Annotated in this window: 53 protein-coding genes, 2 tRNA genes, 1 pseudogene and 1 riboswitch (2 of these 57 running past the window's edge); of the genes and pseudogenes, 25 read left to right on the top strand and 31 right to left on the bottom strand. The window is 72.5% G+C overall.

The features are described from left to right. The 9 genes from LG395_RS35765 to LG395_RS41330 all read right to left on the bottom strand — a co-directional run. Window positions 1–340: the 5' end (the start) of an NtaA/DmoA family FMN-dependent monooxygenase gene (locus LG395_RS35765; protein ID WP_225813040.1), read on the bottom strand. It extends 1,055 nt beyond the left edge of the window; only the first 340 of its 1,395 coding nucleotides appear in the window; it begins with the start codon at window positions 338–340; its stop codon lies off the left edge, out of view. 26 nt (window positions 341–366) lie between these two features. Beyond that, window positions 367–1,569: an LLM class flavin-dependent oxidoreductase gene (locus LG395_RS35760; RefSeq protein ID WP_171150698.1), complete on the bottom strand. Its 1,203-nt coding sequence runs from the start codon at window positions 1,567–1,569 to the stop codon at window positions 367–369. Window positions 1,570–1,688: 119 nt separating this feature from the next. Then, window positions 1,689–1,802, bottom strand: a complete 114-nt coding sequence (locus LG395_RS41820; RefSeq protein ID WP_372463511.1) for a putative leader peptide — start codon at window positions 1,800–1,802, stop codon at window positions 1,689–1,691. 14 nt (window positions 1,803–1,816) lie between these two features. Beyond that, complete coding sequence (locus LG395_RS35755; RefSeq protein WP_263983427.1) at window positions 1,817–2,653, bottom strand: GNAT family N-acetyltransferase; 837 nt, start codon at window positions 2,651–2,653, stop codon at window positions 1,817–1,819. A gap of 20 nt (window positions 2,654–2,673) precedes the next feature. Continuing rightward, on the bottom strand, window positions 2,674–3,693 hold the full coding sequence (locus LG395_RS35750) for an ABC transporter substrate-binding protein (RefSeq protein WP_171150700.1): 1,020 nt from the start codon (window positions 3,691–3,693) through the stop codon (window positions 2,674–2,676). 109 nt (window positions 3,694–3,802) lie between these two features. Next, the gene (locus LG395_RS35745) at window positions 3,803–4,594 is read right to left on the bottom strand and encodes an amino acid ABC transporter ATP-binding protein (RefSeq protein WP_171150701.1); all 792 of its coding nucleotides are present in this window, start codon (window positions 4,592–4,594) and stop codon (window positions 3,803–3,805) included. Continuing rightward, on the bottom strand, window positions 4,591–5,574 hold the full coding sequence (locus LG395_RS35740) for an amino acid ABC transporter permease (RefSeq protein ID WP_171150702.1): 984 nt from the start codon (window positions 5,572–5,574) through the stop codon (window positions 4,591–4,593). The genes LG395_RS35745 and LG395_RS35740 overlap by 4 nt, the downstream gene beginning before the upstream one ends. A gap of 354 nt (window positions 5,575–5,928) precedes the next feature. Next, a riboswitch (SAM riboswitch) is annotated at window positions 5,929–6,039 on the bottom strand. 77 nt (window positions 6,040–6,116) lie between these two features. Then, complete coding sequence (locus LG395_RS35735; RefSeq protein WP_225813038.1) at window positions 6,117–7,004, bottom strand: glutathione S-transferase C-terminal domain-containing protein; 888 nt, start codon at window positions 7,002–7,004, stop codon at window positions 6,117–6,119. Between the two features lie 82 nt (window positions 7,005–7,086). After that, a complete protein-coding gene (locus LG395_RS41330) occupies window positions 7,087–7,209 on the bottom strand; it encodes a putative leader peptide (RefSeq protein WP_263983426.1) in 123 nt (40 codons plus the stop codon). A 140-nt stretch (window positions 7,210–7,349) separates the two neighbouring features. Here LG395_RS41330 and LG395_RS35730 point away from each other — a divergent pair, with 140 nt between their 5' ends. From LG395_RS35730 to LG395_RS35700, 7 genes are all read left to right on the top strand, one after another. After that, window positions 7,350–8,510, top strand: coding sequence for an NAD(P)/FAD-dependent oxidoreductase (locus LG395_RS35730; RefSeq protein ID WP_225813035.1), 1,161 nt, complete (start codon window positions 7,350–7,352; stop codon window positions 8,508–8,510). Then, window positions 8,507–8,809 (top strand): (2Fe-2S)-binding protein, encoded by a 303-nt coding sequence (locus LG395_RS35725; RefSeq protein ID WP_225813025.1) that lies wholly within the window; start codon window positions 8,507–8,509, stop codon window positions 8,807–8,809. Before LG395_RS35730 ends, LG395_RS35725 begins: the two co-directional genes overlap by 4 nt. Next, the gene (locus tag LG395_RS35720) at window positions 8,802–10,199 is read left to right on the top strand and encodes an FAD-dependent oxidoreductase (protein WP_225813023.1); all 1,398 of its coding nucleotides are present in this window, start codon (window positions 8,802–8,804) and stop codon (window positions 10,197–10,199) included. The genes LG395_RS35725 and LG395_RS35720 overlap by 8 nt, the downstream gene beginning before the upstream one ends. 79 nt (window positions 10,200–10,278) lie before the next feature. Then, entirely contained in the window at window positions 10,279–11,178 is a 900-nt protein-coding gene (locus LG395_RS35715) for a dihydrodipicolinate synthase family protein (RefSeq protein ID WP_171150707.1), read from the top strand. Between the two features lie 14 nt (window positions 11,179–11,192). After that, window positions 11,193–12,194, top strand: coding sequence for a proline racemase family protein (locus LG395_RS35710; RefSeq protein ID WP_225813022.1), 1,002 nt, complete (start codon window positions 11,193–11,195; stop codon window positions 12,192–12,194). Window positions 12,195–12,217: 23 nt separating this feature from the next. Continuing rightward, window positions 12,218–12,913: a GntR family transcriptional regulator gene (locus tag LG395_RS35705; RefSeq protein ID WP_225813020.1), complete on the top strand. Its 696-nt coding sequence runs from the start codon at window positions 12,218–12,220 to the stop codon at window positions 12,911–12,913. A 177-nt stretch (window positions 12,914–13,090) separates the two neighbouring features. Further along, window positions 13,091–14,524 (top strand): amino acid permease, encoded by a 1,434-nt coding sequence (locus LG395_RS35700; RefSeq protein ID WP_225813019.1) that lies wholly within the window; start codon window positions 13,091–13,093, stop codon window positions 14,522–14,524. Between the two features lie 18 nt (window positions 14,525–14,542). On the opposite strand, the gene LG395_RS35695 is transcribed toward LG395_RS35700, so the two are convergent. The 4 genes from LG395_RS35695 to LG395_RS35680 form a co-directional block, all read right to left on the bottom strand. Then, complete coding sequence (locus LG395_RS35695) at window positions 14,543–15,760, bottom strand: sensor histidine kinase (RefSeq protein WP_225813016.1); 1,218 nt, start codon at window positions 15,758–15,760, stop codon at window positions 14,543–14,545. Between the two features lie 34 nt (window positions 15,761–15,794). Beyond that, window positions 15,795–17,549: a sodium/solute symporter gene (locus LG395_RS35690; RefSeq protein ID WP_225813014.1), complete on the bottom strand. Its 1,755-nt coding sequence runs from the start codon at window positions 17,547–17,549 to the stop codon at window positions 15,795–15,797. Window positions 17,550–17,598: 49 nt separating this feature from the next. Continuing rightward, window positions 17,599–17,838 (bottom strand): hypothetical protein, encoded by a 240-nt coding sequence (locus LG395_RS41815; RefSeq protein ID WP_372463510.1) that lies wholly within the window; start codon window positions 17,836–17,838, stop codon window positions 17,599–17,601. A gap of 247 nt (window positions 17,839–18,085) precedes the next feature. Beyond that, complete coding sequence (locus LG395_RS35680; RefSeq protein WP_225813010.1) at window positions 18,086–18,877, bottom strand: LytR/AlgR family response regulator transcription factor; 792 nt, start codon at window positions 18,875–18,877, stop codon at window positions 18,086–18,088. Window positions 18,878–19,060: 183 nt separating this feature from the next. Between LG395_RS35680 and LG395_RS35675 the strand changes: the two genes are divergently transcribed. After that, complete coding sequence (locus LG395_RS35675) at window positions 19,061–19,513, top strand: MerR family transcriptional regulator (RefSeq protein WP_225813008.1); 453 nt, start codon at window positions 19,061–19,063, stop codon at window positions 19,511–19,513. 13 nt (window positions 19,514–19,526) lie between these two features. Next, window positions 19,527–20,594 carry an NAD-dependent epimerase/dehydratase family protein gene (locus tag LG395_RS35670; RefSeq protein ID WP_225813006.1) on the top strand — a complete coding sequence of 356 codons (1,068 nt, stop codon included), beginning with the start codon at window positions 19,527–19,529 and terminating at the stop codon, window positions 20,592–20,594. Window positions 20,595–20,686: 92 nt separating this feature from the next. On the opposite strand, the gene LG395_RS35665 is transcribed toward LG395_RS35670, so the two are convergent. Continuing rightward, window positions 20,687–20,760, bottom strand: a tRNA-Pro gene (locus LG395_RS35665). 45 nt (window positions 20,761–20,805) lie between these two features. Further along, window positions 20,806–22,236 (bottom strand): MFS transporter, encoded by a 1,431-nt coding sequence (locus LG395_RS35660; protein ID WP_225813004.1) that lies wholly within the window; start codon window positions 22,234–22,236, stop codon window positions 20,806–20,808. Between the two features lie 240 nt (window positions 22,237–22,476). Between LG395_RS35660 and LG395_RS35655 the strand changes: the two genes are divergently transcribed. After that, window positions 22,477–23,055 carry a TetR/AcrR family transcriptional regulator gene (locus LG395_RS35655; RefSeq protein WP_225813002.1) on the top strand — a complete coding sequence of 193 codons (579 nt, stop codon included), beginning with the start codon at window positions 22,477–22,479 and terminating at the stop codon, window positions 23,053–23,055. A gap of 28 nt (window positions 23,056–23,083) precedes the next feature. Here the strand turns inward: LG395_RS35655 and LG395_RS35650 are convergent, their stop codons facing one another. After that, entirely contained in the window at window positions 23,084–23,599 is a 516-nt protein-coding gene (locus LG395_RS35650; protein WP_171150718.1) for a hypothetical protein, read from the bottom strand. 130 nt (window positions 23,600–23,729) lie between these two features. On the opposite strand from LG395_RS35650, the gene LG395_RS35645 reads away from it, so the two are divergent. After that, entirely contained in the window at window positions 23,730–24,074 is a 345-nt protein-coding gene (locus tag LG395_RS35645) for a cupin domain-containing protein (RefSeq protein WP_225813000.1), read from the top strand. Between the two features lie 24 nt (window positions 24,075–24,098). On the opposite strand, the gene LG395_RS35640 is transcribed toward LG395_RS35645, so the two are convergent. Beyond that, a complete protein-coding gene (locus tag LG395_RS35640) occupies window positions 24,099–25,106 on the bottom strand; it encodes a LacI family DNA-binding transcriptional regulator (protein WP_225812997.1) in 1,008 nt (335 codons plus the stop codon). A 128-nt stretch (window positions 25,107–25,234) separates the two neighbouring features. Here LG395_RS35640 and LG395_RS35635 point away from each other — a divergent pair, with 128 nt between their 5' ends. Beyond that, window positions 25,235–26,395, top strand: coding sequence for a Gfo/Idh/MocA family protein (locus tag LG395_RS35635; RefSeq protein WP_225812996.1), 1,161 nt, complete (start codon window positions 25,235–25,237; stop codon window positions 26,393–26,395). Here LG395_RS35635 and LG395_RS35630 read toward each other — a convergent pair. Next, window positions 26,376–27,407, bottom strand: coding sequence for a LacI family DNA-binding transcriptional regulator (locus LG395_RS35630; protein WP_171150722.1), 1,032 nt, complete (start codon window positions 27,405–27,407; stop codon window positions 26,376–26,378). The genes LG395_RS35635 and LG395_RS35630 overlap by 20 nt on opposite strands. A 110-nt stretch (window positions 27,408–27,517) precedes the next feature. On the opposite strand from LG395_RS35630, the gene LG395_RS35625 reads away from it, so the two are divergent. From LG395_RS35625 to LG395_RS35615, 3 genes are read left to right on the top strand one after another with little or no spacing between them, the layout of a single operon-like run. Next, complete coding sequence (locus LG395_RS35625) at window positions 27,518–28,684, top strand: phytanoyl-CoA dioxygenase family protein (RefSeq protein ID WP_225812995.1); 1,167 nt, start codon at window positions 27,518–27,520, stop codon at window positions 28,682–28,684. Window positions 28,685–28,692: 8 nt separating this feature from the next. Continuing rightward, on the top strand, window positions 28,693–29,469 hold the full coding sequence (locus tag LG395_RS35620; protein WP_225812992.1) for an SDR family oxidoreductase: 777 nt from the start codon (window positions 28,693–28,695) through the stop codon (window positions 29,467–29,469). Window positions 29,470–29,501: 32 nt separating this feature from the next. Further along, window positions 29,502–30,506, top strand: coding sequence for a Gfo/Idh/MocA family protein (locus LG395_RS35615; RefSeq protein WP_225812991.1), 1,005 nt, complete (start codon window positions 29,502–29,504; stop codon window positions 30,504–30,506). Between the two features lie 49 nt (window positions 30,507–30,555). Here the strand turns inward: LG395_RS35615 and LG395_RS35610 are convergent, their stop codons facing one another. From LG395_RS35610 to LG395_RS35590, 5 genes are all read right to left on the bottom strand, one after another. After that, a complete protein-coding gene (locus tag LG395_RS35610; RefSeq protein WP_225812989.1) occupies window positions 30,556–30,750 on the bottom strand; it encodes a hypothetical protein in 195 nt (64 codons plus the stop codon). A 186-nt stretch (window positions 30,751–30,936) separates the two neighbouring features. Beyond that, entirely contained in the window at window positions 30,937–31,845 is a 909-nt protein-coding gene (locus tag LG395_RS35605; RefSeq protein ID WP_225812987.1) for a sugar phosphate isomerase/epimerase family protein, read from the bottom strand. Between the two features lie 2 nt (window positions 31,846–31,847). Beyond that, window positions 31,848–32,759: an ATP-binding cassette domain-containing protein gene (locus LG395_RS35600; RefSeq protein ID WP_171150734.1), complete on the bottom strand. Its 912-nt coding sequence runs from the start codon at window positions 32,757–32,759 to the stop codon at window positions 31,848–31,850. Window positions 32,760–32,762: 3 nt separating this feature from the next. Beyond that, complete coding sequence (locus LG395_RS35595; RefSeq protein WP_171150736.1) at window positions 32,763–33,839, bottom strand: ABC transporter permease; 1,077 nt, start codon at window positions 33,837–33,839, stop codon at window positions 32,763–32,765. After that, a complete protein-coding gene (locus LG395_RS35590; RefSeq protein WP_225812985.1) occupies window positions 33,839–34,858 on the bottom strand; it encodes a sugar ABC transporter substrate-binding protein in 1,020 nt (339 codons plus the stop codon). Before LG395_RS35590 ends, LG395_RS35595 begins: the two co-directional genes overlap by 1 nt. A gap of 175 nt (window positions 34,859–35,033) precedes the next feature. Here LG395_RS35590 and LG395_RS35585 point away from each other — a divergent pair, with 175 nt between their 5' ends. The 5 genes from LG395_RS35585 to LG395_RS35565 all read left to right on the top strand — a co-directional run bounded on the left by LG395_RS35585 (window position 35,034) and on the right by LG395_RS35565 (window position 41,325). Beyond that, window positions 35,034–35,825, top strand: coding sequence for a GntR family transcriptional regulator (locus LG395_RS35585; RefSeq protein ID WP_225812983.1), 792 nt, complete (start codon window positions 35,034–35,036; stop codon window positions 35,823–35,825). Between the two features lie 268 nt (window positions 35,826–36,093). Then, window positions 36,094–37,407 (top strand): ABC transporter substrate-binding protein, encoded by a 1,314-nt coding sequence (locus tag LG395_RS35580; protein WP_171150741.1) that lies wholly within the window; start codon window positions 36,094–36,096, stop codon window positions 37,405–37,407. Window positions 37,408–37,415: 8 nt separating this feature from the next. Beyond that, on the top strand, window positions 37,416–38,396 hold the full coding sequence (locus tag LG395_RS35575) for a carbohydrate ABC transporter permease (RefSeq protein WP_171150743.1): 981 nt from the start codon (window positions 37,416–37,418) through the stop codon (window positions 38,394–38,396). Continuing rightward, the gene (locus tag LG395_RS35570) at window positions 38,393–39,280 is read left to right on the top strand and encodes a carbohydrate ABC transporter permease (protein ID WP_014676266.1); all 888 of its coding nucleotides are present in this window, start codon (window positions 38,393–38,395) and stop codon (window positions 39,278–39,280) included. Before LG395_RS35575 ends, LG395_RS35570 begins: the two co-directional genes overlap by 4 nt. 26 nt (window positions 39,281–39,306) lie before the next feature. Next, window positions 39,307–41,325, top strand: a complete 2,019-nt coding sequence (locus tag LG395_RS35565; RefSeq protein WP_225812981.1) for a beta-galactosidase — start codon at window positions 39,307–39,309, stop codon at window positions 41,323–41,325. Between the two features lie 10 nt (window positions 41,326–41,335). On the opposite strand, the gene LG395_RS35560 is transcribed toward LG395_RS35565, so the two are convergent. Beyond that, on the bottom strand, window positions 41,336–42,322 hold the full coding sequence (locus LG395_RS35560; RefSeq protein ID WP_225812979.1) for an aldo/keto reductase: 987 nt from the start codon (window positions 42,320–42,322) through the stop codon (window positions 41,336–41,338). A gap of 109 nt (window positions 42,323–42,431) precedes the next feature. Between LG395_RS35560 and LG395_RS35555 the strand changes: the two genes are divergently transcribed. After that, the gene (locus LG395_RS35555) at window positions 42,432–43,787 is read left to right on the top strand and encodes a cellulase family glycosylhydrolase (protein ID WP_263983436.1); all 1,356 of its coding nucleotides are present in this window, start codon (window positions 42,432–42,434) and stop codon (window positions 43,785–43,787) included. A gap of 57 nt (window positions 43,788–43,844) precedes the next feature. Here LG395_RS35555 and LG395_RS35550 read toward each other — a convergent pair whose 3' ends face one another. From LG395_RS35550 to LG395_RS35535, 4 genes are read right to left on the bottom strand one after another with little or no spacing between them, the layout of a single operon-like run. Further along, a complete protein-coding gene (locus LG395_RS35550) occupies window positions 43,845–46,229 on the bottom strand; it encodes a beta-xylosidase/alpha-l-arabinosidase (protein ID WP_225812974.1) in 2,385 nt (794 codons plus the stop codon). Continuing rightward, window positions 46,226–47,044: a carbohydrate ABC transporter permease gene (locus LG395_RS35545; RefSeq protein WP_103814109.1), complete on the bottom strand. Its 819-nt coding sequence runs from the start codon at window positions 47,042–47,044 to the stop codon at window positions 46,226–46,228. Before LG395_RS35545 ends, LG395_RS35550 begins: the two co-directional genes overlap by 4 nt. Beyond that, window positions 47,041–47,997 (bottom strand): carbohydrate ABC transporter permease, encoded by a 957-nt coding sequence (locus LG395_RS35540; RefSeq protein WP_225812973.1) that lies wholly within the window; start codon window positions 47,995–47,997, stop codon window positions 47,041–47,043. Before LG395_RS35540 ends, LG395_RS35545 begins: the two co-directional genes overlap by 4 nt. A gap of 7 nt (window positions 47,998–48,004) precedes the next feature. After that, complete coding sequence (locus LG395_RS35535; protein WP_171159529.1) at window positions 48,005–49,291, bottom strand: ABC transporter substrate-binding protein; 1,287 nt, start codon at window positions 49,289–49,291, stop codon at window positions 48,005–48,007. Between the two features lie 151 nt (window positions 49,292–49,442). On the opposite strand from LG395_RS35535, the gene LG395_RS35530 reads away from it, so the two are divergent. After that, window positions 49,443–50,465: a LacI family DNA-binding transcriptional regulator gene (locus LG395_RS35530; RefSeq protein ID WP_225812971.1), complete on the top strand. Its 1,023-nt coding sequence runs from the start codon at window positions 49,443–49,445 to the stop codon at window positions 50,463–50,465. Window positions 50,466–50,712: 247 nt separating this feature from the next. Here LG395_RS35530 and LG395_RS35525 read toward each other — a convergent pair whose 3' ends face one another. Continuing rightward, window positions 50,713–51,798, bottom strand: coding sequence for an endo-1,4-beta-xylanase (locus tag LG395_RS35525; RefSeq protein ID WP_225812968.1), 1,086 nt, complete (start codon window positions 51,796–51,798; stop codon window positions 50,713–50,715). A gap of 313 nt (window positions 51,799–52,111) precedes the next feature. Between LG395_RS35525 and xynA the strand changes: the two genes are divergently transcribed. The 3 genes and pseudogenes from xynA (at window position 52,112) to LG395_RS35510 (ending at window position 53,951) form a co-directional block, all read left to right on the top strand. Beyond that, window positions 52,112–52,807: an endo-1,4-beta-xylanase XynA gene (gene xynA / locus LG395_RS35520; protein WP_171150756.1), complete on the top strand. Its 696-nt coding sequence runs from the start codon at window positions 52,112–52,114 to the stop codon at window positions 52,805–52,807. 69 nt (window positions 52,808–52,876) lie between these two features. Further along, window positions 52,877–53,557 (top strand): annotated as a pseudogene (locus tag LG395_RS35515) (polysaccharide deacetylase family protein); the annotation flags it as partial. A gap of 223 nt (window positions 53,558–53,780) precedes the next feature. Beyond that, the gene (locus tag LG395_RS35510) at window positions 53,781–53,951 is read left to right on the top strand and encodes a hypothetical protein (RefSeq protein WP_171150760.1); all 171 of its coding nucleotides are present in this window, start codon (window positions 53,781–53,783) and stop codon (window positions 53,949–53,951) included. A 69-nt stretch (window positions 53,952–54,020) separates the two neighbouring features. Here LG395_RS35510 and LG395_RS35505 read toward each other — a convergent pair whose 3' ends face one another. Together LG395_RS35505 and LG395_RS35500 are read right to left on the bottom strand one after the other, a co-directional pair. After that, the gene (locus tag LG395_RS35505; RefSeq protein ID WP_171150762.1) at window positions 54,021–55,037 is read right to left on the bottom strand and encodes a zinc-dependent alcohol dehydrogenase family protein; all 1,017 of its coding nucleotides are present in this window, start codon (window positions 55,035–55,037) and stop codon (window positions 54,021–54,023) included. A 258-nt stretch (window positions 55,038–55,295) separates the two neighbouring features. Next, window positions 55,296–55,330 (bottom strand) — tRNA-Pro (locus LG395_RS35500); it runs 39 nt beyond the window's last position.

The following is a 55,330-nucleotide window of genomic DNA, read 5'->3' as shown; positions in this document are numbered from 1 at the left end:
TCGCGAACTGGCGGGCCACCTCGTACGGTTCGTTGAACGTGGAGTTGATGGTGCCGGTCAGGCCGAGCCGGTCGGTGACGGCGGCCAGCGCGGCCAGCACGGTGAAGGTGTCGGGGCGGCCGACCACGTCCAGGTCGTAGATCTTTCCGCCCTGCTCGCGCAGCCGGAGCCCCTCGGCGAGGAACAGGAAGTCGAACTTGGCGCGTTCGGCGGTCCGCGCGAAGTGCGCGAAGGAGCTGAACTCGATGTGGCTGCCGGCGGCCGGGTCGCTCCAGACGGTGGTGTTGTTCACGCCGGGGAAGTGGGCGGCCAGGTGGATCTGCTTCAGCGGCTTGCTCATGGCGGTACGGTCGTCCTCTCCGGCGTTCAGGCGGCTGCGTAGCGGTTGGCGGGGCGGGCGAGACCGAGGAGGCCGCGCAGGGTGCCGGCCTCGTAGGCGTCCCGGAAGCGGTGGCGCCGCCGCAGCTCGGGCACCAGGTCACGGGTGATCCGGGGCAGGTCGTGGCCGGCGACCGCGGGCCGCAGGCGGAACCCGGTCAGCCCGCCCGCCGCCAGCTCCTCCAGCAGGTCGGCGAGTTCGGCGGCCGTACCGGTGAAGATCCGGGCGTCGCTGGTGTACGGCTCGCCCGCGAGGGTGTCGAGGCGGTCGCGGCGGGCCTCGGCCCCGGCCCGGCTGTCGTCCAGGAAGACGACCAGGTCGCCGAAGACGTGCAGCGTCTGCCCGGCGCGTCCCGCAGCCTCCTGCTCGGCGCGGATCTCGGCGACGATCGCCCGGGCCTGGTCCGCGTCGTGCGGGGTGACGTAGCCGACGTCGGCCTGACGGGCCACGAGGCGGTACGGGACGGTCTGGTGGGCGAGGGCGGTGACCAGCGGCTGGCCCTGAGGCGGGCGGGGCGTGATGGAGGGGCCCTTGACGCTGAACCAGCGGCCCTCGAAGTCGATGTAGTGCAGCTTGTCCCGGTCGATGAAGCGGCCGGTCGCCACGTCCCGGATCTCGGCGTCGTCCTCCCAGCTGTCCCAGAGCCGGCGGACCACTTCCACGTAGTCGGCGGCCTCGTCGAACAGGTCGGTGATCGTCTCCCGCGCGTCCGGGCTGTCGAAGCCCTCGATCCGGGGGATGGTGCGGCGGCCGAAGTGCGCGGCCTCGTCCGGCCGGAAGTCGGTCCGCACCCGCAGGCCCGCGCGTCCGGTGCTGACGTAGTCGAGGGTGGCGATCGCCTTCGAGATGTGGAACGGCTCGGTGTGCGTGGCCACCACGGTCGGGACCAGGCCTATGTGCCGGGTGACCGGGGCGACGCGGGAGGCGATGAGGACCGCGTCGAGCCGGCCGCGGACCTGGTCGGTGCGCTCGTCGGGTGCGAGGGGGTGGGAGGACTGCTGGCCGAGGCCGTCCTCGATGGTGACGAAGTCGAGCAGGCCGCGTTCGGCCTCGGTGATCAGGTCGGTCCAGTAGCCGGCGGTGAACAGGTCGCGGGGGCGGGCGACCGGCTCGCGCCAGGACGCCGGGTGCCATCCGGTGCCGTCCAGGGCGACGGCGAGGTGCAGGGGTGCGGCAGGGGTTGAGGACACGTCGGTGCCTTCCTTGATGTCCGTACGAGGACGCCGGCCGGCGGGGCCGGCGTCCGGCGGCGCCGGCCGCGGGCGGGCGCGGCGGGGGTGCCCCGGGCCGGGGCGGAGCCGGGGTGAGGTCAGTGGCGACAGAGCGCGGCGGACACGCGCTGGAGGTCTATGTGCGGCCGAGAGTGCAGACGGACGGACCGGTACGGGTGCGGGGCGCGCGGCGGCCGGGTCCGCGGGGGCACTCGGGTCACGGCCGTCACCTCCGTCCGTCGTGCGCGGCGGGCCGGGCCGGCGTCCGCCTGGCGGATCTCGTCGTGACGTCCAACGCCGGGCGGTCGCCGATTGTTCCCGGGCTGAGCACGCGCACGATGCGGGAGCGGCGGCGCAGGGTGAACCCGATCGACTCGTAGAGCCGGATCGCGGGCGTGTTGTCGGCGGCGGCGTGCAGGAACGGGGTGTCCCCGCGGTCCCGGATGCCGGCCGCCACCGCGCGCACCAGCCGGGTGGCCAGTCCCCGGCCGCGGTGCGCGGGATCCGTGCACACGGCGCTGATCTCGGTCCAGCCGGGCGTCCGCAGCCTCTCCCCCGCCATGGCGACGAGCCGTCCGTGGTGCCGGATGCCGAGGTAGGTGCCCATCTCGACGGTCCGGCTCAGGAAGGGGCCCGGCCGGGTGCGGGCCACCAGATCGAGGATCTCGGGGACGTCGTCGGCGCCCAGGCGGACCGCCTCCGGGTCCGGTGCGGCCCGCAGCGCGGTGTCCACGAGCTGGACTCCCGTGCCTTCGCCGAGCACCTCCCAGCCGTCGGGAACCCGCTCGACCGGCTTGACCCGTACGGTGGTTCCCGGACCGACGAGCGTGTGCAGGTCGGCCCAGGCCGCCGGGTCCGCCGGGTCGGCGAGCGCCGCGAAGGCGTAGGTCTCCGGCCGGTAGCGGGCCGCGCGGCCGTACCGGTCGGCGAGCCGGGCGTGCGGGCCGGTCAGGGCGGCCCAGACGGCGTTGTCCAGGACGGGGTCCGCGGGCGGGAGCGGGGTCGCGCCCGCGCGGACGTCGGTCGGACGGGCCACGGGAGCGACCCCCTCTCTTGTCTCCATGTCGATGAGTCGACGACCTGTCAGGAGTTGTCCAGCGGCAGCCCGGGCGGGTTGACCTCCGCCTTCGCCACGGACTCGTTGGACAGGCCGTAGGCGGCCAGCCACTTGCCGTACTGCCCGTTCTCGATCAGGTGGTTGAGGGCGTCGGCGAGCGGCTTGGCGAGTCCGCTGTCCTTCTTCGCGGTCGCCGCGATCAGACCCTGCAGCGTCTCGCCGGCGCCGGAGAAGGTGCCCGCGTTGCGGGTGGCGTTGGGGGTGTTCGCGGTCTGCCGGGCACGGTAGGCGACCGCGGGGTTGGGACCGAGGTAGGCGTCGATCTTCCCGCTGCTCAGCGCCAGGTTGATGGCGTTCTGGTCCGGGAAGTACTTGACGGTGAGCTTCTTGCCCTCCTTGGCCAGTTTGGCCTTCCACTCCAGGAGGATCTTCTCCTGGTTGGTGCCGGCGCCCACGCTGACCGTCTTGCCGGCGAGGTTCTCGTAGTCGCCGTCGAAGTTCCAGGGGCTCTTCTTCAGCACCTCGAAGGCCAGGTTGTCCTTGCGGTAGGAGGCGAACTCGTACTTGCGCTTGCGTTCCTCGGTGACGGTGACGTTGGAGAAGGCCACGTCCACCTTGCCGCTGTCGACGCCGACGAAGAGGTTCTCCCAGGTGGAGTTCCTGATCTCGGGCTTCAGGCCGAGGACCGCGGCCACCAGGCGGCCGAGGTCGGGCTCGGAGCCGGTGAGGGTCTTCTGGTCGCTGCCCACGAAGTTCAGCGGCGCGGAGCCAGAGGGCAGGGCTCCGACACCGATGACGAGCTTGCCGCTCTTGCGCACGGAGGCGGGCAGTTCGGCGCTGATGGACTTCACTTCGGAGACCTTCAGCGCGGTCTCCTTGGCGGCTCCGTTGGACAGCCGCCCCACGGTCACCGTGCCGGCGGTGTCGGTCTTGGTGACGGCCTCGCTGTCGCCTCCGCAGGCGGCGAGCCCGGTGGCGAGGGCGGCGACGGCGGTCGCGGCGGTGATGCCGCGGATCACGGCGCGTCGGGAGAGGTGGGTAGGCATGGCGTGGCTGTCCTTGTCTCGCTGATGAGGGTGAGCGCTGGGAGTGCGGTGGGGGTGGGTCTGGGAGGGCCCGGACGGCGGGATCGGGCGCCGTGCCGTGGCGGCGCGGTCAGAGCACCTTGCCGAGGAACTCCCGGGTCCGTGCGTGCCGGGGCCGGTCCAGCACCTCGCCGGGCGGGCCCTGTTCGACGATCCGCCCGCCGTCGATGAAGACGACCCGGTCGGCGACCTCGCGGGCGAAGCCGATCTCGTGGGTGACGATGACGAGGGTGGTGCCGCTGGTCGCCAGGTCCTTGATGACGGCCAGCACCTCGCCGACGAGTTCGGGGTCGAGCGCCGAGGTCGGCTCGTCGAAGAGGATGATCCCGGGCCGCAGGGCGAGGGCGCGCGCGATGGCGACGCGTTGCTGCTGTCCGCCGGACAACTGCCGCGGGTAGGCACCGGCCTTGTCGCCGAGACCGACGCGTTCCAGGAGTTCCCGGGCGAGCTCCTGGGCCGCCGCCCTGGTCAGCCTGCCGGTGGCGGCGGGGGCCGCGGCGACGTTCTCCAGGACGGTCAGGTGCGGGAAGAGGTTGAAGTTCTGGAAGACGAAGCCGATCCGGCCGCGCTGGGCCAGGATGGCGCGCTCGCTGAGTTCCTTGAGCCGGTCCCCGTGCCGTTTCACCCCGATCAGCTCGCCGCCCACGCTGACGTGGCCGATCTCGGGCTTCTCCAGGTGGTTGACGACCCTGAGCAGCGTGGACTTGCCGGAGCCGGACGGCCCGAGGATCACGGTGACCTCGCCGGGGCGGACGGTCAGGTCGATGCCGTCGAGGACGCGGTGGGTGCCGTACCACTTGTGGACGCCGTGCACTTCGAGCGCGGCGGGGGCGGCCTTCGGCAGGGTCTGCGCGGTGGTCATACGGCGGCCTCCCGGCTCAGCCGGGCCCGCAGGCCGGCGAGACCGGCCCGGGCCTTCTGCAAGGGGGTCGGCGGCAGGGTGCGGGTGGCGCCCCGGGCGTAGTACCGCTCGACGTAGAACTGGACGACGGACACGGCGCTGGTGAGGATCAGGTACCAGACGGTGGCGACCATCAGCAGCGGCACCACGTCACCGGGGTAGGTGCTGCCCATCGACTGCACCGCGCCGAACAGGTCGAGCAGCGACACGTAGAACACCAGGGACGTGCTCTTGATGAGGCCGATCAGCTGGTTGACGTAGTTCGGGGTGATGGACCTGAGGGCCTGCGGGAAGACGATCCGGCGGAACTGGTAGCCCTTGGGCAGGCCCAGGGCGGCGGCCGCCTCGTGCTGTCCCTGGTCGACGGAGAGGATGCCGCCGCGGACCACCTCCGCCGCGTACGCCGCCTCGTTGAGGCTGAGGCCGATGACGGCGATCGTCATGTCCGTGGCCAGCCGGGACTCGTCGAAGGTGACGAAGGCGGGACCGAACGGCACCCCGAGGCTCAACGTCTTGTACAGGGCACTGAAGTTGTACAGGAAGATCAGCACGACGATGAGCGGCACGGAGCGGAACAGCCAGGTGTAGGTCCAGCTGGCCGCGCGCAGCACCGGGCTCCCGGAGAGCCGGGCGAGTGCCAGCAGGATGCCGCCGAGGAGCCCCAGGACGGCGCTGAGCGCGGCGACTTCGAGGGTGACGAGGAGGCCGTCGAGGACGGTGGGGCGCAGGAACCAGTAGCGGAAGCGGTCCCACTGGTAGAAGGGGTTCGTGACCAGTCCGTGCAGGATCTGCGCGACGAGCACGATGACGGCGGCGGTGACGATCCACCGGCCGGGCCGGCGCAGCGGCTGGACCCGCTGTGCTGACAGGGTTTCTGACGGTGTGTCGGCGATGGCCGGCGCCTCGGCTAGGGAGACGGCGGCGCCTGGGGGTTCACTCATGGCGGGCTCCGGCGGAGTCGGTCACCCCGGGGCCGCGCGGGAGCGGCGGTGGGCCACGACGGCACTGCGGCGCGAGGCGGCGCACGGACGGGCGCGGAACCGGGGGCTGGGCGGACAACGGCACACCGGAGGGACGGTGTGCGGTGGGAACGCGGGGGCTGGGAGGCGGAGGTCAGCCCTGACAGCGGGCAGAGCCCGGCGCGGTACACAGTGCGCTGTTCACGCGGAGCAGATCGACGGCGCGGTCGGCGACGAGGAGACCGGCGTACGACGGTACGCAGCCCTGGGGGCGGCTCGCGGCCGTCCTTGGAGCTGCGTACATGGCGTCACCTGTCACTGTTCCGGCCCCGTGGGGCCTCGCGCTTACCGAAAACGTCGTCCGGTCCGGTCGTCACCTGGGGCACCCCACCGCGGTGCGAGGGTTGCCGGTCAGCGAGCCAGGGCTTGGCGCTGACGCTCATGACCGTTCTGAGCGGTAAGTAAGGCAGTTGCCCGTTCGAATGTCAACGGACGTCCGCCAAGTGGACATCGGCGGCCCGCTCTCACCTGCGGGAAGTGTCCGTGGTGTCCGCGGCGTGGCCTGCCCAGTCCAGGATCTGGACAGCGGCTCCGGCGGCCTCCAGGCCCTGGCAGCGGCCGTGGTGGCGGCGGGCGATGCCGTCCAGGTCGAGGTGGCGGCCGAAGGCGGGGTGGGCGGCCAGGCGGCGGGCGTAGGCCCACAGGGCGCGGTGGTCGGCGATGCGCTGCACGGCGCAGGCGTCGAGGTGGCAGCGGTGGACGGTGTCGAGCTGCACGAGGGTGACCCACAGCTCGATGTCGGCGGCGGTGAGCCGGTCGTCGGCCAGGTACTCCTCGCCGCTCAGCCGCCGCTCCAGGCGGCCCAGGGTGTCCAGCAGCACGTCGAGGGCGGCGGCCCGTTCGGCGGGGCCCGCCCCGGCGCGTCCGGCGCGCTGGGCGGCCTCCTCGATGCCCTCGGCGCACATCCGCTCGACGGCCTCGATCACGGACTCCAGGCCGCCGGGGTACAGGCGGGCGTCGCCGTTCGGCCGGAACCGGTCGAGGTCGCGCAGGATGTCGGGGGTGTGGGTGCTGACGATGCGTCCGGACCAGTCGTCGCTGAGCACGGGCGCCAGCGCCGGGCCGGTGTAGTGGTGGGCGCTCGCCTCGTAGAGCGGGCGGAGCGCCGCGTGGCCGCCGCCGGGACAGTCCGGGACGGCGGGCAGGAGGGTGACGGGACAGCGGCCGTCCAGGCCGAGCAGACTGTGGCCGACGGCGAGGCGCAGCCCGTCGGGGCAGGCGGTCGACAGGTGGAGCCGGTAGCGGTGCGGCACGGCGTAGTGGCCGCTGCGCGCGTCCCGGCCGATCCGGCCCCGGAAGACGGGCGCGGTACCACGGGTGGACGGGACGGCGGCGAGCGGAGTGATGGACATGCGTCTCCCCGGGTGGTGGGTGTGCGGAGGGGCGCGCCGGCGCGGGCGTGACCGGTCGGTGGGGGCGGAGGGGCGCCCCGGCTCAGCGGTGACGGCGGATCGCGCTGCAGACGCGCTGCAGGTCGATGTGGCGGCGGGAGGTGAGCAGGGGTGCGCGCAACGGCGTACGGCCGGTCCGGCCCGTGCCCGTTTCGCCGCGCGCCATGATTCCCTACCTGTTCACTAGGATTCCCTCCCTGGAGTGTCGATCGGGCTCCGTACGACGTCAAGGGGGCGTCCACGCCTGGGAACCGGGGTCGGTGCCGGGTACTCCTCAGCGAGAGGAACATGTGACATAGTACTGGCGTGGCGAAGCGACTGACCTGCGATGTCGTGGTCGTCGGGGCCGGCATCACGGGCGCGGCCTGTGCCCTGTACGCCGCGCGCGCCGGACTCGACGTACGGCTGGTGGACCGGGGCCCGGTGGCCGGCGGCACCACCGGGGCCGGCGAGGGCAACCTGCTCGTCTCCGACAAGGAGCCGGGCCCGGAACTCGGACTCGCCCTGCTGTCCGCCCGGTTGTGGGCCGGGCTGGCGCAGGAGCCGGGCGCCGCGATCGAGTACGAACCCAAGGGCGGCCTCGTGGTCGCCCCGACCCCCGGCACCCTGGCCGCGCTGCGGGACTTCGCCGCGGACCAGCGGGCCGCCGGCGTCACCGCCGTGCCGGTCGACGCCGGGCGACTGGCCGAGCTGGAACCGCACTTGGCGCCCGGCATGGCGGGCGCGGTGCACTATCCGCAGGACGCGCAGGTGATGCCCGCGCTGGCCGCCGCGCACCTGGTCCGTGTCTCCGGCGCCGCCCTGCACACCGGCCGCACGGTGACCGGGGTGCTGCGCACCGCGCGGGGGGCGGTCCAGGGCGTCCGCACCGACCGGGGCGACATCCACGCGCCGGCGGTGGTGAACGCGGCCGGGACCTGGGGCGGCGGCCTCGCCTCGCTCGCCGGCGTCCGGCTGCCGGTACTCCCCCGGCGCGGTTTCGTGCTGGTCACCGAGCCGCTGCCGCGCATGGTCCGGCACAAGGTGTACGCCGCGGACTACGTGGCCGACGTGGCCAGCGACTCGGCCGCGCTGCGCAGCTCACCGGTCGTGGAGGGTACGGCCGCCGGTCCCGTCCTGATCGGCGCCACCCGGGAACGGGTCGGCTTCGACCGGTCGCTGTCGCTGACCGCGACGCGGGCGCTCGCCGCCGGGGCGATCGGGCTGTTCCCGTTCCTCGAGCGGGTCCGCGCGCTGCGCGCGTACGCGGGCTTCCGGCCGTACCTGCCGGACCACCTGCCGGCGATCGGGCCCGATCCGCGGGTGCCCGGCCTGTTCCACGCCTGCGGGCACGAGGGCGCCGGCATCGGACTCGCCCCCGGCACCGGGCTGTTGACCGCGCAGGCGCTCACCGGGAAGGCGCCGGAACTGGACCTCACGCCGTTCCGGCCGGAGCGGTTCGACACCGAGGGAGGCGACGCCGGGTGAATCCCAGGAAGTTGACGCGGGCCCGGCCGGGGCCGCCCTGCACCGTGAGCCTCGACGGCCGGCCCCTTCAGGCGCTGCCGGGCCAGACGGTCGCGGCGGCGTTGTGGGCGGCGGGCGTGACGGCCTGGCGCAGCACACGGGGCGCCGGGCGGCCCCGCGGGGTGTTCTGCGGGATCGGGGTGTGCTTCGACTGCCTGGTCACCGTCAACGGCCGCCCCAACCAACGGGCGTGCCTGGTCCCGGTGCGCCCGGGCGACGACATCCGCACTCAGGAGGGGACGGGCCGGGCCGATGACTGAACGACCGCGCCTCGCCGTCGTCGGCGCGGGCCCCGCCGGGCTCGCGGCGGCGCTGGCGGCGGCCGCACGGGGCGTCCAGGTGACCCTGGTCGACGCCGCCGACCAGGCCGGCGGACAGTTCCACCGGCAGCCCGCCGCCGCCCTCGGCGCCCACCGGCCGCAGGCCCTGCACCACCGGTGGCGCACCTGGACGCGGCTGCGCGACGGCCTGGACCGGCACCGCGCGGCCGGCCGGATCACTCACCTGACCGACCATCATGTCTGGTGCGTGGCAAGGGACTGCGCTTCCGGCGCGTTCGCCGTGCACGCCCTGCTCGGCCCCGCGCAGGAGGACGGTGTCACCGTGCGCGCCGACGCGGTGGTGCTCGCCACCGGCGGGTACGAGCGGGTGCTGCCCTTCCCCGGCTGGACACTGCCCGGGGTCGTCACGGCGGGCGGCGCCCAGGCCATGCTCAAGGGCGGCCTCGTACTGCCCGGCCGCACGGTGGTGGTGGCCGGGACCGGGCCGCTGCTGCTGCCGGTGGCCGCCGGGCTCGCCGCGGCCGGCGCACGCGTCGCCGCGCTGGTGGAGTCAGCCGGCCCCGGCGCCCTGCTCCACCGGGCACCCGCCCTGGCCGCACAGCCGGGCAAACTCGCCGAGGGCGCCGGCTACGCGGCCCGGCTGCTGCGGCACGGCGTGCGCACCCTGGCCCGGCACACCGTCGTGGCGGCGCACGGCACCGACCGGCTGGAGGCGGTGACGGTGGCCGCGCTCGGCCGGGACGGGCACCCGCGGCCCGGCAGCGCCCGGCGCATCCCCTGCGACGCCCTGGCCGTGGGGCACGGCATGCTGCCGCACACCGACCTCGCCGAGACCCTCGGCTGCGCCCTGTCCGGCACCGCCGTACGGGTCGACGCCGAGCAGCGCACCGACGTGCCCGGCGTCTGGGCCGCCGGGGAGGCCACCGGCGTCGGCGGCGCGGCCCTCGCGCTCGCCGAGGGGCACATCGCCGGGCGCTCGGCCGCCGCCCGGCTGCACGGCACCGCCCCCGACCCGCACGGCTGGGCCGCCGCGGCCCGGGCCCGCACCCGGCTCACCGCGTTCGCCACGGCCCTGGACGCGGTGTACGCCCCACCGGCGGGCTGGGCGGACCGCATCCCGGACGAGACGGTGGTGTGCCGCTGTGAGGAGGTGACCGCCGGGGAGGTGCGCGGGTCCGTCGAGTCGCTCGGCGCCGGGGACCTGCGCACGGTGAAGCTGCTCACCCGGGCCGGGATGGGCTGGTGCCAGGGGCGGATGTGCGCGCCCGCGGTGGCCGGCCTGACCGGCTGCCCGCTCACCGCCGGACGCCGGCCGTTCGCCCGCCCGGTACCGCTCGGCGTCCTGGCCACCCTGCCGGAGCCGGAGTGAGGCGACAGCCCGCCACACTCCGGACCCACCGTCCACACCGCTCAGTGATATGTCACACCCCATTGAATGAGGGATCACCATGACCCACCCCGAGCACCACCGCCCCTGGCGCGGCATCCTCGTCGCCACCGCCCTCCCCCTGCGCGCCGACCTCTCGGTCGACCACGACCGCTACGCCGAGCACTGCGCCTGGCTGGTCGCCAACGGCTGCGACGGCGTCGTGCCGAACGGCTCGCTCGGTGAGTACCAGGTCCTCACTTCCGAGGAGCGCGCCCGGGTGGTGGAGACCGCCGTGGCGGCGGTCGGCGGGGAGCGAGTGATGCCGGGCGTCGCCGCGTACGGCTCGGCCGAGGCCCGCCGCTGGGCCGAGCGCGCGGCCGAGGCCGGCTGCGCGTCGGTGATGCTGCTGCCGCCCAACGCCTACCGCGCCGACGAGCGCTCGGTCCTCGCCCACTACGCGGAGGTCGCCAAGGCGGGTCTGCCGGTGGTGGCGTACAACAACCCGATCGACACCAAGGTCGACCTGGTGCCCGAACTCCTCGCCCGGCTGCACGGCGAGGGGCTCGTCCACGCCGTCAAGGAGTTCTCCGGCGACGTCCGCCGCGCCTACCGCATCGCCGAACTCGCCCCGGAACTGGACCTGCTGGCCGGCGCCGACGACGTGCTGCTGGAGCTGGCGGTGGCGGGCGCCAAGGGCTGGGTGGCGGGCTACCCGAACGCGCTGCCGCGCGCCTGTGCCGAGCTGTACCGGTCCGCGCTGGCCGGTGACCTCACCACCGCGCTCCCCCTGTACCGGCAGCTGCACCCGCTGCTGCGCTGGGACTCCAGGACGGAGTTCGTACAGGCGATCAAAGTGTCCATGGACGTCGTCGGGCGGTACGGCGGCCCGGTGCGCCCGCCGCGCGTCCCGCTGCTGCCCGGGCAGGAGGCCGCGGTCCGCGCGGCCACCGAGAAGGCCGTCGCCGCCGGCCTGGCGTGACAAGGAGCCTGACCATGCGCAGCACACTCGTCCTGCACGCCGTCGACTCCCACACCGAGGGCATGCCGACCCGCGTGATCACCGGCGGGATCGGCACCATCCCCGGCGCGACCATGAACGAACGGCGGCTGTGGTTCCGCGGACACCGCGACGACGTCAGACACCTGCTGATGAACGAGCCGCGCGGGCACGCCGCGATGAGCGGCGCGATCCTCCAGCCGCCGGCCCGCCCGGACTGCGACTGGGGCGTGGTCTACATCGAGGTCTCCGGCTACCTGCCGATGTGCGGGCACGGCACGATCGGCGTGGCGACCGTGCTGGTGGAGACCGGCATGGTGGAGGTCACGGAACCGGTGACCACGATCCGGCTCGACACCCCGGCGGGGGTCGTGATCGCCGAGGTCGCGGTGGAGGACGGCGCCGCGCGGAACGTGACGCTCAGGAACGTGCCGTCGTTCGCCGTCGCCCTGGACCGCGAGATCACCCTCCCGGGCGGCCGTACCGTCGGCTACGACCTGGCCTACGGCGGCAACTTCTACGCGATCCTGCCGCTCGACGCCTTCGGGCTGCCCTTCGACCGCGCCCGCAAGGACGACATCCTCGCGGCCGGCCTGTCCCTGATGGACGCGATCAACGCGCAGGCGGAGCCGGTGCATCCGGAGGACCCCTCCATCCGGGGCTGCCACCACGTCCACCTCTACGCGCCGGGCGCCACGGCCCGGCACTCCCGGCACGCCATGGTCATCCACCCCGGCTGGTTCGACCGCTCCCCGTGCGGCACGGGGACCAGCGCGCGCATGGCGCAACTGCACGCGCGCGGCGACCTGCCGCTGCACACCGAGTTCGTGAACGAGTCGTTCATCGGCACCCGCTTCACCGGCCGGCTGCTGGGGACGGCGGAGGTCGGCGGGGTGCCGGCCGTGCTGCCCAGCTTCACCGGCCGCGCGTGGATCACGGGGACCGCGCAGTACCTGCTGGATCCGGACGATCCGTTCCCGCGAGGGTTCGTCCTCTAGCGTCCTCTACACTCACCCCGGTGATGCGTGACATGGCACAGGACACCCAGGGCGCCGGGATGCCCGCGCTCCCCCGGCTCGGCGGCCGGCGGAGCAGCTACCGGGAGCGGGTCGCGGACGCCCTGCGTGCCGCGCTGATCGCGGGTGAGCTGCGGCCGGGCGAGGTGTACTCGGCTCCCTCGCTGGCCGCCCGGTTCGGCGTCTCGGCCACCCCGGTGCGGGAGGCGATGCTCGACCTGGCCAAGGAGGGGCTGGTCGACACCGTGCCCAACAAGGGTTTCCGGGTCACCGCCGTCTCCGACCGACAGCTGGACGAGTACACGCACATCCGGGAGCTCATCGAGGTCCCCACCGTGGTGGACCTCTCCCGCACGGCCGACCGCGTCTCCCTGGAGGCGCTGCGCCCGGCGGCCAGGGAGATCGTCACCGCCGCCGCGGCCGGTGACCTGATCGCCTACGTCGAGGCCGACACCCGCTTCCACCTCGGACTGCTCGCCCTCGCGGGCAACGGCCACCTGGTCGAGGTCGTCGCCGACCTGCGTAAACGCTCCCGTCTGTACGGCCTGACCGCCCTGGTGGAGGCGGGCCGGCTGCTCGCCTCGGCCGAGGAGCACCTGGAGCTGCTGGACGCCCTGCTGGAGCGCGACGAGGAGGCCGTGCGCGCGGTCATGACCCGGCACCTGGGGCATGTGCGCAGCCTGTGGGCGGCGACGGACTGACCGCCCGCGGCGCCGGACATCTCGCGGCCGGGCCCCCGCATCGCGACGCTTTTTGCGTGATCCGGGGGCCCGAACGGAACAAAAAGCGGCGATTTTGAGTCACATCGGCACATCCCCGACCATGGGACGCGTCCCGGTGACCCCGGGAACGTCAGTTCCATGAGAGGCGCACCACCCATGCACAACACCGGAACCGTCCCGCAGTCGGCTCCGGCCCCCGCGGAGATCCCCGCGGAGACCCCCACGGCTCCCGCCGGTGACCCGCACGGCGACACCGGCAGGCATGCCCGCCGGTTCGGCCTGCCCGTCGCCACCGCGCTGGTCATGGGCAACATCATCGGCGGCGGCATCTTCCTGCTCCCCGCGTCCATCGCCCCCTACGGCACGGTCAGCCTGGTCGCCTTCGGCGTGCTGACCGTCGGTGCCATCGCACTGGCCCTGGTCTTCGGCCGGCTCGCCGCGCGCGACCCGCGCACCGGCGGCCCCTATGTGTACGCCCGCGAGGCGTTCGGCGACTTCGCGGGGTTCCTCGCGGCCTGGTCGTACTGGATCACCACCTGGGTGTCGAACGCCGCGCTCGCCGTGGCCGCCGTCGGCTACCTCGACGTGCTGGTCCCCGTGAACCAGCACCGCTGGACCGCGTGCCTGGCCGCGCTGGTCCTGCAGTGGCTGCCCGCCCTCGCCAACTTCGCGGGCACCCGGTACGTGGGCGCGGTCCAGCTGGTGTCCACCGTGCTGAAGTTCGTTCCGCTGCTGCTCGTCGCGGTCGGCGGCCTGTTCTTCTTCGACCCCGACCGGCTCGGCCCGTTCAACTCCAGCGGCCAGGGCGCGGTCGGCGCGGTGTCGGCCTCCGCCGCCCTGCTGCTCTTCTCCTACCTCGGGGTGGAGTCCGCCGCGGTCAGCGCGGGCGAGGTCCGCGACGCCCGCCGCAACGTGGGGCGCGCCACCGTGATCGGCACCGCGGGCGCCGCGCTGGTGTACCTGCTGGGCACGTTGTCGGTGTTCGGCACGGTCGCGCACGACCGCCTGGTGACCTCCACCGCCCCGTTCTCGGACGCCGTGAACACGATGTTCGGCGGCGGCTGGGGCGGTACGGCCGTGGCGCTCGCCGCGCTGGTGTCGATGACCGGCTGCCTCAACGGCTGGACCCTGCTGAGCGCCCAGACGCCGTACGCGGCGGCCCGCGACGGGCTGTTCCCCAGCGCCTTCACGCGCCGGCGGCGGGGCGTGCCCACGGTCGGGGTGGGCGTGACCGTCGTCCTCGCCTCGCTGCTCACCGTCTACAACTACTTCTCGGGCTCGGGCCGGGTCTTCGAGGTCCTGGTCCTGGTCACCACGTTCACCGCGACGGTCCCGTACCTGCTGGCCGCCGCCGCGCAGATCTTCCACCTCCTGTCCGGCCGTCCCGGGGCGGTCGACCGGTCCCGGCTGGTGCGCGACTGCGTGGTCACCGCGGTGGCCGCCGTCTTCTCGGTGTGGCTGATGGCGGGCGCCGGGTACGCGGCGGTCTACCAGGGCGTGCTGTTCCTGTTCGTCGGGATCCTCGTCTACGCGGTGATGGCGGCACGGCGGCAGCGCAAGCGGGCACAGGCCTCGGCGACCGGGCGCTGACGTCCCGGCCGGCCTCCCTCAGGCGCTGCCGGACGCCGTACGCGGGGGCGTGCTGTGCACGCCGGGCCGGTACTTGGGGACGCGGATGGTGATCTTCATGCCGGCTCCGACGCCGGTCTCGATCACCAGCCCGTGGTCGTCGCCGTAGACCTGCCGCAGCCGCTCGTCCACGTTGCGCAGCCCGATGCCGGACGACGGGCTGCCCTCGCCGCGCAGGATCCGGCGGAGCCGGTCCGGTTCCATGCCGACCCCGTTGTCCTCGATGACGATCCGGGCCAGCGCCCCCTCGTCCAGCGCGGTGATGCCGATCCGGCTGCGCTCGACGCTCTCCTCCAGCCCATGCTTGACCGCGTTCTCCACCAGCGGCTGGAGGCACAGGAAGGGCACCGTCACGGGCAGCACCTCGGGAGCGATCTGGAGGGTCACGCGCAGCCGCTGCCCGAACCGGGCGCGGACCAGCTCCAGGAACTGCTCGACGGAACGCAGCTCCTCGGCCAGGGTGGTGAACTCGCCGTGCCGGCGGAAGGAGTAGCGGGTGAAGTCGGCGAACTCCAGGAGGAGCTCGCGGGCCCGCTCGGGGTCGGTGCGGACGAACGAGGCGATCGCCGCGAGGGAGTTGTAGATGAAGTGCGGGGAGATCTGTGCGCGCAGCGCCCGGATCTCCGCCTCGATCAGTCCCGTGCGGGCCCGGTCGAGCTCGGCGAGTTCGAGCTGGACGGACACCCAGCGCGCCACCTCCCCGGCGGCCCGCAGGAGGGCTGCCGACTCCCGGGCACCGAGCACGACGAGGGCGCCGAGCACCCGCCGGTCGACGGTGAGCGGCACGGCGGCGCCCCAGCGCACGGGGCAGTCCGGGTCCGGGCAGCCGACGGCGAAGCTCTGGGCGCGGCCGGTGTCCAGCACCTGGCGGACCCGGTCCGAGACGGTGTCCTCGTGGTGCCGGCCCGGTCCGTCCCAGGCCAGCGGCCGGTCCCGGTCGGTGAGGCCGAGCGCGGCCGCGCCGAACAGCGGCCGGAGCCGTCGTACCGCCTTGCGGGCCGCGTCCTCGGTGAGTCCGGCGCGCAGCGGGGGCGCGGCCAGCGACGCGGTGTGCAGGGTGTGGAAGGTGGCGCGTTCCACGGGGGTGCCGGGGTCCGTCCCGCCCTCGGCGGCGCGGCGGGCCACCAGGCGTCCGGCGGCGAGGCCCCCGGCGAACAGCAGCGGGGCCCCGGCGGCGAGGAGGGCGAACCCGTTCACGCGCGGGCCCCCTCGACCGTGGGCCGGTGGGTCGTCATGAGGTGGTCACTCCTCGGCGGGTGGTGGGCGCGCCCTGGCCGGCGGGGCGTTCGGGCAGGTGGAGGCGGGCCATGGCGGCCTCGGTGCCGGCCGGGATCCGGTGCCGGGTGGCCAGGGAGACCAGGATCATGGTCAGGAAGCCGAGCGGTACGGACCACACGGCCGGCCACGCGAGCAGGGTGTGCGCCCAGCCGTCGGTCAGGGGCCCAGCGATGGTCAGGGCGACCGCGACGAGGGCGCTGCCGCCGCCGGTGAGCAGTCCCGCGATGGCGCCGGGTGCGGTGAGGCCGCGCCACCAGATGCCGAGCACCAGCAGCGGGCAGAAGGAGGAGGCGGCCACCGCGAAGGCGAGGCCGACCGCGTTGGCGACGGGGAGGTTGCCTGCGGCCACGCTCACCGTGACGGGCACGGCGACCGCCAGGAGCGTCGCCAGCCGGAAGTGGCGCACGCCGAGCGAGGGCAGGACGTCCTGGCTGAGCACGCCCGCGACGGACAGGGTGAGCCCGGAGGCGGTGGACAGGAAGGCCGCGCAGGCGCCGGCGGCGATCAGCGCGCCGAGCAGGTCGCCGCCGGCGCCGCCGACGAGCCGTTCCGGCAGGACGAGCACCGCGGCGTCCGTGGTGCCGGTGAGCAGCAGGTCGGGGGCGTAGATCCGGCCGAGCAGGCCGTAGAGGGGCGGCAGCAGGTAGAAGCCGCCGACCAGCGCGAGCACGATCACGGTGGTGCGCCGGGCGGCGCGGCCGTCGGGGTTGGTGTAGAAGCGGACGAGGACGTGCGGCAGCCCCATGGTGCCGAGGAAGGTGGCGAAGATCAGCCCGTACGTCGTGTACAGGGGGTGATCGTCCTTGCCGCCCGACAGGGGCGCCGCCCAGCTGGAGGCTCCGGTGCGCCGTCCGTCGTCGGACTCTAGCCCGGGCACCGGGGAGTCCGGCGGGAAGCGGAGGGTCGTCCCGGCGCGGACCTGGTGCACCCCGGGGTCCAGCAACAGACGGCCGCCGTCGTAACCCTGTCCGTCCACGGCGCCGGTCACCACGGCCCGCAGCGGCGTCTCGATCCTGATGCGGACGGTGGTCTCGACGGTGACCTGGGTGTGCCGGCGGAAGGTCGGCGGCTCGTCCAGGGCGTCGGCGGGGCGCGGGTCGCCGTGCCAGGCGAGCACCAGGAAGATCGCGGGCACGAGGAGCGCGGTCAGTTTCAGGCAGTACTGGAAGGCCTGGACGAAGGTGATGCTGCGCATGCCGCCGGCGGCCACGGCCAGGGTGACGACGACGGCGACGAGCACCCCGCCGAGCCAGCGCGGTGCGCCGGTGACCAGGCCCAGGGTGAGGCCCGCGCCCTGGAGCTGGGGCAGCAGGTAGAGCCAGCCGACGCCGACGACGAGCACGCTGGCGACGCGCCGGGCGGCCCGCGACTCCAGCCGCGCGTCGGCGAAGTCGGGCAGGGTGTACGCCCCGGAGCGGCGCAGCGGGGCGGCGACGAACACGAGCAGCACGAGGTAACCGGCGGCGTAGCCGACGGGGAACCAGAGCATGTCGACGCCCTCGGCGGCGACGAGTCCGGCGATGCCGAGGAAGGAGGCCGCCGACAGGTACTCGCCGCTGATGGCCATGGCGTTGAGGTAGGGCGGGACGGTGCGGGAGGCGACGTAGAAGTCGGAGGTGGTGCGGGAGATGCGCAGCCCCGCCGAGCCGATCACCAGGGTCGTGACGACCGCAGCGGACACGGCCACGATGCCGTACGTCTGGTTCACCCGGCGGCCCCCGCGCGGCCGGGCCGGTGTCGTCGGGCGTCGGTCACCGTCAGGCCCTTTCGGCGAGGTCCGCGGTGTCCCGTTCGTTGCGTTCGGCGCGTACGACGTACCAGCGGCCGAGGACGACGAGTGCCGGGTAGACGGCGACGCCGAGTACGGCCCAGACGATCAGGGCGCTGCCCGGCCGGGCTCCCGTGTCCGGCAGGGCCGTGAAGACGAGGGGCAGCGGCCCGAGCAGTGCGACGAGCAGGCCGAACGCGACGAGGCCCAGCCGGAGTTGACGGCGCATCAGGGCACGCAGGGCGAGGGATTCGACGGCCGGACGCTCCTTGCTCCCCCGGACGGCACCGGGGCGGGCGTCACCTCGGCCCGCACGGCTCCCCCGGCCTGCGTGGTCCACGCGGGCGGCACGCGGAGTCCCCGTGACCACTTCACGTCGAGGAGTCCCAGGTGCACCCATGCCGCGTCCTCCGACCGCGATGATCACACTTCGCAGTGGAGTGTACGCACCAGGGAACCAAAGCGACAGCTTCCGGTCAGCGACCGTTGCCGGGCGGGTCCGTCGTGGCCTTCCCGAACAGCAGGTCCCGCAGTTCACGGGCGCAGCGACGGCTCACGACCAGCACCGACGCGCCGATCCTGACCGTCAGCCTGCCCCCGTCGACCCGCAACGTGTCGATGCGGGCCAGGCAGACGAGATGGCGCCGGTGGATCCGCACGAAACCGCTCGCCCGCCAGCACTCCTCCAGCGTGGACAACGGGATGCGCACCAGGTGGCTGCCGTGGCGGGTGTACAGCCGCGCGTGGTCGCCATGGGCCTCGGCACGGGTGATGTCGGCGACGGACAGGAACCGTGTGCCGCCCTCGCCGTCCACCGCGACACCGTCGGCGAGCGACCGGGCCCCGGGCGGGTGCCCCGGGTGGGGGGCGCGGTCGGCCGCGACCAGCTCGGCGACCCGCCGGACCGCCTCGGCCAGACGCTCGCGCCGCACCGGCTTGAGCAGCCAGTCGACGACCCGGAGCCCGGGCACCCGCAGGGCGTGTTCCCCGTGCTGCGCGTGCGCCGTGACGAAGACGACGCGGGGTGGCTCGGCGCGGCGGGCGAGCAGCCGGGCGAGGTCCAGGCCGCCGAGACCCGCCATGCGGATGTCCAGGAACACCGCGTCGACGTCCGCCGCGCCGTCCGGCTCCCGCGGGCCCAGCCGCCGCAGCGCCTCGGCCGCTTCGAGGACCCCTTCGGCCGACCGCACCCGGGGATCGGCCCGCAACAGGAACAGCAGTTCGGCGAGCGCCGGTTCCTCGTCATCGACGGCCAACACCCGAAGCACGGCGGCTCCCCCCGGCGGACGGACGGGAACCGCGGGTGCGGTGTCCCCGTGCGGGAGCACGCGACGGGGAGCCGCCGGGTTCAACGGGACGTGCCTCCGGCTCGCCCCCTGCGGGGTGACGCGCGTCGCATCGCCGCGTTCCGGTTTGACCTCAAGCGCTTGAGGTGCCGGAGGCTTGATGCCATGGCAGGAAGCACAGACCGAGCGGCGGATCTGACCATCCAGGAGATGGCCCGGCGATCCGGTTTCACCGAGCCCACACTCCGCTACTACGAGAAGATCGGCCTGCTGGGCAGGGTCGCCCGCGACGAGTCCAGCGGTCATCGCCGCTACGACCCGGCGACCGCGGACCGTGTCGAGGCACTGGCCTGCCTGCGGTCGGCGGGGATGACGGTCAGCGGAATGCGCCGCTATCTGGACCTGCTCGCCCGGGGCGACTCCGCGGCGGCCGAACAGCGGGACCTGTTCGCCGTACAGGCGGAGAAGCTGGCCGCCGACATCGAGCGGCTCCGGCTCCGCCTGGCGTATCTGCGCGGCAAGGCGGACCTCTGGGACGCCCGGGTCCGTGGGGACACCGACGCCGAGAAGCGGGCGATCGACGACGTCACGCGCGTAATGAACCAGTTCACCGACTGAAGGACCGAGCAGCATGAACACGAAGAAGGACGTCACCCCCGCCTCAGGGCGCGGGAGGGTGCTCGTCACCGGTGGCACCGGCCTCGTCGGCAGCCACTCGGTCGCCCGGCTGACAAAGGAGGGCTATCCGACCCGTGTGACCGTCCGGGAACCGGGCCAGGAGGCCCGGGTCCGGGCGGCGCTCCGGCGGGCCGGGGTCGATCCGGCGGACCGGCTGGAGTTCGCCGTCGCCGATCTCGGCGCCGACGCCGGCTGGGCGGAGGCCATGGACGGTGTCGGGCACGTACTGCACCACGCCTCGCCCTTCCCCACCACGCCACCGAGGACGGAGGACGACGTCGTCCTGCCGGCCCGTGACGGTGCGCTGCGGGTCCTGTCCGCGGCCCGGAAGGCCGGCGTCCCCCGCGTGGTGATGACGTCGTCCTTCGCCGCGGTCGGATACACGGCGAAGCCCGGCAACCGCTACTCGGAGGAGGACTGGACCGACCCGGACACCGAGGGCCTGCCCGCCTACCACAGGTCGAAGGTGCTCGCCGAGCGCGCGGCCTGGGACTACGTCCGCGACCACGGGGACATCGAGCTGGCGGTGGTCAACCCGACCGGCATCTTCGGTCCCCAGCTGGGCGACCGGCCCTCCGCTTCCGTCGGCCTGGTCGCCGACATGCTGACCGGACGGATGCCCGTGGTGCCGGTCATGTACTTCGGCGTCGTCGACGTACGGGACGTGGTGGACCTGCACCTGCGCGCCATGCTGGACCCGAGGGCGGCGGGAGAGCGTTTCATCGCCGTCGGCGGACCGTCCGTCAGCCTCTTCGGCATGGCACAGGTCCTGCGTGAGCACTACCCCGCCGCGGCCGGTCTGCTGCCCGCCGAGGAAATGACCATCGAGCGGGTGCGAGAGGCCGCGAAGACGGAACCGGCCCTGCGCGCCGCCGCGGCCCTGGGCGGCCGCGTCCCCGTCATCAGCAACGAGAAGGCCCGTTCCGTGCTGGGGTGGGAACCGCGCGGCATCGTCGAGACGATCGTGGCGACCGCGGACGGCCTGATCCGGTCGGGACTCACCCTGCCCGGGACCGGCTGAACCGCCGCGATCCGGGCCGTCCGGTCCCCGGGCACGGCACAGGGCCGGTTCCGGATGGCTCCGGAACCGGCCCTGGCGACGACTCTCACGAGTCGGGACGACAGGATTTGAACCTGCGACCCCTTGACCCCCAGTCAAGTGCGCTACCAAGCTGCGCCACGTCCCGCCGCGGTCTCACGCGGAGCGTTCCGCGTGATCACGCAGGTCAACCCTACCGCACCTGAGCGGGTGCCCGTGTCGGCCCCGGTACGACTTCGGGGGCGGCCGGGCGGCGGGTGCGGTGGACCGGGACGAGGAGGGCGGCTCCGGTCGCGGCCAGGCAGAGGACGGCGAGCAGGGCCCAGGCGTGGGTGTAGCCGGAGGCGTAGGGCAGGCCCGAGGGCTGGAGCCGGCCGGTGACCAGGACGCTGGTGAGCGCGGCGCCGACCGAGCCGCCGATGGTGCGGATGTTGGCGTTCATGCCGGTCGCGGCGCCGGTCTGCTCGGCCGGCACGCTGCCCACGATCAGGTTCGCCATCGAGGCGAAGGCGAGTCCGATGCCGAGGCCGAACAGGCCCGAGACGACGGCCACCTGCCACTGCTCGTCATGCCACAGGGTCAGGAGGCCGCAGGCCAGCGCGCCGAGCCCGGCACCCGCGGTGAGCAGGGCCTTCGCGCCGACACGGGGCTCCAGACGGCCGGACAGGACCCCGGAGAGGAACATCGCGACCAGCATCGGCAGCATGAGCAGACCGGACGCGGTGACGCTGGCGCCGAAGCCGTAGCCGGCCGCGGACGGCGTCTGGACGAAGCCCGGCAGGAAGGACCAGATGGAGTACATGCCGGCGCCGAACAGCAGCGCGGCCGCGTTGGTCGTCCACACCGCGGGCAGCCGCAGCACCCGCAGATCGATGAGCGGGGACCGCGAGCGGGCCTCGGTCGCCAGCCACACGCCGAACAGCACGACGGCGGCGGCGAACAGACCGAGCACCTTCGCCGAGCCCCAGCCCCACTGGCCGGCCTGGCTCAGCGGCAGCAGCAGGGCCACCAGCCAGCCGGACAGCAGCACGGCCCCGCTCCAACTGACCTTCCCCTCGGCCCGCTTGGGCGACTCGGGGACGTAGCGCAGCGCGATCAGGACCGTCGCGGCGACGATCGCCACCGGGATCCAGAACAGCCAGCGGTAGTCGAGCGCGGACACGATCGGGCCGGCGGCCACGATGCCGACCCCGCCGCCGGCGGCGATCACGGCGGAGAGGTTGCTGATGCTGCCGCTGACCTCGCCGGGGGCGAACTCGTCCCGGATGATGCCGAAGGAGAGCGGGAACAGGGCGCCGCCGACGCCCTGGACGACCCGGGCGATGATGAGCACGCCGATGTTCGGGGCCAGCGCGGCGACGAGACAGCCCGCGAGGACGGCCAGCAGGACGGCGACGAGGGTCCGCTTCTTGCCGACGAGGTCGCCGATCCGGCCGAGGATCGGGGTGAAGACCGAGGCGGACAGCAGATAGGCCGTCATCACCCAGGTCGCGGTGGACTGCGAGGTGAGCAGGGCGTGCTGGACGGTCGGCAGGGCCGGCGCGATCAGCGACTGGAGCATGGAGAACACGCCGGCACCGGTCGCGAGGACCGCGAAGGTGAGGCGAGTGGACGCGCGGGGCATGAGGAAGCCTCTCCGGAATCAGGGATGCGGAGGGAGAACGAGGACAGGGAGGGCATTGCCGGGTGAGCCGGATACCGGGGGCGCGGTCGTGCGGCCGCGCCACGGGAAGGACAGGAGGCGGCCCCGCGGGCCGCGTCCGGCCACGGCGGAGCCGACCTCGCACTGTTAAAGTGGAGGTATGCCTCCACTGTAGCGGAGGTAGACCTCCGGTTCCAGTCGATTCCCTCCCGGGAGGCAGCAGTGACGGCCACGCCGTTCCCCGTCGGCGAGATCGTGGCGGCCCGCCGGCCGCACCGTAAGGACGCCGCCCGCAACTACGACGCCCTGCTCGACGCCGCCCGCGAGGCGTTCGCGGAGCACGGCGCCGACGCCTCCCTGGAGGACATCGCCCGCCGGGCGGGGGTCGGCATCGGCACCCTGTACCGGAACTTCCCGACCCGCCGCGACCTGTTCGAGAGCGTCTACGCCGACGAGGTCAACGCCCTGTGCCGGGCGGCCGTGGAGCTGGCGGGCCGGGAACCGTGGGAGGCGCTGACGGCCTGGCTCAACCGGTTCGCCGGGTACATGGTCACCAAGCGCGCCGTGCGCGAGGCCCTCGACGGCGAGTCCGGCATCTTCCAGTCCTGCCGCGACTCGATGTACGCGGCCGGCGGCCCCCTGCTGGAGCGCGCACAGCGGGCCGGCGTCGCCCGGGCGGACATGGACTTCGGCGATCTGCTGCGGATGGTCGCCGGGATCACCGCGACGGCGTTCGAGGACGACGCCCAGCGCGACCGGGTCCTCGCCATCGCGCTGGACGGAGTGCGCGCGTCCCGCTGAAGCCCGCCGGTCCCCGGGCCGCCCGCCCCTACTTGATGACCGCGTTCGCCACCACCACCACGACCCCCAGGCAGGCGTCCCCGAGTCCCATGAGGACGGCGGTCGGCCAGCGGCGCGCCGTCCAGCGGGCGGTGACGAGGCCGATGCCGAAGAGGATCACGGTGTTGAGGACGAACGCCGCGTACTCGACGCCCTTGGCGGGCCACCACCCCCAGCGCGCGCCCGCGAGCAGGAAGACCGTCGGCAGCACGGCCGTGACCAGCGGCCACTCGTTGCGCATGGCGAGCAGGACGTCCCACCGGCCGTGCGGGGTGCGCTCGGCGATGTAGTGGGCGTACCCGTGGGCGAGGGCGGAGGCGCACGCGGTCACCAGCACCCACGCGGCGTCGTAGCCGCGGACGTCGGCGGACGTGTGCCCGTACTGGGTGAGCGCCGCGACCATCGAGCTGGCGAGGACGGCGCCGTACACTCCGCCGAACAGCACGATCTCCCGTGTGTCGTGCTGCCGGGGCGGCGCCGGGCCGGCCGCCGTGGAGTCAGCCATGTCCCCACGATCACCCGTGCCCCGCGCCCCCGCCAGCCGGCGCTCCCCGACGAAGTGTCCTCCGACCAGGCCCGATGCCCCACACCCTGTCCATGGCGGCGCGGCGTGCGCACCGGAGAGGGTCGGCCGCATGACGCACAGCTTCGCGCTCCACATCCCCGACGCCGGCCTCGCACCCGAACCCCTGGACCCGGGGCGGATCGTGGCCGGGAACCCCGAGGTGACGGGGAAGGTGGTGTGGGAGTCGGCGGACGGCAGGCAGCTCCGCGGGATCTGGCAGATCACGCCGGGAGTGGTCACGGACACGGAGGCGGACGAGATGTTCGTGGTGATCAGCGGCTCGGCGACCATCGAGGTCGAGGACGGGCCGACGCTGCGGGTGGGGCCCGGCGACATGGCGGTGCTGCGCGCGGGAGACCGTACGACGTGGACCGTGCACGAGACGCTGCGCAAGGCCTACGCGATCAACCTGTGAGGCCGTCCGCCGACGCGCGGCCGGTCAGCCCGTGAGGCCGTCCCCGGGCGGCCCCGTCGTCCCCCGGACCTCCAGCGTCGGCGCGGCCAGCCGCACCCGCCCCTCGCCGCCGGGTCGCTCGAAGCGGTCCAGCAGACAGCGGGCGGCGCGCCGGCCCACCTCGTGCGGAGCGGTGTCGACGGTGGTCAGCCAGAGGTGCCGCAGCCGGGAGACGCCGGTGTTGTCGTACCCGGTCACCGACAGCTCGGCGGGCACCCGCACCCCCAGTTCGCCGGCCGCCGACAGCGCGCCCACCGCGGCCATGTCGTTGACGGCGAAGAGCGCGGTGGGCCGCTCGCGGCGGCTGAGCAGGCGGACGGTCCCGCGGTAGCCGCCCTCCTCGGTCAGGTCGCCGGGTTCGACGAGCGGTTCGGCGCCGTGCGCCCGCATCGCCTCCTCGAAGCCCCGCCGGCGCAGCGCGCCGACGGCGCCGTGGCCGGCCAGGTGCGCGATGCGGCGGTGGCCGAGCCCGAGCAGGTGCTCGGTGGCGAGCCGGGCGCCCCGCTCGTCGTCCCCGGCGACGACGTCCACGCCCGGCGGCTGCGCCTCGCGCGCGCCCGCCACGACCACCGGCATCCGCGGCGCGAGCGCGCCGAGGCCGACCGCGTCCGGGACCGTGCCGACCACCACCAGTCCGTCGACGCCCAGGTCCAGGAAGGGCTCGGCGAGGTCGTGGCCCATCCGCCGGCCCAGGCGGGCGTCGGCGAGGATCATGTGCAGACCGGCCGCGTGCAGCGGGGAGTTGAGCCCGTCGAGCAGTTCCACGAACCAGGGGTTGCGCAGGTCGTCCAGGAGGACGCCGATGGTGCGGGTGCGCCGTTCGCTGAGGCTGCGGGCCGCCGCGTTCGGCCGGTAGCCCAGCTCGCGTACGGCCCGCAGCACCACCTCCCGCTTCTCGGGGCGCACCGGACCGGAGCCGCGCAGCACCAGCGAGACGAGCGACTTCGACACGCCCGCCCGTTCGGCCACGTCACGGATCGTCGGCGGTCTCATGGGGTGGACCGTTCCACGCGCCGTGCCGCGCTGTCAAAGGGTTGACACGCTGGTCATGTCCGAACAAAGGTGGCCACGGATCGCATCTGGACCGGTCCAACCGCCGGTGCCGAGGAAGAGGGGCTGTCATGGTGGACGCGCTCGGGGTCGCCGTCATCGGGTTCGGCTGGATGGGCCGGGTGCACACCCAGGCGTACGCCCGTCTCCCGCACCACTACCCCCGGTTGTCGCTGCGGCCCAGGCTGGTCACGGTCGCCGAGGAGGTGCCGGGGCGGGCGGAGGAGGCCGCCGAGCGGTTCGGGTTCGCCTCGGCGACCCGGGACTGGCGTGAGGTGGCCGCCGACCCGCGCGTGCGGGCGGTGAGCGTCACCGCGCCGAACTTCCTGCACCGGGAGATCGGCGTGGCGATGGCCGAGGCCGGCAAGCACCTGTGGATCGAGAAGCCGGTGGGCCTGACCGCCGGGGACGCCCGCGCGGTCGCCGATGCCGTCGCCCAGGCCGGCGTGCAGGGCACGGTCGGCTTCAACTACCGCAACGCGCCCGCCGTCGAGGCCGCCCGCGAGCTGATCGCCTCCGGTGGGATCGGCACGCCCACCCATGTCCGCATCCGCCTCTTCAGCGACTACGCGGCCCATCCGGACGGCGCCCTGACCTGGCGTTACGAGCGCGAGCGCGGCGGCAGTGGGGTGCTCGGCGACCTCGCCTCGCACGGCGCCGACCTGGCCCGCTTCCTCCTCGGCGACATCGCCTCGCTCACCGCGGACACCGCGGTCTTCGTCCCGGAGCGCGCCCGTCCGAGCGGCGCGACGGCCGGCCACGCCCTGGCCGCCGGCGGCGAGCCGGGTCCGGTCGAGAACGAGGACTACGTCAGCTGCCTGCTCCGCTTCGCCTCCGGGGCCCGGGGCGTCCTGGAGGCCTGCCGGGTCTCGGTCGGCGAGCAGAACAACTACGGCTTCGAGGTGCACGGCACCCGCGGCGCGGTGTTCTGGGACTTCCGCCGGATGAACGAGCTGAGGGTGAGCCGGGGCACGACGTACCAGGACCAGCCGGTGAGCACGGTGTACGTCGGCCCGGGTGCCGGCGAGTTCGCCGCGTTCCAGCCGGGCGCGGCCAACGCGATGGGCTACGACGACCTGAAGGTGATCGAGGCCTACCGCTTCGTCCGCTCCATCGCCGAGGGCACCCCGCATGGCACCACGCTCGCGGACGCGGTGTACAGCGCGACCGTGCTGGACGCGATGGCGGAGTCGGCCGCGAGCGGGGCGTGGGTCACGCTGCCGGGGTCGTAGGCATGTTGTACGGCGTGACCACCTGGATCGCGGACGGCAGCACCGGCCCGGCCGGCGGCAGCGCGCCGTGGAAGCGCATCACCTCGTGGCAGGCCTCGCGCAGGTCGTGCCGCAGATCGTGGTGGAGCACGGCGGACAGCCGGTGCTCGCGCAGCAGCCGGGTGTTGTCGTGGTCGAGGTCGTGCGCGACGAACACGGCGCACTCGCGGCCGAGGTCGGCGAAGGCCCGCAGGGTGGCGTTGTTGCCGCCGCCGATGGAGTACACCGCCAAGATCCCCGGGTCGCGTTCCAGGGCGGCGCGGACCAGGTCGTACTGCGTGGCGTCCAGGCCCTGACCCTCGGCGATCTCGACCAGCGTCCGCTCCGGGTGCAGGGCCCGCATGACGCCGCGGAAGCCCATCTCGCGCTCCTCCTCGTTGCGGAAGAAGCCGCTGCTGAGGCTGGTGAGCACGTTGCCGGGCCGGTCGCCGAGCCACTGGCCCGTCAGATAGGCGGCGGTCGCCCCGGCCGCCCGGTTGTCGATGCCGACGTAGGCGACGCGTCCGCTCGCCGGCAGGTCGGTGACCAGGGTGACGACCGGGACTCCGGCGGCGGTCAGCCGACCGACGGCCGCGGTGACCTCGGGGACGTCCGGCGCCTTGAGGATCACGCCCTGCGAGCCGCGCCGGGCGATCCGGTCGAGCGTGCCGACCAGTTCGCGGGCGGGGCCGGTCTCGCGGAAGTGGAAGCGGGAGCGCACCACGGCCGGGTGCAGGGCGGGCAGTTCGGCCTCCAGGGCGGCGCGCACGGCGGTGGTGAACCGCTCGGGCGCCTGGGCGACGATGTCGACCATGAAGGTGCGGCCGACCAGCCGGACCTGGGTGCGCTGGCGGTCCAGATCGGCGATGGCCCGGTGCACCTCCCGCGCGGTGCTCTCCCGCACCCCTCCCCTGCCGTTCAGCACGCGGTCCACGGTGGCCTCGCTGAGACCGGCCTGACGCGCGATCTCCCGGATCGGGAACGGGTGGCCCATGGACCGTCTCCTTGAGGGGTTTTTGATGGTCGTGTGCTGGTTGTTCGAGGGGTTTGTACTGACAACAATGACAGGACCGCGCCGCCGCCGAGACCGAAAGAGGGACACCGATGTCCGTCGCCGCCGTGCCAGGTCGCGCCTGGCTGTCCGAACAGGACTGCGATCTCGGCGCGTTCCGCGCCCTGGTGGAGCGGACCACGGACCCCGCCGGCTATCCGCACGCCGCGTCCGTCGTGGAGAACGTCCTCGTGTACGAGGGCGAGCGGCTGCGGACCGCCGGCGACCGGCACGCCCTGCGGGCCGAGCTGGTGCGGGCGCTCGCCGAGGGCCCCGGGATCGTCGTGGTCCGGGCTGCCTTCCCGGAGCCCGGCGTCGTCGACCGGGTCACGGCGGTGTTCGAGGCGCTGATCGCCGAGCAGCGGGCCGCGGGAGCGACCGCGGGCGACCACTTCGCCGCGCCGGGCGCCAACGACCGGGTGTGGAACGCGCTGGAGAAGACGGCCCTGTACGACGCGGAGGCGTTCGCCTGCTACTACGCCAACGACGTCCTGGCGCTGCTCGCCACGGCCTGGCTGGGCCCCGGCTACCAGGTCACCTCCCAGGTGAACGTCGTCAATCCGGGCGGCGCCGGACAGACCCCGCACCGGGACTACCACCTGGGCTTCCTGAGCAACGCGGTGGCCGCCGCCTACCCCGCGCACGTGCACCGCCTCTCCCCCGCGCTCACCCTCCAGGGCGCGGTCGCCCACTGCGCCATGCCGGTGGAGTCCGGGCCGACGCTGTACCTGCCGTACTCCCAGCTCTACGAGCCGGGCTACCTGGCCTGGCGGCTCCCGGAGTTCCGGGACCACTTCGCCGCCCACCACGTGCAGCTCCCGCTCGACAAGGGCGACGCCGTCTTCTTCAACCCGGCGCTCTTCCACGCCGCCGGCACGAACCGGACGGCGGACGTCCGGCGCACGGCCAACCTGCTGCAGATCTCGTCCGCGTTCGGCCGCGCGATGGAGAGCGTGGACCGCGAGGCGGTGACCAACGCGGTGTTCCCGGTGCTGCTGCGGCGCAAGGCGGCGGGCGCGTCCGAGGAGTGGCTGGACAACGTGATCGCCGCGAGCTCCGAGGGCTACCCCTTCCCCACCAACCTGGACAGCGATCCGCCGGTCGCCGGACTGGCCCCGCCCGCGCAGGCGGACCTGGTACGGCGGGCGCTGAGGGAGGCATGGCGCCCCGCGCGGCTGCGCGAGGAGCTGCGGACGGCGGCGGAACGCCGGGAGGGCTGAGGCGGGGCATGGGACTTCTCGACGACAAGGTCGTCCTGGTCAACGGCGGCACCCAGGGCGTGGGGGCCGCCGTCGCGCGGGCCGCCGTCCGCGAGGGCGCCGCCGTCGCGGTGAGCGGGCGGCGCCCGGAGGCGGGCGAGGCGCTGGTGGCGGAGCTGTCGGCGGCCGGCGGCAAGGCGGTGTACGTACGGGCCGACCTGGCGGACGCCGGGCAGGCCAAGGCGTCGGTCGCCCGGGTCGTGGACGCGTACGGCCGGATCGACTGCCTGGTCAACTCGGCCGGGCTGACCGCGCGGGGCACGCTGCTGGACACCACGCCGGAACTGTTCGACGCGCACATCGCGGTCAACCTCAAGGGCCCGTTCTTCGCGATGCAGGCGGCGGTCGCCGACATGACGGCCCGCGGGGCGTCCGGCACGATCGTCAACGTCATCACCTCGTCGGCGCACGGCGGACAGCCGTTCCTCGCGCCGTACGTCGCCGCCAAGGCCGGCCTCGCCGGCCTGACCCGGAACGCGGCGCACGCCCACCGCTGGGACCGGATCCGGATCAACGGGCTCAACATCGGCTGGACCGCGACCGAGGGCGAGGACGCCACCCAGCGGGCCTTCCACGGCGCCGGCGACGACTGGCGGGAGCGGGCGGCGGCCCGGCTGCCGATGGGCAGGCTCGGCCAACCGGAGGACATCGCGGACTTCGTGGTCTTCCTGCTGTCCGAGCGGTCCGGGGTGGTCACCGGCTCGGTGATCGACTGGGACCAGAACGTGCTCGGCGGCCTCGACTAGAACTCAGGCACGAACCCTAGGAGCAGCACCGCATGCGTATCGGAATCCTCGGCCTCGGCCGCATCGGCGCCTTCCACGCCGAGACCCTCTCCGGGCTGGACGCCGTCGAGTCGCTCGTCGTCGCCGACCCGTTCGCGGAGGCAGCCAAGGCCGCCGCCGAGCGGTTCGGGGCACAGGTCGCGGACTCGCCGGAGGCCCTCCTCGCGGCCGGCGTGGACGGCCTGGTCGTCGCGGCGGCCACCGACGCCCATCCCGCCCTGATCCTGGCCGGCGTCGAGGCCGGCGTCCCGGTCTTCTGCGAGAAGCCCGTCGCCAGGACGATGCGCGAGGGCGTCGAGGTCCTCGAGGCCGTGCGGGGCAGCGGCGTGCCGATCCAGATCGGCTACAACCGGCGCTTCGACGCGGGCTTCGTCGCCGCGCGGGCCGCCGTACAGGCCGGTGAGCTGGGCGTGCTGCACACGGTCCGCTCCACGACGCTGGACCCGGCGCCGCCGCCGGCCGCCTACGTCGCCGCCTCCGGCGGGATCTTCCGCGACTGCTCGGTGCACGACTTCGACATCATCCGCTGGGTGACGGGCCGTGAGGTCACCGAGGTGTACGCGGTCGGCGGCAACCGTGGCGCCGACTACATCAAGGCGGCGGGCGACGCCGACACCACCGGTGCCGTCCTGACCCTGGACGACGGCACGATCGCGGTGGTGTCCAACTCCCGGCACAACAAGCGCGGTTACGACGTGCGCATGGAACTGCACGGTTTCGCCGACTCGATCGCCGTCGGCCTGGACGACAAGCTGCCGCTGCGCTCGGTCGAGCCCGGTGTCACCTTCCCCGCCGGCACCCCGCACGACTTCTTCATGGACCGCTTCGCCGACGCCTACCGCGCCGAACTGACCGCGTTCACCGAGGTCGTGGCCGGGACCCGGACCTCGCCGTGCACCGTCGAGGACGCCCTGGAGGCCGGCTGGATCGCCGAGGCCTGCACGCTGTCCCTGCACGAGCACCGGCCGGTGACGCTCGCGGAGGTACGGGCGGCCTGACCGCACGGCGACGGCGCCGGGCACGGGCCCGGCGCCGTCGCCGTGTCGCTCAGCCGCAGTACCGGATCAGCCACTCGTCCGGGTTGTAGGTGTCCCGCGCCGGGTCCGGTACCGTCGCCGGCTTCGTCTCCACCGTGTCCTGCGGGCGTATCCGCTCCGGCAGCGCGCCGTAGCGGTCGCGGCGCCGGGCGACGGCGTCGGCCGGGTCCTGGGCCGTGGTGTGGGCGTCCGTACGCTGTGTCATCTCGTCCTCCCGTCCGCGCGGGCGTTCCCCGTTGTGGGTCAGACGTCCGCGTGTCCCCGTTGGTTCCCGGCCGCCCCGCGGGCGAATCCCCCGCAACAGCGCAGGAACCGGGCCGCGGTCGTCGGCACCGCGGCCCGGTTCCGGTGGAAGCGGGCGGCCCTCAGGCCCCTCGGCCGCCCGGGACCCTCAGGCCCCGCAGGACCGCAGGAAGCGCCGGGTGCGTACCGCGATCGGCAGCGGCTTGTCCGGCTCGCACGGGTACATGTCCTGCTCGACGATCGCGAACAGCTCCACGCCCAGCTTCTGCGCCGCCTCCAGCACCGGCCCCAGCTCCGGGACCCCGGAGGGCGGTTCGCACATCACCCCGCGCTGCACCGCCGGTCCGAACGGCACCCCGCCCGCGACCACCTCGGCGAGGAGGTCCGGGTCGACCTGCTTGAGGTGCAGGTACCCGACGCGCTCGCCGTAGGTCTCGATCAGCTTGACGCTGTCCCCGCCGCAGTAGGCGTAGTGCCCGGTGTCCAGGCAGAGGTTGACCAGCTCGCTGTCGGTCGAGTCCAGGAAGCGCTCGACGTGCTCCTCGGTGTCGATGTGGGTGTCGGCGTGCGGGTGCACGACGATGTCCAGGCCGTAGGTCTCCTTGACCTCGTGGCCGAGCCGTTCCATGCCCTTGGTCAGGTGGGCCCACTGCCCGGCGGTCAGCTCGGGCGGCTCCAGGATCTCGGCGGTCTTGTCGTCGCGCCAGAAGGAGGGGATGACGACCAGGTGCCGGGCGCCCATCGCCTGGGTGAGCGCGGCGACCTGGCTGACGTGCGCCCAGGTCTCCTCCCAGACGGCGGGGCCGCGGTGCATGCCGGTGAAGACGGTGCCCGCCGAGACCTTCAGGTTCCGTTTGGCCACCTCGTCGGCGAGCCGTGCCGGGTCGGTGGGGAGGTAGCCGTAGGGGCCGAGTTCGATCCAGTCGTAGCCGGCCTCGGCGACCTCGTCGAGGAAGCGTTGCCAGGGCACCTGCCGGGGGTCGTCGGGGAACCACACGCCCCAGGAGTCGGGGGCGGAGCCGACCCGGATGCGGTCGAGCGGAGTGGGGTGCGCCATGATCAGGGGGTTCCTTCCGGGGAGGTCGCCACGGGTGCGCCGAGGTCGCCGTCCTCGGGCAGTTCGTCCACGTCGACGCCGCGCACCTGGGCCAGCTCGTGCCTGAGCGCGGCGAGTTCGGCGCCGCCGGCCATGTGGTTGGTCAGCTCTTCGAGGCCGATCTCGCTGCGTTCGGCGCTCAGCTCCAGGGTGCCGAGGCGCAGGACGCTGAAGTGGTCGCCGACCATGTAGGCGTGGTGGGGGTTGTGGGTGATGAAGATGACGCCGAGGCCGCGGTCGCGGGCGGCCGCGATGTACTTGAGCACCACACCGGACTGCTTGACGCCGAGGGCGGCGGTGGGCTCGTCCAGGATGAGGACGCGGGCGCCGAAGTAGACGGCGCGGGCGATGGCGACGCACTGGCGCTGGCCGCCGGAGAGGGTGCCGATGGGCTGTTCCAGGTCGTCCAGGACGATGCCCATGTTGCGCAGTTCCTGGTCGGCGGTCTCCTTCATGCGGGCGATGTCGAGCCGGCGCAGCGGCCAGGGGCCCTTGGTCATCTCGGAGCCGAGGAAGAAGTTCCGCCACACCGGCATCAGCGGGACGGTGGCGAGGTCCTGGTAGACGGCGGCGATGCCCCGGTCCAGGGCCTCGCGCGGGGTGGTGAAGCGCACCGGCTGTCCGTCGACGAGGAACTCGCCCTCGGTGTGCTGATGCAGCCCTGAGATGATCTTGATGAGGGTGGACTTGCCGGCGCCGTTGTCGCCGAGCACGCAGGTCACCCGGCCGGCGTGGACCTTCAGGTCGACACCGTGCAGGGCGCGGATGTTGCCGTAGGACTTGCCGGCGCCGCGGAGTTCGACCAGGAGCCCGTCGGGGCCGGGTGCACCGTCCTGGAGGACGGCGCCGTGGGTGCCCGTGGTGTTGTCGGTCATCGCTTACCTCCGGGTCGCCGTGCGCTGGACCCACAGATTGATCAGGACGGCGCCGAGGAGCATCACGCCGAGGAAGGCCTTGAACCAGTCGGGGTTCCAGCCGGCGTAGACGATGCCCTGCTGCACCATGCCGAACATGAAGGCGCCGAAGACCGGGCCGATCGCGGAGCCGTAGCCGCCGGTGAGCAGGCAGCCGCCGATGACGGCCGCGGCGATGTAGATCAGCTCCTGGCCGACGCCCTCGCCGGACTGCACGGTGTTGAACGAGAACAGGTTGTGCATGCCGACGAACCAGGCGCCGAAGCCGACCAGCATGAACAGGGTGATCTTGGTGAACCGCACCGGGACGCCGACCGCGCGGGCGCTGTCCTTGTTGCCGCCGACCGCGAAGACCCAGTTGCCGTACTTGGTGCGCAGCAGCACCCAGGTGGCGAGGGCCGCGAAGACCAGCCACCAGATCACGGTGATCTTCACCTGGACCCCGCCCACGTCGAAGGAGGAGGCGAAGATCTTCCGAGCCTGGTCGAAGCCGTCCATGTCGCTGATGTCGTCGGTGGCGACATTGCCGGTGACGAGCTTGGTGACGGCGAGGTTGGTGCCCTGGAGGATCAGGAAGGTGCCCAGGGTGACCAGGAAGCTGGGCAGCCCGGTCTTCACCACCATCCAGCCGTTGAAGGCGCCGATCGCGAGGGACGCGATCAGGGCGACGATCACGCCGGTCCACACGTTCACGGTGAGCTGGTAGCTGAGCATGCTCGCGGTGAGCGCCGAGGAGATCACGGCGACGCCGGAGGAGAGGTCGAACTCCCCGCCGATCATCAGCAGGGCCACGGGGAGGGCCATGATGCCGATGGTCGAGGACTGGTAGAGGATGTTCGCCATCGAGCTGCCGTCGCGCACCGGCGGCGCCGTGATCAGGAAGAAGACCAGGACGGCGACGGCGCCGAGGAAGACACCCACCTCGGGCCGGGCCAGCACCCTCAGGGCCGGCGGGCGCCGGGCGGTGCGGCCGTCGGTCTGCTTCGGGCCGGCCGCCGGCGAGCCGCCGACCGCCGGCTCAGCCTGCTGGGCCATGCTCATCACCGGGTGCCCTTCGCGGCGAACCCGGCGACCTTGTCGACGTTGGACTTGTCCACGAAGGCCGGGCCGGTGAGCACGGCCTGCTCGCCGCCGCCGCTGTAGTTGCCGTTGTTCTTGTAGAGCCACAGCGAGTCGACCGCCAGGTAGCCCTGGAGGTAGGGCTGCTGGTCGACGGCGAACTCGATGGTGCCCTTCTGCACCGCCTTGACCAGTTCCTTGTTGAGGTCGAAGGTGGCCACCTTCGCCTTGCTGCCCGCGTCGCCGACCGACTGCACCGCGGTCAGCGCGAAGGGGGCACCGAGGGTGACGACGGTGTCGACGGAGTCGTCCTGCTTGAGCTTGGCCGTGATGGTCGACTTCACCGACGGCATGTCGGTGCCGTTCACGTACAGGGTCTCAGTGGTGCCCTTGAACGTCTTCTTCACGCCGTCGCAGCGCTGGGTGAGGCCCACGTTGCCCTGTTCCTGGATCACGCAGACGATCTTCTTCGCGCCGGTGGTGTTCAGTTTGTTGCCGAACGCCTCGCCCGCCACGCTCTCGTCCTGCCCGAAGAACTCCAGCAGGCCGAGCTTCTTCCAGTCGCTCAGTCCGGAGTTGAGGCCGACCACCGGGATGCCGGCCTGCTCGGCCTTGGCGATGGCGCCCTTCATCGCGTCGGGCTTGGCCAGGGTGACCGCGATGCCGTCGACCTTCTGGTCGATGGCGTTCTGCACGTAGTTGGCCTGGTTGCCGGCGTTCGGGTCGGCGGAGTAGATCAGCTTGATGTTGTCCTTGGCCGCCGCGGCCTCCGCGCCCTTGCGGACGGTGTCCCAGAAGGTGTCGCCGGGCGCCTGGTGGGTGACGAGGGCGACGGTCATGCGGGGGGTGCCGGCCTTGCCCGCGGCGGGGTTCGCCGCTTCCTCCTCGGCCTTCTTGCCGCCGGAACCGCTGGAACAGCCGGCGAGGGTGAGGGCTGCCGCGGCGGCCACCGCCACGAAGGGGGCCAGTCTGCGGGAGCGGGGACGAGAAGAGCGGTCCATCTTTCCAGCACCTCACTGTGCGTGCGACGGGGCAAGGACGCTGTTGCGTTGGGACGGGATACAAGCCTCTGTCGCGCCCGCTGTCAATACTTTGTTAAGACATCATTTCACAAGCAGGTCCGAATGTAAGTACAAAGCATTGACACCTTCGGCGCCGGGACATACACCTGGGGCCATGAGCCCAGTACACCGCACCCCGCAGCGAACGGCACCGGGTGATCGCGCGCTGGATCCCGTGACCTTCGCCCTGGACCGGTCGAGCCCGGTTCCGTTGTACTACCAGCTCGCCCGGCACCTGGAGGCGGCCATCCAGCGCGGCGCGCTGGTGCCAGGGGACCTGCTCGGCAACGAGGTCGACCTGTCGGTGCGGCTCGGGCTGTCCCGGCCCACCGTCCGCCAGGCGATCCAGTCCCTGGTCGACAAGGGGCTGCTGGTGCGCCGCCGCGGGGTCGGTACGCAGGTGGTGCACAGCCAGGTCAGACGCCCGCTGGAACTGAGCAGCCTCTACGACGACCTGGAGTCGGCCGGACAGGGCCCGACCACCCGGGTGCTGCGCAACGAGCGGATCGCGGCGCCCGCCGACGTGGCCGCCGCCCTGGGGCTCCCGGAGGGCGCCGAGGTCGTCGTACTGGAGCGACTGCGCAGCACGCACGGCCGGCCCGTGGCGTTCCTGCGCAACCACCTGCCCGCCTCGCTGCTCGAACCCGGCACCGTACGGCTGGAGTCCACGGGCCTGTACCGGCTGCTGCGCGCCGCCGGGATCGTCCTGCACAGCGCCCGTCAGTCCATCGGCGCCCGCGCCGCGAGCGCCGAGGAGGGCGCCCTGCTTCAGGAGCCGGAGGGAGCGGCCCTGCTCACCATGCGGCGCACCGCCTACGACGACGCGGGCCGGCCGGTGGAGCACGGCAGCCACGTCTACCGGGCGTCCCGGTACGCCTTCGACTTCCAACTGCTGGTCAGGAGCTGAAACGGAACGATCTGTTTCACACAGCCCCCTCGGCCGCCCCGGCCGAGGGGGCCGATGCGTCCCGGCGTCGTCAACTGCGCAGGTGACGGTGACGATTACGTTTCGGGCAAGAGACACCCCAGTGCGACCGGAGCTATTGACGCATGAGCGGACATGGGGCTGTTATTACGCCCACGATGTTCGGTCGAGTTGGTTTCTGAGCGGTTTCGAACTTTTCGGTGATCAACTCATCCCCTTGGCCGAACCCTGGTATGCATCAGGAGCCGCCATGCGCCTCTCGCCCTCCGGTCTCTCCGTCCCGGGTCCCAGCCGCCGATCCCTGCTGCGCGGAGCGGGCGGTGCCGCCCTGCTCGCAGGCGCCGGCATACCCCTGCTGTCCGCCTGCGGAGGCAGCGGTTCCGGATCCGACCCGAAGGCCGTCTCCCTGGGCTCGAACGCCTCCGACGCGGTGCCCAAGAAGGCCTACGAGAGCGTCTACGCGGCCTTCAAGAAGCAGTCCGGCATCAGCGTGGATGTCAACACCAAGGACCACAACACCTTCCAGGAGCAGATCAACTCGTATCTGCAGGGCACGCCGGACGACGTGTTCAACTGGTTCGCCGGCTACCGCATGCAGTTCTTCGCGGCCAAGGGCCTGGCCAGCCCGATCGACGACGTGTGGGCGAAGATCGGGGACAACTTCCCCGAGGCGATGAAGAAGCTCAGCAAGGGCGCGGACGGCAAGTACTACTTCGTGCCGCTGACCACCTACCCGTGGGCGGTGTTCTACCGCAAGAGCGTCTTCCAGCAGCACGGTTACAAGGTCCCGGCCACCTGGGACGACCTGGTCGCCCTGTGCAAGCAGATGAAGAAGGACGGCCTGGTTCCGATCGCCTTCGGCGACAAGGACGCCTGGCCGGCGATGGGCACCTTCGACCAGATCAACTTCCGGCTCAACGGCTACGACTTCCACGTCCAGCTGATGGCCGGCAAGGCGTCCTGGACCGACGCCAAGGTGAAGGACGTCTTCGACCACTGGGCCGAGCTCCTCCCCTACCACCAGGACGGCTTCATGGGCCGCACCTGGCAGGACGCCGCGCAGACGCTGGTGTCCAAGAAGGCCGGCATGTACCTCCTCGGCTCCTTCGTGGCCCAGCAGTTCACCAACAAGGCCGACCTGGACGACCTCGACTTCTTCGCCTTCCCGGAGATCAACTCCGCCTACGGCCAGGACACCGTCGAGGCGCCGACCGACGGCTTCATGGTGAGCAAGTCCCCGAAGAACCACGCGGGCGTCGTCAAGCTGCTGGAGTACCTGGGCAGCCCGGCGGCCGAGGAGCTGTACCTGAAGACCGACCCGAGCGTGGTCGCCGCCTCCAGCAAGGCCGACACCTCCTCCTACTCGGCGCTCCAGAAGAAGGCGTTCGAGATGATCGGCAGCGCCAAGAGCCTCACCCAGTTCATGGACCGCGACAGCCGCCCCGACTTCACCTCCACGGTGATGCAGCCGGGCCTGCAGAAGTTCCTCCAGAACCCCAAGGGCGTGGACAGTCTGCTGTCGTCCATCGAACGCCAGAAGAAGACCATCTTCGCGTCCTCGTGAGCGGCCCGATGAGCACCGACACGACGACGAAGACCCCGGAGCCGGCGGCCGTGCCGGCTCCGGGGGCCGCGCCCGAGAAGAAGCGGGTCTCGCGGGGCCACCGGCGCCTGCTGACCCGCCGTGACCGGTTCACGCTCGCCCTCATGGCGGGCGTGCCGACCGTCCTGCACGTGATCCTCGTCTGGTTCACGGCCCTCGCCTCGATCCTCCTCGCCTTCACCACCTGGGACGGCATCGGGTTCGACTCCATCAAGTGGGTCGGCCTCGACAACTTCCGGCAGCTGTTCACCGACAACCCGCAGTTCTGGCCCGCCGTCCAGCACAACGTCATCTGGTTCGTCGTACTGATCCTGATCCCGACGCCGTTCGGCCTGTTCCTCGCCGTCCAGCTCGACAAGCGGATCCGGTTCAGCCGCGTCTACCAGACCGCGTACTTCCTGCCCGTCGTCATCTCGATGGCGTGCATCGGCTTCGTCTGGCAGCTGGTCTACAACCCGGACACGGGCCTGATCAACAGCATCATCGGCGCCAACAAGCCCGGCCACTACATCGACTGGATCGGCGACCCCGACCTCAACCTGTGGGCCGTGCTGATCGCCGCGTCCTGGCGGCACACCGGCTACATGATGATCCTGTACCTGGCCGGCCTGAAGAGCGTCGACCCCTCGCTCCGGGAGGCGTCCGCGCTGGACGGCGCCAACGAGTGGCAGACGTTCAAGAACGTCATCTTCCCGACCCTGCGCCCGACCAACACGGTCGTCCTCGTCGTCACCATCATCGAGGCACTGCGCGCCTTCGACCTGGTCTTCGTCTTCAACAAGGGCGCCCAGGGCACGGAGTTGCTGTCGATCCTGGTCACCAACAACATCATCGGCGAGTCCAGCCGCATCGGATACGGCTCCGCCATCGCCGTCGTCCTGCTGGTGATCTCCCTCGCCGTCATCATCCCGTACCTGATCGCCACCTTCCGGAAGGAGCGGCGCGCATGAGCACCGTGAGCGCCCTGGGAAAGCGGCGTACCCCCGTCCGGCCGGCCCGGATCCTGCTGCACGTCTTCCTCGCGGGCACCGCCCTCGCCTGGCTGGCGCCCCTGCTCTGGGCGGTCTTCTCGGCCCTGCGCCCGTACAGCGAGACCAGCGCCAAGGGCTACGTGTCCTGGCCGGACACGCTGAACTTCGACAACTTCACGAACGCGTTCCAGCAGTCCGACATGCTGCACTACTTCGGCAACACGCTGATCATCGCGGTGCCGGCCGTACTGCTGACGCTGTTCCTGTCGTCGATGGTCGCCTTCTACGTCAGCCGCTTCGACTTCCGGGTGAACCTGGCGCTGCTGCTGGTGTTCACGGCGGGCAACCTGCTGCCGCAGCAGGTCATCATCACCCCGCTGTACCGGCTGTACCTGCTCACCGACCTGCCGGGCATCACCGCGAGCGGCAAGCTGTACGACTCCGCGCTGGGCCTGGTCCTGATCCACGTGGCGTTCCAGTCCGGCTTCTGCGCGTTCGTGCTGAGCAACTACATGCGCTCGCTGCCGCACGAGCTGACCGAGGCCGCGCTGGTCGACGGCGCCTCCGTGTGGCGGCTGTACTGGCAGATCACGCTGCCGCTGTGCAAGCCGGCGATGGCGGCCCTGGCGACCCTGCTGTCCATCTGGATCTACAACGACTTCTTCTGGGCCCTCGTGCTGATCTCCACCGGTGAGAACATGCCGATCACCTCGGCGCTGAACAACCTCTCCGGGCAGTACTTCACCGACCCCAACCTGGTCGCCGCCGGCGCCCTGCTGACCGCGATCCCCACCCTGGTCGTGTACTTCGTGCTCCAGCGCCAGTTCGTCAGCGGCCTGACCCTGGGCTCCAACAAGGGCTGACGGGCCCGCACCCGAAAGAGAACACCGTGAAGCGCACCCTGTCCGTCCCCGGCATCGCCTACGGCGGCGACTACAACCCCGAGCAGTGGCCCGAGGAGGTGTGGGCCGAGGACATGCGCCTGATGCGCGAGGCCGGGGTGAACCTGGTCAGCGTCGGCATCTTCTCGTGGGCGCTGCTGGAACCGTCCGAGGGCGTGTACGACTTCTCGCGCCTGGACAAGGTCCTGGACCTGCTGCACGACAACGGCATCGCCGCCGACCTGGCCACGCCCACGGCGGCGCCGCCGGCCTGGTTCTTCCGGGCCCACCCGGAGGCCCTGCCGGCCGACCGGGACGGCCGCACCCTCTCCTACGGCAGCCGCCAGACGTTCTGCCCGTCCAGCCCCGCCTACCGGCAGGCCGCGCTGCGCATCGCGGGCGCGCTCGCCGGGCGGTACGCGGACCACCCGGCGGTCCGCATGTGGCACGTGCACAACGAGTACGGCTGCCACAACGCGGCCTGCTACTGCGACACCAGCGCCGCGGCCTTCCGGCGCTGGCTGCGCGACCGCTACGGCGACGACCTGGCGGCCCTCAACCACGCCTGGGGCACCGCGTTCTGGTCCCAGTGGTACTACGACTGGGAGGAGGTGCTGCCGCCGCGCGCCACCGGCGCCGTGTCCAACCCGACGCACCAGCTGGACTGGCGGCGGTTCTGCTCCGACGAACTGCTGTCGCTGTACACGGCGGAACGGGACGTGCTCCGGGCGGCGGCGCCCACGGTCCCGGCCACCACCAACTTCATGGTGAACTTCAGCTTCGACGCCCTGGACTACTGGCGCTGGGCCCCCGAGCTGGACCTCGTCTCCAACGACCACTACCTGCGGTCCACGGACCCCGAGCCGCAGATCGACATCGCGCTCAGCGGCGACCTGACGCGTTCGCTCGCACACGGCCCGTGGCTGCTGATGGAGCACTCGACCGGCGCGGTGAACTGGCAGCCCGTCAACCGGGCCAAGAGCCCCGGTCAGCTGCGCCGGGACGCGCTCGCCCACGTGGCGCGCGGCGCGGACGGCATCGCCTACTTCCAGTGGCGCCAGTCCAAGGCGGGTGCCGAGCAGTGGCACTCGGCGATGGTGCCGCACGCCGGGACGGACAGCCGGATCTGGCAGGACGTGGTCCGGCTCGGCGCCGACCTGAAGGCGCTGGCCGAGGTGCGCGGCAGCACCGGCACCGCCGAGGTCGCGATCGTGTGGGAGTGGGACGCCCGCTGGGCCCTGGAACTCCCCTCCCAGCCGAGCGGCGAGCTGCGCTACCTGGACCTGGTGCGGGCCTGGTACGAGCCGCTGTGGCGGTCGGGCGTGGCCGTGGACTTCGTCCGGCCGGACGCGGACCTGACCGGCTACCGGCTGGTGCTGGCCCCGAACCTGTACCTGGTCGACGAGGCGGGCGCCGCGAACCTCACCTCGTACGCCGCCGGGGGCGGCACCCTGGCGGTCGGCTTCCACAGCGGAGCGGTCGACGAGAACTGCCATGCCCGGCTGGGTGGTTACCCCGGGGCGTTCCGGGAGGTGCTGGGCGTCCGCTCCGACGAGCCGTTCCCGCTGCTGCCCGGGGAACCGGTCGCGCTGAGCGGTGCCGTGCCGGACGGGGCGACGGGCTCCCTGTGGTCGGAGCGGCTGCGGCTCGCGGGCGCCGAGGCGGTCGCCTCGTACGCCGACGGGCCCCTGGCGGGGGTCCCGGCGGTGACCCGGCTGGCGCACGGCACCGGCTCCGCCTGGTACCTGGCCACCCTGCCGGACCCGGTCACCCTGGCCGCGCTGCTGGACCGCGTCCGCGAGGAGGCGGGCGTCGCTCCGGTGCGGACCGCCCCGCCCGGGGTGGAGGTGGCCCGCCGGCGTGGCCCGGAGGCGGACTACCTGTTCGTCATCGACCACACCGGGCAGGGCGCCGAAGTCCCGGTGGCCGAGGGCTCGTTCGAGCTGCTGACCGGCAAGGAGACGTCCGGCGCGGTCACCGTCGCCCCCGGCGACGTGGCCGTCGTCCGCGAACCACGCGATCAGTAGGCGGCGCGGCTCAGTGAGCCGCGTCCAGCCGGGCGCGCTGTTCCCCGGTGAGTTCCAGGTCGACGGCGGCGAGGCTCTCGTCGAGCTGGGCCACCGAGGAGGCGCCGACGAGCGGGATCACGGGCAGCTCACCGCCCAGCTGCCAGGCGAGCACGACCTGGTTGGCGGTCGCCCCGGTCTCCCGGGCCACCTCGCGCAGCACCGCGAGCCGGGCCGGGGTGCCGGGGTGGTCGTAGTCCGGCGGCAGCGGCTTGTCGGCGCGGGTGTAGGCGCCGGTGAGCAGCGGTGAGTAGGCGACCAGGGTCAGCCCCGGTTCCGCCCGCAGGTAGTTCAGGAGCTGGGCGTCCGCGCCGCCGAGGCTGCCGTCCGGGAACAGCTCGCTCGGCACGTCCGTGCGCGGGCGGAGGTAGCTGTGCTGGTACTGGAGCACCTCGTACCCCGGCAGTCCCGCCGCCGCCGCGAGGGCGCGGGCGCGTTCCACCCGCCACACGGCGTGGTTGCTGACGCCGAGCAGGCCGACGGTGCCCTCGGCGACGAGCGCGGCGAAGCCCTCGACGGTCTCCGCGAGCGGGACGGCGGGGTCCTCTATGTGCGCGTAGAGCAGGTCCAGCCGGTCCACGCCGAGCAGTTCCCGGCTGCGTTCGGCCGACTCCCGGATGACCTTGGCGGACAGGCCCTCGGCGTTGTCGGTGTAGCTGGTGCCGGGGGCGAGGGGCCGGGCGCCGAGCTTGGTGGCGATGACGATCTCGTCGCCGACGCCCCGGCTGCGCCGCCACCGCCCGAGCAGTTCCTCGCTCTGACCGCCCTGGCCGCCGTCCTCCCAGAAGGCGTAGCTGTCGGAGGTGTCGATGAAGGTCCCGCCCGCCTCGACATAGCGGTCGAGGACGGCGAAGGAGGTCTTCTCGTCGGTGCGCGACCCGAACAGCATCGCGCCGAGCGCGAGCACGCTCACCTCCCGGCGGGTGGCCGGATCGGTGCCGATGGTGCGGTATTTCATGCTGGTCCTCCTCGTGCATGGCTGGTAGCACGGAAGTGTTCAGCTTGAAGTGCACACGAAGTCAAGGAACTCGACGCCGGCTTCCCGGAGGTCTCCCGTGCTGCGAGCGATGCTGACGGCGGGCGCGGTCCTCGCCGCCCTCCTCACCCCCGCCACCGCCCACGCCGAGGGGACCGGGCGGGACGTCCCCCGGCTCACCGACCGGGACGGACGGGTCCTCACCCTGCACGGCTGGAACATCGAGGACAAGGCGCACCGGGGCGAGGAGGCCCTGTCCGCCGTCACCGAACGCCAGCTGCGCGACCTGCGGGCCCGGGGCTTCGACTTCGCCCGGCTGCTGGTGTTCTGGGACGACCTGGAACCCACACCGGGGCACTACAGCCGCGGTTACCTGGAGAAGATCGAGCGCGTCCTGGACTGGGCCCACCGCCATGACGTGAAGGTCGTCCTCGACGCCCACCAGGACGTCTTCGGCCCCGCCTTCGGCCATCGCGGCATCCCCGCGTGGGCGACCCGGACCGACGGGCTGCCGTTCACCGCGCACCCGGACGACTGGTTCGCCGAGTACTTCGAACCCGCCGTGCAGCGCGCCTTCACGCATCTCTACGAGGACGCGGACCTCCGGCGCGCCCAGGCCGGGATGTGGCGCGCGCTCGCCGCCCGCTTCGCCCGCCACCCGGCCGTGCTCGGCTACGACCTGATCAACGAGCCGATGGGTGAGCCGGAGCCCGGGGAGGACCTGCCGACGGCCGCGCGCCGCGTCGAACGCGAGCAGCTGACGCCGATGTACGACCGCCTCGCCCGCGCCGTCCGTTCGGCCGACCGGGACGCCTGGCTGTTCGTCGAGCCGACCCCGGTCGTGGGCGAGGGCGTGCCGACCGGACTCGGCCGCGTCCACGACCCCCGGGTGGTGTACGCGCCGCACTTCTACGACACGGCCATGGAGGCCGGCGCCGACTACGACCCCGGGGCGGGCTGGATCGAGGCGTACGAGCGGGCGGTCACCGCGTACCCGAAGCGGTACCGGGTCCCGGTGGTGGTCGGCGAGTGGGGTGCGCCGGACAGCTCCCTGCCGCACATGGACCGCTTCTACCGGGACGCGATGGCCTCTCTCGGCCGCTACGCGTCCGGCTGGGCGGGTTACGTCTGGTGCTACGGCGGCGGGTACTGCGCGGTGGACGGCACCGGCGCCTTCCGCCCCCGCAAGGAGCTGACCGCCGAGCCGTACGCGGAGGCGGTGGCGGGCACGGTCCGCTCCGCCGCGTACGACGCCGGTACGGGCGTGTACCGGCTGGTCTACCGCGCGGCGCCGCACGGCTCCCGGGTGACCGAACTGTCCCTGCCGCCGGGCTCCTGGCGGGTCACGGCCGAGGGCGGCGCGGGCGTCGTGCGCCGGACGGCCGGCCGGGCCCTGGTGGCGGCCGTCCCGGGCGGTCTGGTGACCGTCACCGTGGAGCGGGGCTGACGCGCCGTGGCCCGTCCCCCCGGCGGTCCGGGGAGCGGGCCACTGGCACGGGGCGCGTCAGACGGCGGGGTGCGCGGGCTCCTGCTCGAAGAGCGCGTGGAACCGGCGGGTGTGGTCCACCTGGCGTGCGGGGCCGGTCAGCGTGACCTCGGCCGTCAGCCGGGCGTCGCCGCTGGACGCCGCCAGCCGCAGTTCCAGTGCACCCGGTTCGACCACCCGGCGCCCGTCGCGGCCGGTGAAGGAGGCCAGGTCGGCCGGCACAGTGACCCGCAGCCGGCGGGCCTCGCCCGGGGCGAGCGGGACGCGGGCGTAGCCGACGAGGCGCTGCACCGGCTGGACGACGGAGGCGACCGGGTCGTGCAGGTAGAGCTGGACGACTTCGGTGCCTTCCCGCTCGCCGGTGTTGCGCACGGTCAGGGCGAGCCGGAACGCGCCGTCCGTGTCCGCCTCCGGCCGGTCCACCGTCAGCTCGCCCCACTCGAAGGACGTGTAGGACAGGCCGTGTCCGAACGCGAAGGCCGCCGTGGGATCGATGTTGGACACATCGCTGGCCTGGGCGAGCCGGGCGCCGAGGTAGCCGGCGGGCTGGCCACCGGTACCGCGGGGCACGCTGACGGGCAGCCGTCCGGACGGGTTGGTACGGCCGCTGAGCACGCCGGCGATGGCCGTGGTGCCCTCCACCCCGGGGAAGAAGGACTGCACGATCGCGGCGGCCTCGTCCACGGCCCGGCCGAGGGCGTAGGGCCGGCCCGCCAGCAGGACCGTCACCACGGGGGTGCCGGTGTCGAGCAGCGCGTCGAGCAGGCGCTGCTGGGCGCCGGGCAGGGCCAGGGACTCGGCGTCGCAGCCCTCGCCGCTGGTGCCCCGGCCGAAGAGGCCCGCGCGGTCGCCGAGCGCCGCCACCACGACGTCGGCCCGGCGCGCGGTGTCGACGGCCTCGGCGATGCCGAGGACGTCGCCGTCGTCCACGCCGGTGCCGCGTACGACGGTGAACTCCGCGTCGGGGAACTCGCCCCGCAGGGCGTCCTCCAGTGTCGGCAGGTCGATGCCGGGCGGGGTCCCGGGGTGGTGCACGCCGACGTGCTGGGGGAAGGAGTAGCAGCCCAGCACGGCCGTGGCCTCGGTCGCGTTGGGGCCGACCAGGGCGATGCGGTGCGGCCGGCCGAGGGGCAGGGTGCCGTCGTTGCGCAGCAGGACGACCGCTTCCTCGGCGACCGTGCGGGCCAGTTCCCGGTTCTCGGCGGAGTCCAGGTCGACGGTGCCGCGCAGGGCGTCGGGTTTGTCCAGGTCCGCTCCGCGGAGGGCGGCCGGGACCGGGTTCCAGTCCGCGTCGAGCAGGCCCAGCCGGGCCTTCTGCAGGAGGACCCGGCGCAGCGCGCGGTCGATCAGCGCCTCCGGGACCCGGCCGTCGGCGACGGCCTCGGCGAGGGGCGCGCCGAACGTCTTGACGGTGGGCAGTTCCACGTCGACGCCCGCGCGCAGGGCCGTGCCCGCCGCGTCCGCCCAGTCACCGGCGACGCCGTGCAGGGTGCGGAGGAAGGCGATGCCGAAGTAGTCGGCGACGACCGTGCCCTCGAAGCCCCAGGTGTCCCGGAGCAGCCCGGTGAGCAGGTCCTCGTCGGCGGCCGAGGGCATGCCGTCGGTGTCGGTGTAGGCCTGCATGACGGAGTCGGCCGCGCCTTCGCGCACCGCCATCTCGAAGGGGGGCAGCAGGACGTCCGCCCGCTCGCGCGGCCCCATGCCGACGGGGGCGAGGTTGCGCCCGGCGCGGGAGGCGGAGTAGCCGGCGAAGTGCTTCAGGGTGGCGACGACACCGGCGGACTGCAGGCCCTGGACGTAGGCGGTACCGATGCTGCCGACGAGGTAGGGGTCCTCTCCGATGGTCTCCTCCACGCGGCCCCAGCGGGCGTCCCGCACCACGTCGAGGACGGGCGCGAGGCCCTGGTGGACGCCGACGGACCGCATGTCGCGGCCGATGGCGGCGGCCATCCGGCGGATGAGGGCGGGGTCGAAGGTGGCGCCCCAGGACAGTGGGACGGGGTAGGCGGTGGCGCCCCAGGTGGCGAACCCGGCCAGGCACTCCTCGTGGGCCAGGGCGGGGATGCCGAAGCGGTTCGCGGCGGCGATCCTGGTCTGGGTGCGCAGCAGGGACAGCGCGCCGAGCGCGGGGTCGACGGGCGCCGTGCCGAAGGGGCGGGTCAGCTGGCCGAGCCCGGCCGGCAGGAGCGCGTCGAGGTCGACGGCCTCCTCCATGTCGTGCTGGTGCGGGGCGACTTCGCCGCCCTCGTCGGACGCGCCGACCCACACGCCGTACAGCTGGGCGATCTTCTCCTCGAGGGTCATCGCGGCGATCAGCGCGGACACGCGGGTGCCGATGTCCTGGGTCGGGTCGTTCCAGAGGGGGATCTCGGGGGTGGTCTCTACGGCCACGTTGGTGGTCACTTTCCTCCCATGCCCATCAGGCCCTGGACGAGGGCGCGGCGGGCGAACAGGTAGACGAGCAGGACGGGCACCATGGACAGCGTCACGGCTCCCAGCAGGCCGGGGATGTCGATCCCGTGCTCGGTCTGGAAGTTGTACAGACCCAGGGTGATGACCTTGGTCGAGTCGGACTGGGTCAGGACGAGCGGGAACAGGAAGCCGTTCCAGGCCTGGAGCGCGGAGAACACCACGATCGTGGACAGGCCGCCGCGCGAGAGCGGCACGACGAGCTGGAAGAACATCCGCCGCGGGGTCGCTCCGTCCACCGTCATGGCCTCGAACAGCTCCGGGGAGATGTCGCGCATGGAGCCGCTGAGGATCAGCGCGGACATCGGCAGGCAGAACGCGGCCGTGGGCAGGATGACGCCGAGGAGGTTGTCGTACAGGCCCGCCTCGCTGATCAGGTAGAACATCGGCACGATGACGGCCTGGGCGGGGATGGCGAGGCCCAGCAGGAACAGCCGGAAGATCTGCGAGGTGACACGGCTGCGGCTGCGTACGATCGCGTAGGCCAGGGGCGGTACGAGCAGCAGCACCACCGCGACGACGCAGACGGTGACGATGATGGTGTTCAGGAAGTACTGCCCGAAGCCCGAGTCGAACGCCCCGGTGTAGTTGTCGAGGGTGAAGTCGCCGGGGAAGGAGAGCGGGCCCTTCTTCGCGTAGTCCTGCCGGGTGCGCAGGGTCGCGGCGAGCATCACGTACAGCGGCAGACCCACCAGGACGAGCCAGACGATCGAGCCCGCTCCGGCCAGGTGGTTGGGGCGGCGCCTCATGACACCCCCTCCATGTCGCTGCGCATCTTGTCGTAGCCGGAGACGCGGACGACGACCAGCGAGACCACCGTGGCGGCGACGACCAGGCACAGGGCGATGGCCGAACCGGCGCCGAAGTCGAAGCCCTTGAAGGCCTTCTGGTACATGTAGTAGGCGCTGATCGTGGTGTCGGTGCCCGGTCCGCCCTGGGTCAGGATGAGCACGGTCTCGAACGTGGTGAGCCCGCCGACGATCATCAGGATCATCGAGGTGACGATCGAGTTGCGCAGCTGCGGCAGGGTGATGTGGAAGAACTGGCGGTAGCGTCCCGCGCCGTCGATCTCCGCCGCCTGGTACAGCACCGGCGGGATCGCCCGGGCGGCGCCCTGGTAGATCAGCGTGTGGAACGGCGTGAACTGCCAGGTGCTGACGAAGGCCAGCACCCCGATGGCGGAGGCCTGCTCACCGAACAGGTTGCCGTCCCCGAACAGCCAGGTCATGCGCGCGGGGATGCCGAAGTTCGGGTCGAGCAGCGCCCGCCAGAGCACCGACACCGCGGTGGAGGACAGCAGCAGCGGGATGAAGTAGATCGCCGAGAGGACGGCGCGGTTGCGCTGGTGTCCCGCGGCCCAGACGCCGAGCACGATGCTCAGCGGGGTCTGGATGACCACGCCCAGGGCGGTGAGCAGCAGGGTCAGCCAGATGCTCTTGATCATGACGGGGTCGTCGAGGATGCGCTTCCAGTTGTCCATGCCGACGAACTGCGGTGACCCCAGGCCGTTCCAGCTCATGAAGGACAGCACCGCCACCATGACCAGCGGTGCGAGGGCGAAGAGGGCGAAGAACAGGGTGGCGGGCAGCGCCCAGCCGAAGCCGGGGCGCGTGCCGCGTGCGGAGTAGGAGTCCTCCGGCCGCCGCCGGGCCTTCCTGGAGGGCACGGCGGAGGGCGGAGCGCTCGTGAGTTGTGTGGTCATGAGCGGTTCATTCGGTCGGAAGGGCCTGCATGGCCTTGATGAAGCCGTCCGCGTCGAGCTGTCCGTTGAAGAACTGCTGGACGGCCTGGTGGATCGGCGTCATGGCCGACGGCGGGAAGGCCTGGTCCCAGGACAGCTGGAAGGACTTGGCCTTGGCGACCAGGTCGTACTGGAAGCGGGAGTACTCGGGGCTGGCGGAGGTGTCCAGGAACTTCTGGGTGTTGGTGGTCGTGGGCAGGTTGCCGATGGCCATCTGGGCCTTGACGAACTCGTCGGAGTACATGAGCTTCAGGAAGTCGGCGACTGCCTCGGGGTGCTTGGTCTTCTTCAGCACCGAGTAGAAGTTGTTGGTGTTGCCGACGACGTCGGTCGGGTCACCCTTGCCGCCGGGGATCGTCGGGAACGTGCCGTAGCCGAGCCCCTTGGCGGCGAAGTCCTTCGCGTCCTGCTGCTGCTGCGCGTAGTACCAGGACCCCATCAGCTCGAAGCCGGCCTTGCCCTGGGCCACCAGCGCGGGCGAGGCGCCGTTGGTGTACTTCACCGAGTCGTAGTTCTTGCCGAAGGCGCCGGTGTCGACCAGTTCCTTGAGCATGCCGAGCGCCTTCTTGCTGTCCGCGCTCGCCCAGGCGTCCTTGTCGCCGCCGAGGGCCTTCTGGAACAGCTCCGGGCCGGCCACGCGGTCGTAGACGTACTCGAACCACATCAGGGTGGGCCACTGGTCACCGCCGCCGAGGGCGATGGGGGTGACGCCCGCGGACTTGAGCTTCTTGACGGCGTCGACCAGCTGGTCCCACGTCTGGGGCTGCTTCACGTGCGCCTTGTCGAGCACGTTCTTGTTGTTGAACAGCAGCACCGGCTGCGTGCCGCGCATGGGGATGCCGTACGGCTTGCCGTCGACGACCGCGCTGTTGTAGACGCTGGGCAGGAACTTGTCGTCGAGGTTCGGGTCCTTCTTGACGAAGTCGTCCAGCGGCATCAGCAGTCCGGCCTTGACGAACGGCTGGATGCTGCCGCCGCCCCAGTTGAAGAAGACGTCCGGTGCCTGGGGCGTGTTGATGATCGTCTGCAGCTTCTGCTGGTAGTCGGCGCCGGGGATGGTGTCGAGGACGGCCTTGACCTTCGACGTCTTGTTGAACGTGTCGACGATCTGCTTCTCGACCTTGTTGCTGGCGTCCCCGTACACCAGCACATGGATCTTGCCGTCGTTCGAGGAACCCCCGCCGCTGCCGTTCCCGCAAGCGGCGAGACTCGCCGCGAGCGCGAGAGTCGCACCGCAGGCGAGCACCCGGGGCATCCGTGTACGCATGATCGTCCGCCTTCCGAAAGTTTCGGCTCTGGACCCGAAAGTCATGCGCTGGACAGTAGGAGTCGAGGGAAGAAATGGTCAACGGTCGTGCACCTACGCGGCCAAACCGTTATCCGGCCGAGTGTCCTATGCTGCGGCCATGCCCGAAGAAGCCCAGGTCGGTCGAAGAGTCACCCTGGCAGCAGTGGCGCGAGAAGCCGGCGTCTCGCTGCCGACAGTTTCGAAGGTCCTCAACGGTCGTTCGGATGTCTCGCCTGCGACCCGCGCCAAGGTCGAACGTCTGCTGGAGACCCACGGCTACCGCCGGCGCACTCCCGGACAGCCGCAGGCCCCGCTCATCGAGATCGTCTTCCACGAGCTGGAGAGCGTCTGGGCGATGGAACTGATCCGCGGGGTGGAGAACGTCGCCAAGCAGAACGACGCGACCGTGGCGCTCACCGAGAGCGGGACCCGGCAGGCTCCCGGGCCCGAGTGGATCGCGGGCGTGCTGCGCCGCCGGCCCCTCGGGGTGCTGCTGGTCTTCTCCACGGTGCCGGAGGACGTGAAGCGTCAACTGCGCTCGCGGGCCATTCCGTTCGTCATCGTGGACCCGGCGGGCGATCCCGACCCCGACGTCCCGTCCGTGGGCTCGGCCAACTGGGCCGGCGGAGTCGCCGCCACCCGCCATCTCACCGACCAGGGACACCGACGCGTCGCCATCATCACCGGCCCCGAGGACCTGATGTGCTCACTGGCCCGGCTGGACGGATACCGCTCGGCGATGGCGATGGCCGGCCACGAACCGGACCCCGGGCTGGTACGGTTCGGCGACTTCCACGTCCAGGGCGGCTTCGAGCACGCCATGGACCTGCTGCGGCGGCCCGACCGCCCCACGGCGATCTTCGCCGGCAGCGACCTCCAGGCGCTGGGCGTCCTGGAGGCGGCCCGGGTCCTCGGCCTGAGCGTGCCCGGGGACCTGTCGGTGGTGGGCTACGACGACGTACCGCCGGCCCGCTGGTCGAGCCCGCCGCTGACCACCGTCCAACAGCCGCTCCAGCGCATGGCCGAGGAGGCGGCCCGGATGCTGCTGCGGCCGAAGGACACCAGGAAGGCGGCGCTGCGCATCGAACTGGCCACGCACTTGGTGATACGGCAGAGCACGGCACCGCCTGCGAGGAGTTGAGGGACCCGACACGGCGGGGCGCCCGTTCCGCCGGCGCGGTACGCGCGAGGGCCGTCCGGCGGCCGGCGGGTTGCCGGGCGAGCCTCGCCGGCGTTCCGGCGCGCCTGTCCCGCCCGCATCCACGGCCGCCCGGCACGCGGGCAGGGCACACCCCGGTACCGGCGCATCGTCCGCCGTATCGGGTCGCAGCCGTGCGGACCGGCCGGCCGTCGGGGGCCGGCCGGTCCGCACGGCGCGGAGGCATGCGCTACTCGGCACCCCCGGCCCGCGCCCGCCCCGCCAGTCGCGACTGGAGCGCGCGGTACGCCGGCTTCGGGCGGTACTCCTCGTCGTACAGGTTCGCGGCGCCCTCGCCGGGGAACGTGCCGGGGACCCAGGAGTAGGTGTCGGTGAAGCCCCAGACGGTGAACGAGACGCAGTGGCGGGCGCGCAGGCAGGCGTCGAGCAGGAGGCGGTAGCCCTCGGCCTGGGTGGCGAGCTTGTCCGGGTCCGCCGGCAGGGGCATGCGCACGTCCGCCTCGGTCACGGCGGTGGCCAGTCCGAGCTTGTCGAAGCGGGCGAAGTTGGCCGCCACGCCGGTGGGCAGGCCGTACTGGATGCCGAGGTGTCCCTGGAAGCCGACCCCGTCGACGGGAACGCCCTCCGCGCGCAGGCGGCTGAGCAGGTCGTAGACGGCGTCGCTCTTCGGGCCGGTCCACTCGGTGTTGTAGTCGTTGTAGAACAGCAGGGCGTGCGGGTCGGCCTGGTGCGCCCAGCGGAAGGCGTCGGCGATGTAGCCGGGACCGAGCTCGCGCAGCCAGATGGTGTCACGCAGGGTGCCGTCCTCGTTGAACGCCTCGTTCACCACGTCCCACTGCCAGACCTTGCCCCTGAAGTGCCGGACGGTGTCGGTGATGTGGCGGTGCAGGATCTCGCGCAGCCAGTCGGCGCCGAAGTCGCCGGAGGTGAGCCAGGACGGCAACTGGTTGTGCCAGACCAGGACATGACCGCGCACCTTCTGGCCGTGCTCGCGCGCGAAGTCGACCAGGCGGTCGGCGGCCGCGTAGTCGTACTCCCCCTGACGGGGCTCGATCGCCTCCCACTTCATCACGTTCTCCGGTGTGACGGTGGAGAACTCGGAGCCCGCGAGCCGGCGGTAGGCGGCGTCGTCGGCGAGCGCGGACATGTCGACGGCGGTGCCGACCCGCAGGTGGTCGTCGGCGGCGAGCTGTCGCAGCGGACGGTCCGGTACCGCGGCGCCCCCGGAGGCACTCGCGGGGCTCGCGGCGGCGAGGGGGAGCAGGGCCAGGCAGCAGGCCGAGGCGGCGGCCGCGAAGGAGCGGGACAGGTTCACGGGCAACTCCTGTGGGCAGTTCGAAACTTTCGCATTGCCTGACGAGCGTTGCGTCACGCTAAACAGGTGCCAATTCCGCGTCAACCACCGTGCGGAGAGTTCTCCGGGCCCGACCGTCACTCCATTTCGAAACTTTCGGCTATACATCCCGTAGTTCACCGTCAAGTTTCGATGATGTTTCGGAAACAGACGCATTGACCGCCCTTTCGAACCCGCCGCATACTCTCCAGCAATCGAGCCCTCCCTCCCCTGGGGACGGCCCGGCCATGGCGTATGGCGCGAACATGACAACCCACCTCACGCAGGAGGAACCATGGACATGGAGCACGCCCTCACCCGCCCGATGAGCCGGAGGGGCTTCATCAACCGCGCCGGCGCGCTCGCGCTGGCCACGTCCGCGTCCGGGCTGCTGCTGCCCGGCACCGCCAACGCCGCCACGGTCATCACCACCAACCAGACCGGCACCAACAACGGGTTCTACTACTCCTTCTGGACCGACGGCGGCGGTTCGGTCTCGATGACCCTGAACTCCGGCGGCAACTACAGCACCTCGTGGACGAACTGCGGGAACTTCGTCGCCGGCAAGGGCTGGAGCAACGGCGGACGCAGGAACGTGCAGTACTCGGGCAGCTTCTACCCCTCCGGCAACGGCTACCTGTCGCTGTACGGGTGGACCTCGAACCCGCTCGTCGAGTACTACATCGTCGACAACTGGGGCAACTACCGGCCCACCGGGACGTACAAGGGCACGGTCACCAGCGACGGCGGCACGTACGACGTCTACCAGACGACGCGGTACAACGCTCCGTCCGTGGAAGGCACCAGGACCTTCAACCAGTACTGGAGCGTCCGGCAGTCCAGGAGGACCGGCGGCACCATCACCACCGGCAACCACTTCGACGCCTGGGCCCGCTACGGCATGCCGCTGGGCAGCTTCAACTACTACATGATCCTCGCCACCGAGGGTTACCAGAGCAGCGGCTCGTCCAACCTCACGGTGAGCGGCTGACCCCCTCCCCCTCCGTCCCGTCCACCCCCCACGGCGGTCACGCCGCCCATCCGAGGAGGACCCACCCGCATGCGTGCCGCACCCCGCCCCCTGCTGACCGGACTGGCCCTCGCGGCGACCGCCGTGGCCGGCACGGTCACCGCCGTCACCGACGCGGCCCCGGCGCACGCCGCCACCTGTTCCGGGTACGTCGGGCTCACCTTCGACGACGGCCCGTCCAACGACCACACCCCGGCCCTGCTCAACGCCCTGCGACAGAACGGCCTGCGGGCCACGATGTTCAACGAGGGCCAGTTCGCGGCCGCCTACCCGGCCCAGGTCCGGGCCGAGGCGAACGCCGGAATGTGGATCGGCAACCACAGCTACACCCACCCCCACCTCACCCAGCAGAGCCAGGCGCAGATCGACTCCGAGATCTCCCGCACCCAGCAGGCCATCGCCGCGGCCGGGGGCGGGACGCCGCAGCTGTTCCGCCCGCCGTACGGCGAGACCAACGCCACCGTGCAGGCGGTGGAGGCCAAGTACGGCCTGCGGCAGATCATCTGGGACGTCGACTCGCAGGACTGGAACGGCGCGAGCACCGACGCGATCGTGCAGGCGGTGTCCCGGCTGACCAACGGCCAGATCATCCTCATGCACGAGTGGCCGGCCAACACCCTCGCGGCCATCCCGCGCATCGCGCAGACGCTGGCCGGCAAGGGCCTGTGCGCCGGCCGCATCTCCCCGCAGACCGGCCGCGCCGTGGCCCCCTGACCCCGGGGACGAACGGCCGAGGGGCGGCTGCGGACACCATCGGAGCCGCCCCTGACGCCTGTGCGCGGGCCGGCCGGGCCGGCCCCGCGGCCCCGCCCCCGCGTCCGGCCGGGACCCGCGGGTCGGGGCCCGGCGGCCGGAGAACATGCGCGTTACGCCGTTCGGGCGCATCCTGAGAGCGGCCCAACCAGGTGCCACAGACCGACCTCCGGGAGGTGCTGTGATCCTGATTGCCCTGCTCGTGCCCGTCCTGGTGATCGTGTTCCTCTTCATCACCCCGGCACTCGAAGAAGTCCTGTTCCCCCTTCCCGAGACCGACGACGTCGCCGGTCCCCCGCCCACCGCGATCGCCCCCCTCCTCGTGCATCCGAGGCACGAGGAGGAGCAGTGAACAGGTCCGCCGGCCCGGCACCGCTGCCGGGCCGGCGGCGTACCCCTGCCGACGTGTCCACGGCGTGGGTCAGGGTGTGAGGAGGGCCTTGATGGCGCGGCGCTCGTCCATGGCCCGGTAGCCCTCCGCCACCTGCTCCAGGGGCAGGGTGAGGTCGAAGACCTTGCCGGGGTCGATCCGCCCGGACAGGACGCGGTCGATCAGATCGGGCAGGAAGCGGCGCACGGGGGCGGGGCCACCGCGCAGGCCGACGTGGGTGAAGAACAGTTCCTCCCCGTCGATCGCCACCTCGTGCGGGAGGCCGACGAAGCCGACGTTGCCGCCGGGCCGGGCCGAGTGCAGCGCCTGCCGCATGGCCTCACCGGTGCCGACGCACTCCAGGACCGAGTCCACGCCGATCCCCTCGGTCATCTCCTTGATCCGGGCGACGCCGTCCTCGCCGCGCTCGGTGACGATGTCGGTGGCGCCGAACTCCCGGGCCAGCTTCTGGCGCGACTCGTGACGGCTCATGGCGATGATCCGCTCGGCGCCCATCTCCTTCGCGGCGATCACCCCGCACAGCCCGACCGCCCCGTCACCGACCACCACGGCCGTGGAGCCGGGCCCGACCTCGGCGGCCTCGGCGGCGTACCAGCCGGTGCCCATCACGTCGGAGACGGCCAGCAGGCCGGGCCAGAACTCCTCGCCCGGCACCTCCTCGGTGGCGACCAGGGTCCCCTGGGCGTTGGGGATGCGCACGTACTCCGCCTGGCAGGTGGTCATGAACTCGCGGTTCACGCAGTTGGACTGCCACCCGTTGCGGCAGTTGGCGCAGGTGTTGTCCGAGGTCGCGAACGAGCCGACGACGAACTGGCCGGGCTTGACCGAGGTGACCTCGCTGCCGGCCGCCTCGACGAAGCCGACGTACTCGTGCCCCATGGGATGCGCCTCGTCGGTCGCGTCCAGGCCGCGCCAGGGCCACAGGTCGGTGCCGCACACACAGGTGACGGCCGTACGGATGACGGCGTCCGTCGGCTCCAGGATCTCCGGGTCGTCCAGGGTTTCGAAGCGCACGTCTCCAGGGGCGTGGATCACTGCTCCGCGCATGGGGGAAGTCCTTACGTTCCGTGAGGGGAGGGGCGCCGGGCGGCCCGCGGGCCGCCACGGCCGTGGGCCGGGCACCTCCGGGACGGTGGGTGCCACCCGGGGGAACACCCCTTTGCTCCAGGTAACCGCTCCTCGCGGCGACCGGCGAGTCAGCGGCGAGCGCCGCACGGCCGGCCGGGCCGACGCCGCCGGTCCCCGCACACGCGTCAGGGCCGGTTCCGGATGGCTCCGGAACCGGCCCTGGCCGACTTCCACACGTCGGGACGACAGGATTTGAACCTGCGACCCCTTGA

This window comes from Streptomyces spinosus, from assembly GCF_020400655.1.
GTDB classification, from domain to species: Bacteria; Actinomycetota; Actinomycetes; order Streptomycetales; family Streptomycetaceae; genus Streptomyces; species Streptomyces argyrophylli.
The sequence above is the reverse complement of the archived record's forward strand: the minus strand, read 5'-3'. Positions and strand labels throughout refer to the sequence as shown.

What these genes read in the sequence shown, in the direction of transcription:
- LG395_RS35710 (WP_225813022.1), top strand. Translation starts at nt 11,193, where the DNA reads ATGCGCAGCACACTCGTCCTGCACGCCGTCGACTCCCACACCGAGGGC.
- LG395_RS35720 (WP_225813023.1), top strand. Translation starts at nt 8,802, where the DNA reads ATGACTGAACGACCGCGCCTCGCCGTCGTCGGCGCGGGCCCCGCCGGG.
- LG395_RS35530 (WP_225812971.1), top strand. Translation starts at nt 49,443, where the DNA reads ATGCCCGAAGAAGCCCAGGTCGGTCGAAGAGTCACCCTGGCAGCAGTG.
- LG395_RS35705 (WP_225813020.1), top strand. Translation starts at nt 12,218, where the DNA reads ATGCGTGACATGGCACAGGACACCCAGGGCGCCGGGATGCCCGCGCTC.
- LG395_RS35755 (WP_263983427.1), bottom strand. Translation starts at nt 2,653, where the DNA reads ATGGAGACAAGAGAGGGGGTCGCTCCCGTGGCCCGTCCGACCGACGTC.
- LG395_RS35605 (WP_225812987.1), bottom strand. Translation starts at nt 31,845, where the DNA reads ATGGCGCACCCCACTCCGCTCGACCGCATCCGGGTCGGCTCCGCCCCC.
- LG395_RS35745 (WP_171150701.1), bottom strand. Translation starts at nt 4,594, where the DNA reads ATGACCACCGCGCAGACCCTGCCGAAGGCCGCCCCCGCCGCGCTCGAA.
- LG395_RS35505 (WP_171150762.1), bottom strand. Translation starts at nt 55,037, where the DNA reads ATGCGCGGAGCAGTGATCCACGCCCCTGGAGACGTGCGCTTCGAAACC.
- LG395_RS35740 (WP_171150702.1), bottom strand. Translation starts at nt 5,574, where the DNA reads ATGAGTGAACCCCCAGGCGCCGCCGTCTCCCTAGCCGAGGCGCCGGCC.
- LG395_RS35645 (WP_225813000.1), top strand. Translation starts at nt 23,730, where the DNA reads ATGACGCACAGCTTCGCGCTCCACATCCCCGACGCCGGCCTCGCACCC.
- LG395_RS35635 (WP_225812996.1), top strand. Translation starts at nt 25,235, where the DNA reads ATGGTGGACGCGCTCGGGGTCGCCGTCATCGGGTTCGGCTGGATGGGC.
- LG395_RS35580 (WP_171150741.1), top strand. Translation starts at nt 36,094, where the DNA reads ATGCGCCTCTCGCCCTCCGGTCTCTCCGTCCCGGGTCCCAGCCGCCGA.
- LG395_RS35675 (WP_225813008.1), top strand. Translation starts at nt 19,061, where the DNA reads ATGGCAGGAAGCACAGACCGAGCGGCGGATCTGACCATCCAGGAGATG.
- LG395_RS35670 (WP_225813006.1), top strand. Translation starts at nt 19,527, where the DNA reads ATGAACACGAAGAAGGACGTCACCCCCGCCTCAGGGCGCGGGAGGGTG.
- LG395_RS35555 (WP_263983436.1), top strand. Translation starts at nt 42,432, where the DNA reads ATGCTGACGGCGGGCGCGGTCCTCGCCGCCCTCCTCACCCCCGCCACC.
- LG395_RS35630 (WP_171150722.1), bottom strand. Translation starts at nt 27,407, where the DNA reads ATGGGCCACCCGTTCCCGATCCGGGAGATCGCGCGTCAGGCCGGTCTC.
- LG395_RS35660 (WP_225813004.1), bottom strand. Translation starts at nt 22,236, where the DNA reads ATGCCCCGCGCGTCCACTCGCCTCACCTTCGCGGTCCTCGCGACCGGT.
- LG395_RS35575 (WP_171150743.1), top strand. Translation starts at nt 37,416, where the DNA reads ATGAGCACCGACACGACGACGAAGACCCCGGAGCCGGCGGCCGTGCCG.
- LG395_RS35560 (WP_225812979.1), bottom strand. Translation starts at nt 42,322, where the DNA reads ATGAAATACCGCACCATCGGCACCGATCCGGCCACCCGCCGGGAGGTG.
- LG395_RS35570 (WP_014676266.1), top strand. Translation starts at nt 38,393, where the DNA reads ATGAGCACCGTGAGCGCCCTGGGAAAGCGGCGTACCCCCGTCCGGCCG.
- LG395_RS35640 (WP_225812997.1), bottom strand. Translation starts at nt 25,106, where the DNA reads ATGAGACCGCCGACGATCCGTGACGTGGCCGAACGGGCGGGCGTGTCG.
- LG395_RS35600 (WP_171150734.1), bottom strand. Translation starts at nt 32,759, where the DNA reads ATGACCGACAACACCACGGGCACCCACGGCGCCGTCCTCCAGGACGGT.
- LG395_RS35610 (WP_225812989.1), bottom strand. Translation starts at nt 30,750, where the DNA reads ATGACACAGCGTACGGACGCCCACACCACGGCCCAGGACCCGGCCGAC.
- LG395_RS35595 (WP_171150736.1), bottom strand. Translation starts at nt 33,839, where the DNA reads ATGAGCATGGCCCAGCAGGCTGAGCCGGCGGTCGGCGGCTCGCCGGCG.
- xynA (WP_171150756.1), top strand. Translation starts at nt 52,112, where the DNA reads ATGGACATGGAGCACGCCCTCACCCGCCCGATGAGCCGGAGGGGCTTC.
- LG395_RS35715 (WP_171150707.1), top strand. Translation starts at nt 10,279, where the DNA reads ATGACCCACCCCGAGCACCACCGCCCCTGGCGCGGCATCCTCGTCGCC.
- LG395_RS35620 (WP_225812992.1), top strand. Translation starts at nt 28,693, where the DNA reads ATGGGACTTCTCGACGACAAGGTCGTCCTGGTCAACGGCGGCACCCAG.
- LG395_RS35615 (WP_225812991.1), top strand. Translation starts at nt 29,502, where the DNA reads ATGCGTATCGGAATCCTCGGCCTCGGCCGCATCGGCGCCTTCCACGCC.
- LG395_RS35535 (WP_171159529.1), bottom strand. Translation starts at nt 49,291, where the DNA reads ATGCCCCGGGTGCTCGCCTGCGGTGCGACTCTCGCGCTCGCGGCGAGT.
- LG395_RS35625 (WP_225812995.1), top strand. Translation starts at nt 27,518, where the DNA reads ATGTCCGTCGCCGCCGTGCCAGGTCGCGCCTGGCTGTCCGAACAGGAC.
- LG395_RS35545 (WP_103814109.1), bottom strand. Translation starts at nt 47,044, where the DNA reads ATGAGGCGCCGCCCCAACCACCTGGCCGGAGCGGGCTCGATCGTCTGG.
- LG395_RS41330 (WP_263983426.1), bottom strand. Translation starts at nt 7,209, where the DNA reads ATGGCGCGCGGCGAAACGGGCACGGGCCGGACCGGCCGTACGCCGTTG.
- LG395_RS35650 (WP_171150718.1), bottom strand. Translation starts at nt 23,599, where the DNA reads ATGGCTGACTCCACGGCGGCCGGCCCGGCGCCGCCCCGGCAGCACGAC.
- LG395_RS35700 (WP_225813019.1), top strand. Translation starts at nt 13,091, where the DNA reads ATGCACAACACCGGAACCGTCCCGCAGTCGGCTCCGGCCCCCGCGGAG.
- LG395_RS35540 (WP_225812973.1), bottom strand. Translation starts at nt 47,997, where the DNA reads ATGACCACACAACTCACGAGCGCTCCGCCCTCCGCCGTGCCCTCCAGG.
- LG395_RS35735 (WP_225813038.1), bottom strand. Translation starts at nt 7,004, where the DNA reads ATGTCCATCACTCCGCTCGCCGCCGTCCCGTCCACCCGTGGTACCGCG.
- LG395_RS35750 (WP_171150700.1), bottom strand. Translation starts at nt 3,693, where the DNA reads ATGCCTACCCACCTCTCCCGACGCGCCGTGATCCGCGGCATCACCGCC.
- LG395_RS41815 (WP_372463510.1), bottom strand. Translation starts at nt 17,838, where the DNA reads ATGCGCCGTCAACTCCGGCTGGGCCTCGTCGCGTTCGGCCTGCTCGTC.
- LG395_RS35585 (WP_225812983.1), top strand. Translation starts at nt 35,034, where the DNA reads ATGAGCCCAGTACACCGCACCCCGCAGCGAACGGCACCGGGTGATCGC.
- LG395_RS35590 (WP_225812985.1), bottom strand. Translation starts at nt 34,858, where the DNA reads ATGGACCGCTCTTCTCGTCCCCGCTCCCGCAGACTGGCCCCCTTCGTG.